This window comes from Oceanobacillus caeni (assembly GCF_042678465.1).
Taxonomy (GTDB): domain Bacteria; phylum Bacillota; class Bacilli; order Bacillales; family Amphibacillaceae; genus Oceanobacillus; species Oceanobacillus caeni.
Map to the genome: position 1 here is coordinate 1 of NZ_JBHTKV010000012.1, position 57,671 is coordinate 57,671.

The window sequence follows — 57,671 nt, forward strand, 5'->3', positions numbered from 1 at the left end:
ACATTTATGATAGAGCGCCTTTTCTTTTTTTTCTAGAATTTTGTTTCAAATCCCCGAGAACTATTTTACACATAGGGGATTAAAAGTAGTATGATCGATTCCTTTATTATTTTAGATCTTTACTCGTTACTTAATCTAATGTAATAATAAAGTCAGTAAAAAAATATTTGCAGGTATTTAATTTGAAGAGCGGTGGTTTTTATGAAAAATAGATTATCTGGAAAAACTGTATATATAATTTTTTTAATAATAATGGTCTTCCTATATATTTCTTCAAAGTATATTAGTAATCAAACAGCCTTTCTCATAATAACTATTTTCCCTTTAGTATATTGGGGTATATATAGTTTTATAAATAGGCAGGTGGAGAAATAGCCTTTCTATTCACACTTGAAAGACCGGGTAACTGAATTTTAAAACTGTTTATTTTTTGGTGAAGAAAATCCTATATAATTTAGTTGATAAAACAGGATTTTCTTCACTTTCTCGATATCCTTTGTGATGGACCCACATCAAGTGTAAGAATTTACTAAAAACGTCATCCTCAAAATATAATAACAATAAAAAACCAAATGATCATAATCAACTGAATCAATACTTTGGCAATAGACCCGCCTAAAAAGCCAAGCAACGAACCGATGGATGCCTTGATTGCGTCGTTAGGAGGTCTCTGTTGTAATAACTCTATGACAAATACGGTAATAAAGGGAACAATAAGAATACCAAAAGGTGGGATAATAAATGATCCAACAATAACCGCTACTACCGCACCTCGTTCTCCCCATTTACTGCCACCATATTTTTTCACAAAATAACTATTTGCTAATATATCTGCTAAAAATAAAAACAGAGTAAAGATAGCCATTATTATCCAGAAAACAATCGTGAGTTCATCTGGGTTGATGATAAACTGATAAAGCAAAAAACCAACCCAAATGACAAGGACTGACGGAATGATTGGATAAATGATTCCGGCAAAACTCAATATGAACAACACAATAATGACAATCCAGACCATCCAATCTAACATATATGCTTCCTCCAAAAAGAAATTTGAATAAGGCCTAGAACCATTTGTTAAGAAGTTTTCCGATATATACTGGAAAGTTTAATCTCTTCCTTATTCATAAAACGTCTTAGATTTTCCCAATGTTTCATCATACCCATTAGAATAAGTACTAAAACAATTGTTGCTGGATCAGTACCTTAAACCATGTATGTCTCTATAAAATAAGCTACATACATACTCAGAATTCCGAATACAGCATAATCCGTTGTAAATGTTACTAGTAGTAATATAATAACCCCAATAATTGCAATTCTAAAATCGATTGCTAAAAAGCACCTATAATAGAGGCTGTACCTTTTCCACCTTTGAAATTCATTGTTATTGGATAGTTATGACCTAAAATAACAAAAAAGGCAGTATTATATAGTAGTATAATCTGATATTCATCCATTACTCCATTATATTCCAAGAAGGATACCATTAATAAAATTGCCAAGGTTGCTTTAAAAATATCTACGAGAGCAACGAATATACCATATTTCCACCCTAACAACATCGTAGTGTTAGAGGCGCCTGCATTCTTACTCCCTAATTTTTTAATATCTATCTGTTTTCGTTTAGCAACAAGCTGTGAACCATTTAGGCAACCGAATAAGTATCCAATCAAAGTTGAGATTAGAAAATACATATGATTCTTCCCCTGTACGATTACTTATTTCTATTATATTAAAAAAATGCCCTATTGGGTTCAAAAGTTTGAGTCATTTTTGAAATTGGGCGCCTTGAAAATCCTGGAAGTCTATCATACGGTCGCTTATACGCTGCAATAAATAGGAATCATGACTTATCGCAAGGACACCAATATTCCGCTCCTTCGCAACACGATGTAACATTTTCCACAAATGCGCTTGTGTAATGGCATCAAGCATTGTCGTAATTTCATCGGCTATAATGAATTTAGTCTCGTCTTGAAATGCTCTTGCTATACAAAATCGTTGTAGCTCTCCTCCTGACAATTCACTTGGCCAACGGGATAACCACTCTTCTTTTATTCCAAGTTCATCTAATACTTTACGATCCATATTACTTTCCATCCATATTTTTTGCATTTTCCATCTTGGATTGATGGACTTCTCCGGATGTTGCCAAATAAACTGAACAGGATGTATTCCCCTATTTTTAATTTGCTTACCGCCAAGCAATACCCTACCACTTTCAGGCTTCATATAACCGGCAATGATTTTAGCCATCGTTGTTTTTCCTGACCCGCTATATCCATGCAAACCAACGATTTCACCAGGGTGAATGGTTAGATGAAGGTCCTTAAATAAATAATCTCCATTCCCATATTTAAAGCTAATTCCTTCCACCTCAAGTTTCGATGATTCGTTCGTTATTGGAATAATCTCCTTTTCCTTAACAAAAAAATCATTTCGCGGAAGTGCATTCCACAACTCCTTTGTAAATGGATGTTGTAGCATTTCCCCTTTTCCCGAGAAATCCTCAACCTTAGCTATTTCAACTGTTTCACCATCACGGAAAACAACTACCTTATTTGCCAATTTTAATGCCGTATCAATATCATGAGTAATGAACATGATACCTTTCCCTTTTTGGGATAGCTGTTTAAGAAGAGAGGTAAGTTCGTCTAGGGTTTGTGGATCAAGTCCCGGTGTTGGCTCATCAGCAATAATCAATTTTGCCGGGCTAACGATAGCCGTAGCCGCTAAAATTCTTCTTGCCATCCCACCAGATAATTCAAATGGATATTTATCAGAAACCTCACTTGAAAGACCTACTTGAGTAAAAACCTTTTGTTGAACAAGCTTTTTATCTTGATTCTGTATAACCTCTTGAACCTGTTTCCCAACTTTCATTAAAGGATTCAAAGCTTGAGTAGATTGGGGGATATATGAAATTTCCTTCCCCCTATATTTCTCTCTCAATTTGTTGCCTTTATAAATAATTTCTCCGTCCGTTAATGCATGCTTTGGTAAGATACCAAGAATCGCACTGGCCAATAAGCTTTTCCCGGAACCACTAGCACCAACGACTGCAACAATTTCTCCTTCATTTATCGTCATGTTAAGGTTTTTAATCACTTTCATCTCTGTTTCTACTAACCCTTTTTTAAAGGTTCGAAACGCTAATGAAAAATTCTTCACTTCTAATAATGGAGGTTGCGGGTTTTCCATCCATTTCCCCTCCTTGCACTAAGACTTCATCCCATCAAAGGGATCGATAAATCGTTTCACATTTTTCCCTAACATATCAAATAGGCTTACCATAACTAATAGAGCTAGTCCCGGGAAAAAGGCAAGCCACCACATACCTACCGAAAGATAACGCATAGACTCTGATAATATAATACCTATTGCTGGTTGTTCAGGTGATAATCCAAAGCCTAGAAAGGTTATGGCAGCTTCATGGAGAATGGCATGTGGAAAGATTAACAAGAAACCTATAAACAATTGCGGGAATACATGTGGAAAAAAATGATTTCTAGCAATCCATAATTTGCTTTTTCCTAATTTCATGGAAATGTTAACATATTCAGCTGTTTTTATTTGTAAGATTTCTGCACGCAAGATCCTTGTTATACTAGGCCAATGAGTGAGTGCTAAACCAATCACCACACCATAAAAACCCCCACCCGCGGCGAAGGAAATTAATATTAAAACGACTATATGGGGGACACTTAAAAATAGATCTATTAACCATGTGACAAACCGATCCCACATTCTATTCCACGAAGCTAATAAACTAAAAAATAAAGCAAGAATGGAACTCGTTAATGCGGCTACTATACCTACTCCAATACTTAACGTTAAGCCCTTTAAGGTTCTTGCTAACATGTCACGCCCTAACCAATCCGTACCAAATATATGATTCCAGGATGGTGCCTCATTTTTCCCTTCCATATGGATAAGAAGTTCCTCATCCGTTATCGACATTCCGGAACTGATAATGGCTAAAAGGAAAAGAACCGAAACGGCTATTTTTATCATTGTTTTTCTTCTTATATTTATCCGATTCAATGAAGGTCCCCCTTTCTTATACGGGGGTCAATTACTTTGTAAAGAATATCGGCAAGTAAGTTTCCGATAAATACAAATACCGAACTAAATAATACAATACCTAATAATAAAGGAACATCTCCACCAAGACCAGCTTGTACAACTGCTTGCCCAAGACCTGGATAGGAAAATACTTGCTCCGCAATAACAGATCCGCCAAAAATTTCCCCGAAAGATGAAAAATGAATAGAAATAGCAGGCAAGGCGATATTACGTAAGCCATGTTGATAAGCAAGTTGATAGCCTTTTTTTCCTTTAGCCTTCGCATAAAGGATATATTCACTTTGTAATACTTCTACTAGCTTTTCCCTAGTATGAAGCGCAATGTTGGATACCCCGATAATACTTAATGTTAAAACTGGCAATAATAAATGCTTGAACTTATCTAGTATAAATACATCTTCTGCCAATACACCAGCTGGAGTGCCTAGACCAATTGGGAACCAACCGAGCCATACTGAAAAAACAGTTAATAATAATAAACCTAACCAAAAAGTGGGCGTGGAAGCTAATGTATAGCAATAAGTTTTAATGAACCGATCTATGATTGTCCCTTGCTTAACCGCCGCAACGACACCTAGTAAAAAACCGATAACCCCTGATAATAGCCAAGCTAGCCCCATTAATCCTAATGAGGCTAGGAAACGCTCCAAGATAATATCGATTACAGGGGCCCGATAGATTAAGGAAGTCCCAAGATCCCCTTGGATGACCGCACTTCCCCAATTCATAAATTGCAATATTCTAGATTCATTCAGGCCCCAATATTCAGCAATCTCTTCTCTTTGTTCCGGACTCACCCTCGTTATATCCGCACCTACATAGGACTGAATAGGATCAATTGGTGAAATTGCCACTAATGTAAAAGAAATAACACTAACTGCAAAAAGTAAACTTAATAGTTTTACTGCCTTACTCAAAATAAACTTAAATACACGTTTTAAATTCAAACTCAGCCTCTCCTACTCCTTCCAATGCCAGTCTTCAATAAAGTCTGTAATTGGCCACCCATGTCCATGTGGTTGAATCTTTTGTTCCCCAATTTCTAGATTTTCATCGATTAAATACAAATGTTGCAGGTTAACAAGCCATGCCCATGGCGCATCCCCTTTTGCTGAGAAGCCTTCTTTTCCATCCCATTGTGCTTTCTTCCAATACTCATTCGCTTCTTCTGTTGATGTTGCCCGTAACGCTTGTTCCATATATTGATCAACAACTTCATTCGAATAATAATTCGTATTATAATAACCTATTCCTCGTGTTTTACTACTGTACAAGTTATACATTTCAAGCGGATCATGACTACCCCAGCCCATCATGATAGGCTCGGAATACATTAATTGTTCTAATTCATTCCAGCTTTTTCCCTCTGTCGTAACGGAAATTCCTAATGGTTTCATCATTTCAGCGAAAGCCATGGATAGAGACTGACGATTTTGATCATCTGCAGGATAAAATAACGTAAAAGCGGCTTCCTTACCATCTTTCACTCTGACACCTTCATCTGTTTCCTTCCAGCCACCTTCGTCTAGAATTTCCTTTGCCTGTTCGATATCATGATCCTCTATCACCGTATCCGGATTCCACCACGGTAATCGATCGGCAACGGAATAAGCTGGTGTTCCATATCCATCCAATACCCCGTCTACCAAGGCCTTTCTATCCACTCCAACGTTTATGGCTTTTCGAATAGAAATATCTGCTGTTACATCATTTCCAATCGGAAACCCATCCTCTGTCATATCCCCACTAGGGACAAATGGGAACATAACTCCTCGATTATCAACAGATTCTAGTTGGATTAATTTCATACCTGGCACTTTTTCGTTCGCAAAGCTGGAAGGAATGGAAACTACATCTACTTCTCCAGCCTTTGCAGCAGCATATCCCGCATCTTCAGATAGGAAAAGAAACGTTAATTTTTTAAAGTATGGTTCTTTTCCATAATAGTGTGGATTTCGTTCTACTATAATTTGTTGACCTTTATCCCACTGAACAAGTTGATATGGTCCTGAACCTATAGGATGTTCCCGATAATTTTCATCATAGGCATGTTCTGGAACAATTCCAGTTGTTACAAGTAAATCGATAAAGGTTGAATCTGGCTTCTCTAAATGAAAGCGAACCGTGTAATCATCAACCGCTTCTATGCCTTTTACATTACTTAAATCCACAACCGAACCACTTCCTTTGGTTTGTTGAAAAGTAAACACAACATCATCCGCGTTCAACTGTTCTCCATCAGAAAACTGAACGTCTTGGCGAATTTCCACCGTCCATGTAAGTCCATCATCGCTCACTTGATAACTTTCTGCGAGGTCATTTTGAATTTCAAAGATTTTGTCATATCGAAGTAATGTACTTTGAAATAAAGGCGAGCCATATCTCCCCCACCCTGTAGTAGGGTCAAATCCCTCTTCCGGCTCACTTCCAACTGCAAGAATTAACTCGTCACTTTGTTTATTAGCATCCTCACTTTTTTCAGTCTCCGTATTAGAGCAAGCAACTAAGCTTATCATTGCAAAAAATAAAACAATAAATGATAATTTTTTCATTTCATAATCTCCTTATTAAAGCTTGTCTTTCCGTACAGTTTATTTTACTATTTTACAACCTCCAATTAAATGTTTTATTACCAAAAAAGATGTCTGTCATTTCTTTTCTAACAGACATCTCATATGTATTATGGATTGAGTTTAAGTCTAGCAGCTTCTAACGCCTTAACTACTATTTTACTTCTTTCCAATGCTTGTTTATACGTAGTATCATTGCTTTCTGAGATCATTTGAATAAATGCCTCCGCCTCATAAACCATGTCTTGCTCTTCCTGTTCAACAGCAAGCTCGTTCATTTGTTTATTTTTACGATCATAATAGGAAATTTTTCTAATAGGAGCAATGTGATCCATCGTAATCGTTCCTTCTTCCCCTTGTATTTCAGAAGGCATGATTGCTTGAGTTATTTTAGAGCAAAGGATAGTTACAACGAAACTCCTATAATCTAAAACTAGGGTACCACTACCATCCACCCCGTTCTCCAACATGACTGGGTAATAATCCAGATTACTAGGCTCACCGAACATATCAATTGCCATACTTAATGGGTAAACACCTAAATCCGTAAGAGCTCCCCCAGCAAACTCTTTTGAAAATACATTTGGTTTCTTTCCCTCTTTTAATGCATCATAACGGGAAGAGTATTGATTGAAATGAAGAACACAACTACGAACCGATCCAATTTTTTCTACCGTATTCTTAAATATTTCATAATTAGGAGAGTATAAATGTCGGTATCCTTCAAATACAAATACATTTTCTTCTTCAGCTAATCCTGAAATGATTTGGAGCTGTTCTTCAGTTAATGCCATTGGTTTTTCACAAAAAACATGTTTTTTTGCCTTTATCACTTTAATAATGTGTTCAACGTGTAATGTATTTGGAGAAGCAATATAAACAAAATCAGTATTTTCCTTTAACATCTCATCTAATTCAGTATACCAACGGTCTGCTCCATTTTTTGTTGCAAAAGACTTAGCTCCGTCCTCTGTTCTAGAGTAAACCGAAGAAAGCACTGCTTTTCCAGTTAGGTTAACTGCTTCAATAAATGATTCGGTAATCCAACTTGTCCCAATTGTAGAATAAGAAATCAAGCATTATCCCTCTCTTCATCTTGTTTAGTTTCATCTGGGTGTGGGTCAATCGTATGTTGATATTCATATCCCTTATTAATTTGTACAATGACTAATACTAAAATAAGGATGACAATAAAGACAGACACGATAGTAATGAGTGTTAATGTACTCACTTTCATCCCCCCAATTCTTCTTAGAAGTAGTTCTCTGCTAAATATATACCCCACCTAAACAGGCAGTAAGACTTCCACCTCAAGCTTCTAGAAGGTAGGTGGGAAATCAACTGCCCGTAAAGGTAACCATCAGTGGCGAATGAAAGAAACCCCCAACTGATAGAAGCCTTCTTTATTATATCATTCTTTCCTTTTCAAATAAGGGGTTCCCTAACAAATTTTTAGGATTTAAGAGAATAATAGATGATTCGCTCGGATATCTTTGGATACATCATTTGTACTCGTTTAATAAAAAGCATTCACGGATAATCCTCTATTTTCAGAAAATACTGGATTTGAATCCATTTATGAACACCTCTATCATTATAATAGAAATTTACTTTTTTACAGTTCCCCAGTATTTCACCCATTTTCTTGACGTTTTTTCACTATCTTAACTTCTTTCTTACCATGGATCCAGTGGTAAAAGTTCCAACTGAATTATTTTTCTTAATTAGAAATATGGATACAAATACTTCATTTAAAAGGAGAGGACATTTAAACTTGAAGAAATTATTTTTAACTTTTGTAACCATAATAGGTTTAATCTTTTTAGCTGCATGCGGCGGATCAGGTGATGCCGGCGCAGAAGGAGGAAAAAGTAAATTAGAGCAACTTCAAGAAAAGGGAACCGTAAAGATTGGTTTTGCCAATGAACCGCCTTATGCTTATGAACAAGGTGGTGAATTAAAAGGGGCGGCTGTTGACATCGCAGAAGCAGTTTTTAAAGAACTAGGAATTGAAGAAATGGATTCACAACTAGCAGACTTTGGTCAACTTATCCCTGGTTTACAAGCACAACAATTTGATGTCGTAACGGCTGGTATGGCAATTAACCCTGACCGTTGCAAAAATGCATTATTTGGGGAACCAGAAATGCAATATGGAGAAGGTTTAATTGTGGAAGCTGGGAATCCACTAGGTCTAGAAAGCTATAAAGATATAGCAGATAATCCCGACGTAACCGTAGTAGTTATGGAGGGTGCTACAGAAATTGAATTTTTAAAATCAGAAGGAGTAAGTGAGGACCAAATCACTACGGCTCCAGATATCCCAGCTACATTCTCTGCCGTTCAATCTGGGCGTGCAGATGCGACAACTGGAACAGAGATGACAGTTAAAATGGCGCTAGAATCCGCTAATACAGATGCTTTGGAATTTGTTGAGACATTTGAACAACCCGATATCGATGGAGTGCCTAGCTATGGTGCTGCTGCATTTAATCTAGAAGATCAAGAACTAGTAGACGCATACAACGAAAAACTGGCTGAACTAAAAGAAAATGGAACCGTTACTGAATTACTGGAGAAAAATGGTTACAGCGCACAAATGAATGCCGTGCCTGATGAAGTTACAACAGAAGCCGTTTGCAATGGGGAATTTTAATGAAGGAAAAATAGACGATGACTCCATAGGGTCCGGTTCCCTCGCCTAGGGGCCTGACTCTATATTTTTTTCTACACCTATTTTTATAAAGGAGTGATGAACATTAGTGCAATAATAGACATATTCCCACAACTACTAAAAGGGCTTGGCGTTACAGTTACCGTTCTGATCGCATCCGCACTTATCGCCTATCTCATGGCTTTTATTGCTGGCTTATGCCGTCTTTCTAATCATATAGTCATTCGAAAAGTTACAGGATTTTATGTAGAGGTATTCCGCGGAACATCTCTAATCGTACAGTTATTCTGGTTGTATTACGCCATACCAATGCTCTTCGGAATTCAGTTAGGTTCCAATTGGTGGGCAGGGGTTATTGCCATTGGTTTAAACTATGGTGCCTATTTATCAGAAGTTGTACGCGGATCCATACAGTCTGTCGCAAAAGGACAAACAGAAGCAGCGATTGCGTTAAATATGTCAAGATTCCAACGGATGCGTCTCATTATATTTCCGCAAGCCGTTCGGATGATGTTACCCGAGTTCGGCAACTACACCATTCAAATGTTAAAAGGGACTGCCTTAGTATCATTAATCGGTTTAAAGGATGTCCTTTATTATGGTGATATAATGCGAAGTACGAACCTATCCCAAGCACCACTTATCTATTTATTAGTATTAGTACTCTATTTTATTCTTGCTCTCCCACTTATCTGGTTAACTAGAAAAGGAGAAAGCATATCTAAGAAAGGGGTGGCTAGTGGATGAATAGCAACTATTGGAATTGGGATACATTCCTCGAAGCCCTCCCCATTGTTCTAAAAGGTTTGGGAATTACGATAGGACTTACCTTTACATGTTTTTTCTTTGCATTACTTTTTGGTTTTGTTTGGACATTTTTACGAAGAATCCCGAATAAGCCACTAAATTGGATCATTACTTGGACGATGGAATTTATTAGATCTACCCCACCACTTGTGCAACTTTTTTTCATTTTTTATGCTTGGCCAATGATTCCCGGAATTGGCGTGACACTTAGTCCTTTTACAAGTGCGGTTATTGGCTTAGGTATTCATTTTAGTACGTATATCGGTGAAATCTATCGTTCGGGAATTGAAAGCGTGGATAAAGGGCAATGGGAAGCTGCCAAGGCACTAAATTTCTCTACCGTTGATAAATGGAGAAGAATCATCTTACCACAGGCACTCCCTCCAACCATTCCAATGCTAGGAAACTATTTCATTATTATGTTTAAAGAGGTTCCATTAGCATCAACTATCGGTGTCGCAGGTATCCTGTTAATGGCAAATACGTATGGGGCACAAAATTGGGCCTATCTAGAACCATTGACTATCGTTGGTATCATTTTCTTATTGCTAAGTTATCCGTCCGCCATTCTCATTAAAAGATTAGAAATAAAATTGAACACACGTTTTGATAAGAAAGCAACATTGGAAAATATGAAAAAAGGAGCGATGATGTAATGTCAGAACCAATTGTAACGTATAGGAATGTTCATAAGGCATTCGGCGATGTCAAGGTTCTTAAAGGCATCGATTTAGATATTTTTCCAGCTGAAAAGATTGCCGTTATTGGTCCAAGTGGCTCGGGGAAAACAACGATTATTCGTATGCTAATGACATTAGAAGAACCAACTTCTGGAGACATCATTATCGATGGAACGAATTTATGGAAAATGGCAAAGAATGGGAAAATGATTCGCGCGAATGAGAAACATTTAAGAGACGTTCGCGGAGATATCGGAATGGTCTTTCAACATTTCAACTTATTCCCTCATATGACTATTTTAGAGAATTGCATGGCCGCTCCAATCCACGTAAAAAAGGAAGATAAACGTGAGGTACACGAACGTGCAATTCAAATGTTGGAAAGAGTTGGACTCGGTGACAAGTTGAACAATTATCCTAGCCAACTTTCTGGCGGGCAAAAACAGCGTGTTGCCATGGCAAGAGCATTAGTGATGAGACCAAAAATCATGTTATTTGATGAAGTAACATCTGCTTTAGATCCCGAACTAGTCGGGGAAGTACTTGAAGTTATTCGTGATATAGCACGCAACGACGATATGGCAATGGTTCTCGTCACACATGAAATGGACTTCGCACTAGATATTGCTGACAAAGTATTATTTTTAGATAATGGAGTGATTGCAGAACAAGGCACCGCAAATGAAGTCATCGAGCACTCCACAAACGAACGATTACAAACATTCTTGCACCGTTTTCGGAGTGTTTGAAGAATCCATGTTGAGATGTTCATAAACGGATGAGTTACCGAATTTGGAAAAAGAAGCTGCGTTCCGGCACTCATAAGGTGAATGAGTTACAGAATTCGGAAAAGGAATCCGTGTTCCGGCACTCATAAGGCGGATGAGTTACCGAATTCGGAAAAAGAAGCCCTGTTCCGGCACTCATAAGGCGGATGAGTGCCCGAATCTGGAAAAAGAAGCTGCGTTCCGGCACTCATAAGGCGAATGAGTTACCGAATTCGGAAAAAGAAGGAGATTTTGTCCCTGATAACCACTCATGGACATTTGCTTGGAAAAAGAGGGAAATCTGTCCGTGATAACACGGTTAAAGTCCAACTAATACAGACACATCTAACCAAAAAAATAAGCGTGATACCCCACCAACTCTTTGTTGATAAAAGTATCACGCTTATTTTTCCAAGCCTTTTATTTATCTTCCCCAATAATACGAACTTCACGTTCCAACGCTACACCGAATTTGTCTTTTACTGTATGTTGAACAAAGTGAATTAATTCGATATATTCACTTGCAGTCGCATTATCGACATTTACGATAAATCCTGCATGTTTACGAGAGACCTGTGCCCCTCCTATTTGTTTACCTTGTAAATGACTATCTTGAATTAATTTACCTGCAAAATATCCAGGTGGGCGTTTAAATACACTTCCGCAAGATGGATATTCTAAAGGCTGTTTCGATTCACGCTTATACGTCAAATCATCCATAATTGCTTTAATTTCATCATATTTTCCATTCTTTAATGAAAATTCAGCTTCAAGGACAATGTACCCATTATCTGGGATATTACTTTTCCGATAAGTCAAATCTAACTCATCAGCTGCAACAGTATGTAATTCCCCTTCTTTTGTAACAACGACTGCACTTGTTAATACATCTTTAATTTCGCCACCATAAGCACCGGCATTCATATATAATGCTCCACCTACAGAACCTGGAATTCCACAGGCAAACTCCAGACCAGTTAGCTCCTCTTTTAAAGCGTGCCTAGAAACATCAATAATTCTTGCCCCACTTTGTGCAACAACGACATTTTCCTCTGTCTTAATTTCATTTAGCTTTTGTAAATTTAATACAATACCTCGAATCCCACCATCTTTTACAATTAAATTAGAACCATTTCCTAACAAAGTAAAAGTAGTGTTTTCACTGTTTGCAAGTTTTACAATATCTTGTACTTCTTTATAGTTTTCTGGAGTAACATAAAAATCTGCACTCCCACCTAATTTGGTATACGTATGATTCCTTAGTTCCTCATTTGCTAATACATTTTCTTTTGAAGTAATCTCGATTAGTTTATTATAAAGATGATGATTGATTTCCAACAAAATCATTCCTTTTATTTAATATATATGGAAGCATAACAATTCAGCTTATTAATCTTTTTATAAGAAAGGCCACGTCCGGCGACTAGCACTTCCGCTTTGCTCTTTACATTTCAACTATATGTTAAAAGTATTTAAAAAACCACCAAAGTATTTGGTGATTTTTTAAATAGATAATTTCCTTTTATATTGTAAGTCATTGTGACTCATCTTGCCACAAAAAAGAATGAATCATTTGATCAACTTTCTGACTTTCATGCAAATCACTATGTCCTAAATCATCATCCTGTATGATAACTTCTTTTAGTTGATTTTCTGGAACGATATTCCGAATCGTTTGGACACTTTCAGGATAAGCAACTAAATCTCCTGTACTACCGATGTTTAATACATCAACTGTTTGAGGAAATCCCCCTTGGTAAAGCATTCGGAGTGCTACTGAATTTGGTTTCAAATCATTTGCAGCTGCATCTTGATGCTTTTTAAAATATTCCTTATTATAAATCCCATCAAATGGACTTCCGATTGCAACAAATCGTCGAACATTAGGATAGTCTTCCGTATTATATTGCTGCATGTAATAAACGGAAATAATTCCCCCCATGGAATGTCCAACTAAATTAACTGTGTTTACATTATAATTCTCTTTCAAATGGCGTAATGCATCAGATAGCCATCTGGCACTATCCGAAAAATTAGCTCGATTATTTTGCAGTATAATTTGAACAAACATTTGATCGGCTTGTGCCCCATTTACTTTATAATCCAGGATTCGTCCATTTGAAGAAATAAAATAGACCAATCCTTTTTTCCCCCAACCATTCTTTTCAAAACGGTTAAGCATCGTATTAAAAGATTTAGCTGTCCCTTTGTACCCATGAATAAACACAGTTGGTATACTATTCGTTGTTTCTGACCTTGCTTTATTTGGGATATAAATATATGCAGTAATACCAGTTAGAAAAAGTATAAATAGAATGATACCGATAATTAGTCTGATTTTATTTTTCAAATTCTTCCCTCTTTAAGCGTGAGTTCAAAAGTACGATGAAAAAACCTAGGTCGGCTAAATGTGCAACGTCCTGGGGATCCGATTACTCGCCCCACCGTAAGCTATCGCCAACTAGAAACGTCGAAGTATCATTTTTACCGAACTTGTTGAACCCTTTCTCAAGTTGTATGATTTTGTAATGTTTTTTGTTTTAATATAAACCAAGTAAAATATGCAGCGATACATAATAAAAGTATTTTAACAAAGATTAACGGAACGACGAAGATAACGGTGTATAACATAGAAACCCAAATCATCGTAACACCAATCACCTTTGCCTTTAAAGGAATCCCTCTTCCTTCTCGGTAATCTAAAATATATTGGCCAAAGTGTTTATTTGTAATTAGCCAATGATAAAGTCTCTTTGAGCTACGGATATAACAAGCAGCTGCTAGTAAAAGTAATGGTGTTGTTGGTATTAAAGGTAAAAATATCCCTATAATACCTATTCCCAATGAAAGAGAACCTACAGTTATCAAAAATAGCTTTTTCACTGTTTGCATATTTTTACACCTACTAATTAAGCAATCGTACTCATTATAACACCATTAATAACTGTTTGATCTGTATGGTTTAGAACATTTTATGACATCTTATACGGATGTCCGTTTATTATGCGCGTTCAAAAAGGGGATGAAAAAGGACCGAGATCGGCTAAAAACGCAACGTCCTATTTATTTTCACCGGACCTTTTGCACAACCGCTTATCGTTTTATCTCAGTAATTGGATTAAAGATAGGTTGCCCATTTTTAAATGTAGCAATGTATTGAAAGCCAATGGATTCTAAGAGTTCCAGTGATTCTTTGAATTTGTATGCTAGCGTTGTTTCTAGATGAGAATCCGAACCTAATGTAATAATCTCTCCACCGCATTCTTTATATAGAGATAAGATATCCGGACTTGGCATTCCACCTTCAAGGCCATATCTATATCCTGAGGTATTTAATTCAATCCCTTTTCCTGCTGGAATAATTTCTGCAAAGATTTCTCGAATGACCTCATGAAAATGATGTTTACTTTTCTCGTTTGTATAACGCTTAACTAAGTCAAGGTGACCTAAAATATGAAAACCTTTAAAACGTTTGACACATTCTAGTAATTCCTCATAATAAATTTCGTATGCCTTATCAACTGTTTTATCTTTGAAAAAGTCTCCCGAATGAAGATCCTTTTCTTCCGTTGAGTGCATGGAACATATAACAAAATCAAAGGTTTCCTCTTGCATTAATTTTTCATATCTATCAAGCAACCGTGGTTCTACCCCGATTTCTACTCCTTTTTTAATACGAATTTTGCTGCGATATGTTTCTTGTAGTTCCTTTATCTTTTTATCATATTCTTTTAAGTCAAACTCAAAAATCCAATCTTTATCCGGATAATCGTAATCAATATGATCTGTAAAGCAAATTTCCTCTAAACCAATTTCGATTGCCTTTTCAACTGTCTTTTCCATTTCCGTATCACAGTCTGCGGAAAAATCACTATGTATATGATAATCAAACATGTAAAACGCTCCTTTTGTGCATTGACTTTTATTCTTATCTTCTTTATAATACAATATAACTTTAATTAGATAAAGTAATAAAGCGATAAAGCTTTTGGAATATATATTTTTTTCAAATTGTATAACAGTTGAACTGTAGTTTGTTAAAACCTTTAACGAAAAGGAGAATTCTTCATGCAGAGATACGTGATGGATAACAATAAAAATACAAATGTAAAAGACTTTCAAATAAGGGATGAACTTATTCAAAGCTTAAAAAACAGATTTTCTACCTATGGATATAAACAAGTTCGAACATCAACATTTGAATCCTATGACATGTACTCGAATATTATTGGAACCGTAAATAAGGATGAGATGATTAAAGTAATTGATTCTTCAGGGAAAGTATTAGTGCTAAGGCCAGATGTTACGATTCCATTAAATCGAATGACAACATTAAATGGTCTTCATCAAGATAATCAACGCGTATTCTATGTATTAGATGTGTTCCGCCAGTCTAAAGAACAGGCAGATCAAAAGGAAAGTACACAGGCTGGTGTGGAGTGTTTTGGTAACCAATCAGCCGAAACTGATTCCGAAATCATTATGATGGCTATACACACATTAAAAGATTTAGGTTTTCGAAATTTTAAATTAGAGGTTGGGCACGCCGGGTTTTTTAAAGAATTGATTCAGCAAACAACATTAACTTCACATCAGTTAGATGCTTTGCAATCACTCGTTCACTCAAAAAATTCAATTGAAATAGAACCATTTCTAACACAATTGGATATCAAGGAAGATGTAAGAAAGGCCATTCAATCCATCCCAATGCTTTATGGAGACCCGGAAGTAGTTATGGAACAGGCAAAATCCATTATCCAAAATGAATCCATGCAATCGATTCTGCAAAATCTTATTGATATTTATGAATTATTAAAAGCATACGGAGAAGAAAACTCCATTGTTTTAAACCTTGGCCTTATTAATAATATGAACTATTACTCAGGGGTTATATTCCAAGGATTTGTAGACAGTGTAGGTAAGCCTGTATTAATGGGTGGTAGATATGATCATTTAAGTGAACAATTCGGTCAACCTAATCCAGCTATTGGATTTGCCTTTGAGGTAGATTTATTAATTCACGCATTGCAACAACAAGGACTAACCAATAATCTTGGGGCGGTGGCGGATATGATTATTCAGTACGATCAAGAAGTACAAACAGAAGCACTTCGCTCAGCATATCTTCTACGCGACTATGGATATCAGGTACTTACCTACTCTACTAGTAGCGACATGATTAATAATAACTTAGAGGCGAAGTTCACTGCCCGATTTTCTTCTGAAGCTTATCTATTATATGGTCAAGGAACGAAACAATCTTTTTCCAATCAGGAAGAGCTAATGTCCTTGTTACAGAAGGAGGAGCTATAATTGGAACCTATTACACTAGCACTTGCAAAAGGAAGACCGGCTAAAAGCACCATAGAATTGTTAGAAAAAACCGGAGAGCATTTTGTTGAATTACATGAGGACAGCAGAAAACTTGTATTTTATAATGAAAACCAATCCATGAAGGTCATTTTCGTTAAAGCACTAGACGTTCCTACATATGTAGAAAAAGGAGCAGCAGACATCGGGATTGTCGGGAAAGATAACATTATGGAATCTCAAGCCGATGTTTATGAACTACTTGATTTGAAAATAGGAACATGTAAGTTTTCTGTTGCTGGAAAACCGAATCATGAAATAAAAAATAATCAGAAGTTAACTATTGCTACTAAATATCCAAATGTAACAAAGAAGCATTTTCAAACAAAAGACCAAGCAATTGAAATAGTGAAATTAAATGGGTCAGTAGAATTAGCACCTATTATTGGGTTATCTGATTACATCGTTGATATTGTTGAAACGGGTAGCACTCTAAAAGAAAACGGGCTGGTAGTATTAGAAGATATTGAAAATATTAGTACAAGATTAATCGTTAATAAAGCTAGTTTTGCAACAAAGGCAACAGAAGTTCAGAATTTTATTAATCAATTAAAATCAGCTATGGAGTGATATAGATGAAAATAATAACATCCGGGGAGTTTTTCACGGAGAAAAAAAACACCACCTCCACACAGATAAACGAAAAGCAACTAGACAATATAGTTTTAGATATCATTACACAAGTAAGGAAAGATAAGGATACCGCTTTATTCCGTTATACGGAGCATTTTGATAACGTTAAACTGGATAGCTTGCTCGTTTCGGAATCAGAATTCAAAGAAGCTAGAGAAAAAGTAGATACATCGTTTATCGAAGCAATTCAAGAAGCAAAACAAAATATTCGTACTTTCCACGAGGCTCAAAAAGAACAATCATGGTTTATGGAAAAGGAAAATGGGATCGTATTAGGCCAAAAAGTAACTCCACTTGAAAAAGTAGGCGTTTATATCCCTGGAGGAAAAGCTGCATACCCTTCTTCTATTTTAATGGATGTAATCCCAGCACAGATAGCTGGTGTGGAAAAAATCGTTATTACAACACCACCTCAACAAAATGGCAAAATCAGTCCATATGTACTTGTTGCTGCAGAGGAAGTTGGTGTGACTAGTATTTATAAAGTTGGTGGTGCACAAGCCATTGCCGCATTAGCTTATGGAACGGAATCGATTGAAAAAGTAGATAAAATAGTTGGTCCGGGAAATGCCTTTGTTGCAAGAGCGAAAAAATGGGTATACGGAGATGTTGCCATTGATATGATTGCAGGGCCTAGTGAAATTTGTGTAGTTGCAGATAAATCTGCCCCAGTAAATTATGTCGCTGCAGACTTACTTTCTCAAGCAGAACATGATGAATCAGCCAGCGCCATTTGTGTAACTACAAATAAGGAATTAGCGGAAGAAATTAAGATAGAGATAGAAAAACAACTTGAAACACTCGAAAGAAAAGCAATTACGGAAAAATCAATAGAACAAAACGGTCGAATTATTGTTGCAAATAATGAAGATGATGCATTCAAGGTGGTTAATGAAATTGCCCCAGAACATTTACAATTAATGATTCAAAACCCAACCGAAAAGGTTAATAAAGTAAAACATGCAGGAGCCATTTTCTTAGGTAATTATTCACCAGAACCATTAGGAGATTATTTTGCTGGTCCAAATCATACACTTCCTACTAGTGGTACAGCGAGATTTGCTTCTCCATTAGGTGTATATGACTTTGTGAAAAAATCAAGTATTATTCACTATTCACAGGAAGCATTATTAGAAGCAACGAACAAAATCACAAACATTGCAAATGTGGAAGGATTTACTGCCCATGCAAATTCTATAGCAATACGTGATCAAAAAGGAGGATGAAAAGGACCGAGCAGTTCGAGGCGGCGTAGCTTTGAGCAGCGGAAAAGCAAGCCAACGAAGAAATGCGAAGTGTCATTTTCACCGGACTTTTTGAACAACCTATAACAATAAGAAAGGAACATCCAAATGCGTAGTGCAAAAATATCTAGAAAAACAAGTGAGACAGATATTCATTTAGAATTAAATATTGATGGAACTGGAAAACCAAATATTGAGTCAGGTGTAGGATTCTTCGATCATATGCTTATTCTTATGACAAAGCATGGATTATTTGACCTAGACGTGAAATGTCATGGTGATTTACAGGTTGATCAACATCATACAGTTGAAGATATTGGTATAGCTTTGGGACAGGCGTTTTTGGAATCATTAGGGACAAAGGAAGGAATAACTCGTTATGCGACAGTTACTACTCCAATGGATGAGGCCCTATCAACGGTATCGATCGATATTAGCGGACGTGCTTACCTCGTTTTTAATGTGGAAGGTCTTAAAGACAAAGTAGGGAATTTCGATACGGAACTCGTACAAGAGTTTTTTCAAGCTTTTGCTAGTAATGCTAAAGTAACCTTGCACATTAATCTTGCATACGGCGACAATACACACCATATGATTGAATCTATTTTTAAAGGATTTGGTCGTTGCCTTGATCAAGCAACATGGAAGAACCCTCGTATTCAAGGGATCCCATCTACAAAAGGCTCATTGTAACCACTAGAACAAGGGGGAAAACATTTTGATTGCAATCATCGACTACGATGCCGGAAATATTAAAAGTTTACAATTTGCATTAAATAAATTAAAAATAGAATCTGTATTAACAAAAGATCCCGAAACAATTAAAAACGCAAGCTCCATTATTCTTCCTGGTGTAGGCGCATTTAAAGATGCTATCGCCTCTTTAAATGAATTAGGAATGACTGAGGTTATTCGCAAAGAAGTTATTAATGGAAAGCCAATTTTAGGTATATGTCTTGGGATGCAATTATTTTATGAAACTAGTTATGAAGATGGGGAATGGGAAGGGATTGGTTTACTAAAAGGAAGTGTCAATCGAATTCCTGATATTGTTAAAGTGCCTCATATGGGTTGGAATACCATACAGAAGCATCAAGAGAGTCCTTTATTTCATAACATTTCTGAGGACCCCTTTGTATACTTTGTTCATTCCTATGCAATTGGCGGTAATTATGAAAAAGATACCCTTGTATCAAGTTCCCAATACGGAATAACAATCCCAGCGATTGTACAAAAAGGAAATGTGACAGGTATGCAATTCCACCCCGAAAAAAGTGGTGATGTTGGGCTTCAATTATTAAAAAATTACGAGGAGATGATTTCATGATCTTGTTTCCAGCAATAGATATTCGTGGTGGAAAATGTGTCCGCCTAACACAAGGAGATTATAACCAAGAGAAGGTATACAGTGACGCTCCAGAAAAGATGGCACAAGCATGGCAAGAAAAGGGAGCAAAATTCTTACATGTGGTTGACTTAGATGGTGCCAAGACCGGGGATTCTATGAATCAATCTGTCATTAAATCCATTGCAGATCTAGTAAATATTCCTGTTCAAGTAGGTGGAGGAATTCGCTCTATGGAAGTAATCGAGAAATACATAACTGCTGGAGTGAACCGTGTCATTATTGGAACAGCTGCCATTAATCATAAGGAGTTTTTAAATGAAGCTGTATCTACATACGGTGATAGAATTGCAGTGTCTATCGATGCAAGAAATGGTTTTGTAGCAACAGATGGTTGGACAAGAGGAAGCAATATAAAAGCTACAGACCTAGTAAAAGAATTGGAATCTATCGGTGTGAAGACTATCGTTTACACCGATATTCTAAAAGATGGAATGTTAAAAGGACCTAACTTCGAGGAACTTCAAACTATTAATGAAATTACAACAATGGATGTAATCGCCTCTGGTGGGGTATCAACAAAAGAAGACATTCAAAGATTAGGTGATCTAAATATGTATGGTGCCATTATCGGTAAAGCATTATATGATGGCACGTTGAAATTTGAAGAAGCATTGGAGGCGGACAGTAGTGTTAGCTAAACGTATCATCCCATGCTTAGACGTTGATAAAGGCCGTGTTGTAAAGGGGAAAAAATTTAAAGATATTCAAGATGTCGCAGATCCTGTTGAACTAGCAAAACGCTACAATGACGCCGGGGCCGATGAATTAGTATTCTATGATATTACTGCCTCCAACGAAGAAAGAGATATTTTTCTAGATGTTGTGGAAAAGGTTGCTCGCGAAATATCTATTCCCTTTGCAGTTGGTGGAGGTATTCGCTCAATTGACGATATCAATAGCGTCTTACGTTCAGGCGCTGAAAAGGTTTCGATCAACAGCGCTGCCATTAGCAATCCCGAATTAATTCGAGAAGCAGCAGCAAAGTTTGGCAACCAATGTATTGTACTTTCTATCGATGCAAAAGAAACGGCATCAGGAAAATGGGAAGTAGTCATTAATGGCGGACGCAAATATACAGGTATCGATGCAGTAGAATGGGCGAAAAAAGGCGAAGAGCTAGGAGCCGGCGAAATCGTTGTGAATGCGATTGATACGGATGGAGAGAAAAATGGTTATAACTTAGAATTAACCAAAGCTATTGCTGATGCTGTTAATATTCCAATTGTTGCTAGCGGTGGCGCTGGTACACTTGAGCATTTTTCAACCGTACTGAAGGAAGCCAATGCTGACGCAGCTTTAGCAGCATCTGTATTCCACTACGAGGAAATTCCTATACCCAAACTAAAAGCTTATTTAGATAAAGAAAATATTACTGTTAGGAGGTAAACTAGTGGAAATAAACATCGAGAACTTATCCTTTGACCAAAATGGACTTATTCCAGCAATCGTTCAAGATGCCGGGACCGGAAACGTATTAACATTAGCTTATATGAATAGAGAATCCCTACAAAAAACAATAGAAACAAACGAAACATGGTTCTTCTCACGCAGTAGACAAGAACTTTGGAATAAAGGAGAAACTTCAGGTAATAAACAAAAAATCAATAAAATAAGTTATGATTGTGACGCAGATGCTCTCTTAGTTCAAGTAACACCGCTTGGCCCTGCATGTCATAAAGGAGAAGAAACTTGCTTCCACAATGATTTATATGAGAACGAAGCCCCATCGCAGGATATCATTCCTCAAGTTGTGGCGAAAATAAAAGAACGTCGTGAAAATCCTATAGATGGTTCCTATACAAATTATTTATTCAACGAAGGATTAGATAAAATCCTCAAGAAAATTGGCGAAGAATCAACCGAAGTAATTATCGGCGCGAAAAATAATGATAAACAAGAAATAACAAATGAAATTGCAGATTTAACATACCATACGCTTGTTCTAATGGAGTTACTCCATGTGTCTATTAGAGATATTAAAGACGAATTAAAGAATCGACACGTAGAAACAGATAAGAAAAATAAACTATAGAAAAAACATCTCCTAATGAGATGTTTTTTCTATAGTATTATATAAGCTCCTCGATCTTCGTTTTTTCTTTTAGTTCTGTTAATCGAGATTTCAGTTGTTCTCTTTGCTTTTCCGTATGAAGGAATGATTTAATATTATCCTTTACTTCTTCTAGCTCAGGGATTTCTTTATTTTTCTCTTTTAATTGTTTGTAATATTCCTCTACTTCTTTGTCTGTAACTTCAACATCAAATTCATGGTTCATATATTTTTCTGTTGTTAAATCTTCTAATAGTTGGTGTTCAAAGTCTTTTTCATTCATATTAAGTTGTTCCAAGATAGTAGAAAACTGATCTCCAGTTTCTTTCTTGATTGATTCCAACTCTTTGCTTGCCTCTTCTTCTTTAACTTCAATCCCCTTCTCTGACGCTTCTTGATTAATTAATTCCTGTTCAATAAGAGCCGTTAGTGTCCTTTCTTTTATCACATCTAAATCACTAACATCCTGACCATTCTCGTACATGATTGTTTTGATTTGTCTATATACTTGATTATATTTTTTACCTTCTAACTCTTGTCCATCTACATTCACAACAGGAGTCTTATCATTTACTATTTCTTCATCCGTAAATTCCGGTTGTTCTTGTGCCGCTTCTTCTGTTTCTTTTTCCTCTTTTTTATCACTATTTCCACATGCAGCTAAAAATAATAAGCAAGAAATAAATAAAACTAGCCCTTTTTTAGTCATGGCATTCCCTCACTTTTTCTTCGTCTTACTCCATTCAAACATAAGTTACGGCGTTTTTTCAAGTAGTTCCGCATAAAGCAAAAATAGGATGGGGAGTTATATATCATCCCCATCCTGTTAAATTATTTTATCGTTGCGTCTATTTCTTTAACCATTTCTGCTACAGATTGAAGTCCTCCACCTGATAAATACCAGTAGTCTGGATCAAGATAATAGATATTGTCATTTTTGTAAGCTTTTGTATTTTCTACAAGTTGATTCTCTACAAGTTGTTTTGCGGAGGATTCCCCACCAACAACTGCTCCCCTGTCAATGACATATAATAAATCAGGGTCTTGTTCCATTACATATTCAAACGAGACGTTCATTCCATGTGTAGAAGCTTCGATAGATTCATCGACTGGCCTTACACCAAATACATCATGAATGAGTCCAAAGCGAGATTTTGTTCCATATGCGCTTATTTTATCATCATTTGCTAGTATAATAAGAGCATTCTTATCACTTTCAGTAGCCTTTTCATGTAATGCGTCAATGGATTTGTCAATATCTGCAAGTCCACTTTCTATTTCTTCTTGCTTGTCAAAAATTTCACCAACCATATTCATATTTTCTTTAAAAGAATCCATGTATCTCGTTGTGTCTACACCAAGATGAATCGTTGGTGCAATTTCTGAAAACTGATCATATAACTCTGCTTGACGACCGGAAATAATAATTAAATCAGGGTTTATTTCAGCAATCTTTTCAAAATCTGGTTCCTTTAAACTTCCTACATTTTCATACTCGTCAGAAGCATAATCCTCTAAATAACTAGGAATAGTGCCCGATTTTGGTATTCCAGCGACATTAACACCTAATTGATCTAGTGTATCTAAAATCCCAAAGTCAAAGACAACAACTTTTTGCGGATTCTTTGGTACTTCTGTTTCACCCAATTCATGTTTAACGGTAATTGTTTCTGGTGATGTATTCTCCTTCTGCGCATCTGAGCCACTTTCATCTTTCTGCGTTGAACCACATGCGGCAGTAAATAGTAAAATAGCTGCAATGAAAAGAACATAAATGGTCTTTTTCATACTACTTCCCCTTTTTCTATTATATTTTTTAAATCCATGCTGCATGTTATATAAAAAGGTATGTACACTATTCTTATGATCTGAGCGCTTTAGAAAACTTGGCATTCGTTAGGCCTTTACGAATGCTTCTGTTGCACCTGTCAGTCATATAGAAGTTATAAAAGCTTTATCTGTTTACGTAAACAAAAAAGTAAGTTACAATTATATTAGGTTAGTTTCCTGTATAATGTCATTGTTTTTTTCCATGACATTATATGGGATTTTTTTATCTTTAAAAAACGAGTTACATTCACTTTTTATACATCGCATGCAGCATTTCATTTAAAGTTTAAGAATTGCAGTAAGAAAGGAAAAACCTTCCTACTGCTTAGAAATAAACGCAAATTCGACGATTATCAATTTCTTTAATATCAATATCCATATCATACAAATCTCTAAGAACACATTTATCAATAACATCACAAGCTCTACCTTGCTTCATTACCTTTCCGTCCTTTAACGCGACGATGTTATCAGAATAACAAGAAGCAAAATTTATATCGTGAATAACAATTAATATCGTTTTATTCATTTCATCCACAAGTTTACGTAAAGTCTTCATTATTTGAGTAGATGCACGCATATCTAAATTATTTAGTGGCTCATCTAGAAGAATATATTCCGTATCTTGGGCAATAACCATTGCAATATGTGCTCGTTGCCTTTGACCACCACTTAATTCTTCTAAAAATTTGTCCTGCATATCTTGAAGTTCCATATATTCAATTGCTTCGTCTACTTTACCCCAGTCTTCCTTCGTTAACTTCCCTTGTGAGTATGGGAAGCGTCCAAAGGAAACAAGCTCCCGAACTGTTAATTTTAAATTAACAGAATTCGTTTGTTTCAGAATAGATATTTTCTTAGCAAGATCATTATTTTTCGCTTGAAAAATATCTTTTCCATCAATCGTAATATCCCCATTATCCTTTGCAATTAATCGACTGATCATAGAAATTAACGTACTTTTCCCTGCACCATTCGGGCCAATAAATGAAGTAATGGTTCCCTTTTCGATCGTTAAAGAAACATCTTCAATTACCGGCTTATTATTATATGCTTTGAATACATTTTTCAAATCTACCATGATCTATTCTCCTTTAACAAAAGATATATAAAGTACACGCCACCTACAAAATTAATAATGACACTTAACGTTGTGTTAAACGTAAATATTTTCTCAACTATAAATTGACCACCAACTAAAGCTATGATGCTAAGGAATACACTCCCTAGAAGTATGTATAAATGACGGAAAGTCTTCATCATTTCATACGTTACGTTTACTACGAGTAATCCTAGGAAAGTAATTGGCCCTGTTAGTGCTGTAGCTACGGAAATAAGTATTGCAACAACGATTAATAATCGCTTTACAACATAATCATAAGGAACGCCTAAATTCACAGCATGATCTTTTCCCAAGGATAAAACATCCATGTATTTATAAAAACGTGAAAAGTAAATTAAAACTAATCCGATAAGCACAACAGACAACCAAACTAAGTCTGTATGAACATTGTTAATACTTGCAAACATTGCATCCTGTGCGACCATAAATTCATTTGGGTCAATAAGTACTTGCATAAAATCAGTAAAGCTATTGAAAAAGGTTCCTAATATCATACCTATCAATAATAGGAAGTAAATATTATTCTGCTCACCTTTAAAAAGAAATTGGTAAAGTAATAAGGAAAATAAAACCATCAATACAATGGAAATTAAATAATTAATACTACTTTCCATCATGACAATTGAATTGGAGCCAAATATAAATATAATAACGGTTTGTAATAATAAATATAAAGAATCTAGCCCTAATACACTTGGTGTTAGAATTCTGTTATTCGTTATTGTCATGAATATAGTAGTGGAAAAAGCAATTGCTCCACCCGTTATAATAATAGCAATCAGTTTAATAGTTCTTCTTGGCAAAATATAGCCAATGTTTCCATGTAAATCATAAAATATATACAAACATGCTAGTGCTAATGCGATAATGGCTAGGATTACGGTTTTTTTCTTATAGCCCATATTTCTTTCTCCTTAGAAGTAGGTAGATAAAGATTCCACTTCCGATAACTCCAACTGTTAAACTAATCGGAATCTCATACGGATAAATAATGATCCTACCTATTATATCGCAAAATAGAACAAAAACAGCACCTAGCAAAGCTGTGTGAGCTAACGTATTCTTTAAATGATCTCCTTGGTAAATGGTTACAATATTCGGGATGATTAGTCCGAGAAATGGAATAACACCGACCGTCAATACAACTGACGAAGTAACCAATGCACTAATCGAGAGTCCTAGGTTCACGACTTGACGATAATTCAGACCTAAGTTCTTTGAAAAGTCCTCCCCCATTCCCGCGATAGTAAATTTGTTAGCAAAGATATATGCTAATATCAAACCAGGAATACTTACATACATCATTTCATAATTTCCACTCATAATCATGGAAAAGTCTCCTTGCATCCAGGAAGACATATTTTGAATGAGATCATTTTGATAAGCAAAAAACATGGAAACAGAACTAATTATATTACCAAACATCAACCCTACTAATGGGATGAATATGGCATCTTTAAATTTAATCTTGTCAAGTATCTTCATAAAGATGAATGTACCTGCTAGTGCAAAAACAAAAGATACAAGCATTTTCAGAAATGGAGCAGCTGATGTAAAGACCATCATCGATACAAGGATACCTAGTCTTGCTGAGTCCATCGTACCCGCTGTTGTTGGTGAAACAAATTTATTTCTACTTAACTGCTGCATAATTAAACCAACAATACTCATACTAGCACCAGCAATGATAATACTAATCAAACGCGGGATTCTACTCACAAACAATACCTGTTGTTGTTCTTCACTTAAATTAAGAAGAGATGATGGTGTAATATCGGTAACACCAATGAATAGAGATGTCACTGAAAATATAATTACTGTAAATACTAAGTATCGTATCTTCATAAAATGTCCTTCTCTGTATAATTCTCCCGCGAATTTAGCGGTAGTTTTATACTTCCCCAATAATATTTTCATTATTTTCATAGTGCTAATAGAGGTTTTTCAAAAAGTCCGGTGAAAATGACACTTCGCATTTCTCACGAATGCTTGCTTTTCCGTTCCTTGGAAAAGAAAACCACTTTTCCGGCGTGCAAGAGCGTCTGCTCACGTATTAACTGCATACGTTCCGGTACTCAAAGCTACGCCGCCTCGAACTGCTCGGTCCTTTTCATCCTCCTTTTTGAACCACTAATAAGAATAATTATTACCTTTTATACATTCTAATTAAGAATGAGATTCATTATCAATTAGCTTCTCAACTATAAGTATAACAGATTTGTAGGCGTAGTCAATAACAACTAGCCTTAAAAATATGGAAACTAAAAAACATGCTACCAGTTCACTTTAGGTAGCATGTTTTTAAGTGTTTTACGTCCAGCTCCAGCGCCCAGCGACTAGCGAGACTTCCTTCACCTCCGTACGATAAGTCAACATCGACTCACTACGTTCGTCGTGTTTCCTTTATCTCCTACGGCTCAGTCCAGTCCGTACGTCGCTAAACGGGCGCTTCCGCCTTTGTTCCTTACTTTTCAATATTGCATCCTTCATCCGTACAATACGATGTTTCTGATTTACTAGGATTTAACGATTGTAAGATGGGTTTTTCACGTTCTTCTTCCCATACTTGATTTAATACTTGTGTAAATACTTCTTCAGGTTGCGCACCAGAAACAGCGTATTTTTCGTTAAACACAAAGAATGGCACACCTTGTACACCTATTTGACGGGCCACATTTATATCTTCACGAACCGCTCTAGCATAACGATTAGATTCTAATACATCCCTTACTTCTTCTTTGTCTAATCCAACTTCCTCGGCTAGAGAAATAAGGGTTTCAAAATCACTCATTAATTTAGATTCCGTGAAATAAGCATGAAGGAAGCGTTCTGTAACTTCCTTTCCTTTTCCTTTTTCTTCTGCACATTTTGCAACACGATGTGCATCAAAAGTGTTTGCGTACTTCATCGTATCAAAATTATAAGTTAAACCAACAGCTTTTGCTTGCTCACCAACTTGATGGTTCATCGTCTTCACTTGTTCCAATGGTATACCTTTTAATTCCGAAAATGTTTGATAGAAGTCTTTACCCGGAATGTGCTTTGCATTTGGATCTAATTGATAACTCTTATATTCCACAACAACTTTATCTTTGTTTTCAAAGTTCTCCAGCGCATGTTCCAGTCTTCTTTTACCAATATAGCAAAATGGACAAACAAAGTCAGACCAAACTTCAATTTTCATACCATCCACCGCCTTATTCAAATATTGTAGCACAGCTATACTTGATAAAAAAACGATGTGCCTATCCTCTTTATTCATCTAATAAAGATTTACCCATAATTTGAACACGCTTCGTATTTTTTAGATCATCTAAGTTTTTTACACCGATACCGAACATGGTCATTTTTAATTCCATTTCAATTTGTTCCATTGTCTTTAGTACTTCTTCCGTTGATTCCGTAGCAGATTTTAATAAGTGACGGGCAAAACCAATAATATCCGCTCCTATCGTAATTGCCTTAGCAGCATCCATCCCTGTTTTCATTCCTCCACTTGAGACTAGTGGAACATCTGGTAACTTACTTCGAACAGAAACGATACAATCCTTCGTCGGAATCCCCCAACTATTAAATGCTTCTGCAGCCGCTCTTCTTAATGGATCTTTAGAACGTAATTTTTCAACTTGGCTCCAAGATGTTCCACCAGCACCTGCAACATCAATATAGGATATACCCGCATTATATAGTTTTTCCGCTACCGTTCCGTCAATACCAAATCCGACTTCTTTTGCCCCAACTGGAACGTTTACTACTTTGCAAAGTTCCTCAATTTTTGGAAGTAGATTTTCAAAGTTGAGGTCTCCCCCATCTTGTACAACCTCCTGTAAACTATTTAAATGAAGGACAATGGAATCTGCATTCGTTAAATCTACAATTCGCTGTGCCTCTTCCGCTCCATACCCATAATTTAATTGCACTGCACCTAAATTTACAATGAGTGGTACATTTGGTGCATATTCTTTTATGAGAAAGGATTCTTTATGTGCGTTGCTCTCAAGCATTGCTCTAGTAGATCCGATTGCCATAGTCCAACCTTTTTCCTCAGCAGCACGAGCAAGATTCTGATTGATGATCGTAGCTAATTCCGAACCACCTGTCATCGAACTAACTAAAAATGGCGTTCTTAGATCTTTTCCCAAAAAGCTCGTATTTATTTCGATATCATGAAAGTTAATTTCTGGTAACGCATTATGTATAAAATCAATTCCCTCAAGGCCTGTAGATTTGTTAACCCCTTCCACATCCCTCGTCAAACATAAGCGAATATGCTCGGTCTTCCTTTGGTTAATGCCTCTTTCCATACTGATAGGTACCTCCACATTATGTATAATAGTAGTTGATATTAGTTTACCCATTAACGAAAAAAATTGAAAGAAAATAGGACTTTTCTTATGATTACTATATACTAAATATAAAATCATCTTACAAGGGAGTGTTTCATTTGATTGAAAAGGCAAAAACATTCGCTATAAATGCGCACAAAGATCAAAAACGCAAAAATTCTGATACCCCCTATGTTACACATCCAATAAGAGTAGCTAAAAGATTGCAGGAAGCGGGCTTTAATGATGAACTAATATGCGCCGGATTCCTCCATGATGTAGCGGAAGACACTCCCTATACGATAAATGATATCGAAAAGGCATTCGGTCCAGTGGTTGCACAGTTAGTCGCAGCCCACACAGAAGACAAAACGAAACCTTGGCAAGAGCGCAAGCAACATACAATTGATACGGTTAAAGCCGCCAGTAAGGAGGTAAAATATCTCATTGTAGCAGATAAATTAGATAATTTACTCGGTCTTGAAACAGATTTACAAGAACAAGGTGATCGAATTTGGAAGAATTTTAATGCTGGTTATGAAAAACAAAAATGGTACAACGAATCGATCGTTAAAAATATGTTTGTTGGATTGGATAAAGAGGATATTCCTGATTACTTTTGGGAGTACGAAGAAGCGGTGAAGAGTTTTTTTCAGTAACTTAAAGATGTGGAAGGCATTTAAAATACCAGATGAAACTTTACGTCCATCTGGTATTTATCTTATCTATCATTAAATTCACTAGGGTTTTTATTAATTCTAAGATTTCTATCTAACTCTGCAATTTTACCCATATCAGATTCGGTCAATTCAAAGTCGAACACATTGATATTTTCCTCAATCCGAGATGGCGTAACAGATTTCGGTATCACAACAGCACCTGTTTGTAAGTGCCAACGTAAGATGATTTGTGCAGGAGTCTTACCATATTGCTCCGCAAGCCCTTTGATTACTTCATCTTGTAGAATATCTCGTCCATTCATAAGTGGGCTATATGCTTCTAACTTAATTTGATGTTGTTCACAAAATGCTTTCAATTCTTTTTGTTGTAAGTATGGATGGCATTCGACCTGATTGATAACTGGAACTACTTCACACTCATTTAAAATACGCTCTAAATGCTCCATATCAAAATTACAAACACCAATTGCTTTTACACGACCATCCTTATAGAGCTTTTCAAGTGCTTGATACGTCTCAACGTATTGATCAAACTTCGGCGTTGGCCAATGTATTAAATACAAATCAACATAATCAAGGCCTAATCTTTCAAGGCTTGCATCAAATGCCTTAAGTGTATTTTCGTATCCATGATCAGTATTCCAAACCTTCGTTGTTATAAATAATTCTTCTCTTGGAATGCTACTATTAGCAATCGCTTTGCCTACACCCACTTCATTTCCATAAACTTTAGCAGTATCGATAGAACGGTATCCCGCTTCGAATGCATTTTCCACAGCAACCGTCGCTTCTTCATCCGGAATTTTCCAAACTCCAAATCCCAATTGCGGCATTTTAAGACCATTATTTAATGTAACATCTATCATATTATTAACACCCTTCCTAATTAAGATATATTAATCATATCAAATTCGATTATTATTAAGAAGTAATCCCTATTTTAGATTTCGAAAAAGATTGGTAACGAATTCACTCGTTTGAGAAGCGGAACAAGCTCATTATTGTTTTGTTCCGCTTCTCATCGGCGTTATCATCGATCACCGAATTATTCACACCGATTAACGAATTCGCGGGCATGTGTCACAACGTGCTCTCATCCAATTCAATGTCATTTTCATCATAAGAAATCCAATCACTAAAACTACCTGGATATAATTTAATATTTTCATAACCAAGGGACTTAAGCGCTACGATATTGGGACAAGCCGAGACACCTGAACCGCAGGAAACAATAATTTCCTTATCCTTTGGTAAAGATGAAAAATGTTTAGCGAGCTGTTCTTTGTTTTTCCATGAACCATCGGAATTAAGAACGTCTTTCCAAAAATAATTTACTGCGCCGGGAATATGACCTGCTTTGCTATATAGCGGTTCCCTAATACCTAAATACCTTTCCTTATCTCGTGAGTCAATTAAAATTGCTTTCTTGTTTTCTACCCTCTCTTTTACATCCTTCATGGAGACTACTTCGTTACTACGAATTTTGGGCTCAAACTGTTTTCTTTTTAATGAAGGAAGTTCCGCAGTTACAGGATTCCCCTCTTCAACCCATTTCTTATAACCACCTTCTAAAATATATGCTTTTTCATGTCCTAGATAATGTAACAACCACCACATTCTTGCTGCAAACATGTCATTTTCTTCATCATATATAACGACCGTAGTTTCGTGATCAATACCAATATTCCCCATTTTAGCTGCAAACAATTCCATGTCTGGGAGTGGGTGTGCACCACCGTGCTTTGCAGCTTTGCTAGCTAGATCGCGATTCAGGTCCAAATAAACTGCACCGGGAATATGCTCATTTAAATACAATTTTCTTCCAGCATCTGGATCCGTTAACACGAAACGTACATCCACAATGACAGTACTTTCCGTTTTATTTATCATTCTTTCTTTTAGTTCATCAACACCAATTAAAAATGACATAGTGATCCCTCCAATTAATCTCTTTCTATGTATACGACAAATGAAATGTATTTCCTTCATTATTTCAAAATGATTTCCAACTTTGATATGATACGAATAAGAATCTAAATAAAGGAGCTAAGAAAATGAAAGATGAATTGATCAAACGATTTACTTCCTATGTAAAAGTGGATACCCAATCTAATGAAAATTCAAACACAACTCCATCTACACCCGGCCAATTAAAACTTGCAGAATTATTGTCTGAGGAATTGAAGAATATCGGAATGACAGAAGTCGAAATTGATGAAAATGGTTATTTAATGGCAACGCTCCCTTCTAACACGAATAAAAATATTCCAACGATTGGATTTTTAGCACATGTTGATACGGCTACAGATTTTACAGGCAAAGACGTAAAACCCCAAGTCATCGAAAACTTTGACGGCGAGGATATCGTTTTAAATAAAGAAAAAAACGTCGTGTTATCCGCAAAAGAATTTCCAGAATTACCTAGTTATAAAGGTCATACGTTAATAACTACGGACGGCACAACTCTCTTAGGAGCAGATAATAAAGCGGGAATAGCTGAGATTATGACCGCGATGAATTATTTAATCCAACATCCAGAAATAGAACATGGAAGAATTCGTATTGCTTTTACCCCGGATGAGGAAATTGGCAGAGGGCCTCATAAATTCAATGTTCCACGATTTGATGCCGCCTTTGCATACACAATCGATGGAGGACCATTAGGGGAATTACAATACGAAAGCTTTAACGCAGCGAGTGCTAAGGTTACATTTAAAGGAAATAACGTCCATCCCGGAACAGCGAAAAATAAAATGATAAATTCCGCTAAGCTTGCTGCCGATTTCATTAAGAAGTTTCCGGAAAAAGAAGCTCCTGAATACACAGAAGGCTACGAAGGTTTTTACCACCTTATATCCATTAATGGTGATGTGGAACATACCGAAGTGTACTATATCATTCGTGATCATGACCGAAACAAATTTGAAGCGCGTAAAAAGACAGTTAAATCCTATGTTCAAGAAATCAAAGAAAAACACGGTGAGGACAGCGTTTCTTTAGAATTAAAAGATCAATACTATAATATGCGCGACAAAATTGAACCAGTCAAAGAAATTGTTGACTTAGCTGAAGACGCCATGAAAAATTTAAATATCAAACCGATTATCGAACCGGTTCGTGGTGGTACAGATGGTTCTCAGCTTTCCTACATGGGACTCCCAACTCCAAATATTTTTACCGGCGGGGAAAACTTCCACGGTAAATACGAATATATTTCTATAGATAATATGGAAAAGGCTACAAAGGTTATTGTTGAGATATGTAGATTATTTGAGGAAAGAAATTAATCGAGTGATTCGATTTGGATGTTCGCTGTAGCTTTTTCAAGTTTGAATGTTGCAGTACTGTCATTTAACCAAAAAAATAATCCACCCTTGAGTTAACGGCTCTGGTGGATTACTTCTGCCTAAGGCTGACCCCCTTGTAGGGAGCCTTACTATTTTTCTTGAATTTGAAAATAAGGTACTTTTACATAATTAAGAAAAGGGATTTTCCACCTTTTTAGAAGTAATTTCCATTAAATTCATTTTTGCCCTTTTGATTTTGATGACGACTTAAATGACATAATTAATAAAAACAGGAATCCAATAAAACCACCAACCGAAAGCAACTTAGCTCCAATTTGTTCCTTGCCAAAGAAAGTATATATGCTAAAAATCAGAGCTAATGTAATTATTGTTCGAGAAATATTTATTCTGATATTATTTTCATTTAATTTCTTTGATATCATGAATCAATCTCCTCTTATTAATAATTACAACATTTTAACATAACTCACTATTTAATTGATATGATTGTTGCCTATGAAGGAAGGAGAAACAAGAATCGCAATACTCCACACATCGCTACGAAGCAAAGGATGTGTGAGTACAGGCGTTGCAACAGGACGTTGCGTTCTTAGCCTATAAGGGCGCTTGCACTTTTGCCTTTTACTAAAATATTCCGAGATTTTTATTCACTATTGTTGCACTCCCCTTTCTGTGAGAAAATAGAGTGAAACTTATTTTTTTAAAGGGGAAGTTATCATGTTTAAAAACAAAGCTTTATTATTCTCTATTATAGTAGTTGTTTTTCTTTCCGCATGCTCTTCTACTTCTAGTACAAATCCTAATAGCAAGAAGGATAATGAGGCTGTTGAAACATCAACAAATAATATCACGTCTGCTCCGGATGCTTTTCTCCAAAAGATGGATGAAGGTAAACAGGTGAAACTTCTTCAACAAGCTTTAAACAAAGTTGGGTATGATTTAGAAGTGAACGGTATCTATGACGAAACTACCACTTGGGCAATTACAGACTTCCAATTACAAAATGAAGAATTAATGGCCACTGGAGTTTATGATGAAGACACGGAACAAATGATGAACCAATTTTTAAAAGAAGATAAATCGGTGGAACCTGGTAAAGGATTACCTTTTGCCGAGGAAGCCACTTCAGATGAGTCAGATGCGAAAATTTTATCCAATCCATATGATGTGTTGGCTGTTGTTAATAAAGAATTTGCATTACCGGAAAGCTATGAACCTGAAGACTTAGTAACACCAAATGTTCGTTTTCCTTTTACAGAAGAACTACCAAAGAAACAAATGCGCAAAGTGGCTGCTGATGCTTTAGAAAAAATGTTTAAAGCAGCTGAAAAAGAGGAACTAGAGCTATATGCTCAATCCGGTTATCGTTCCTATGATCGACAGAAGGCCATTTTTGCTTCCAATGTAGAAAAAGATGGTGAAAAAGAAGCGAATATATTTAGTGCACGACCTGGAGAAAGTGAACATCAATCCGGACTAACGATGGATGTTACTAGTCCAGAGGTTAACTTTGATTTAATTATCGAATTTGGTGAAACACCTGAAGGTAAATGGATAAAGGAACATGCTGCAGAATATGGCTTTATTATCCGCTACCCTGAAGGAAAAGAAGATATTACAAAATATCAATATGAACCTTGGCACTTACGATATGTTGGCGAAAAAGCCGCAAAAGAAATCATGGAAAATAATTTAACGTTAGAAGAATATATATTAAAGAATTAAATCCTGCTCAATTGAACAGGATTTTTTCTTTACTATTTCCAAATTGATCTTTAATTATTGGTTTTCCACAGCAAAATTCACAACATCACCATCGACTTAAGACCAGATTTGTGTAATTTCCTTTTTTCTAATATCGTAGAAGTTTATAGTTACTTTATTAGGGTCCTCATCACTAAGTACTATTCCTTTATCTAGGTCAGATAAGAAATAAAATCCACTTTTATCTTTGTTATATTCAGGTTCTCGTATACCTATTTCTGAGTCTTTTAAGAGCACGGTTACTTTATCGGTTGCTATATCAATTGTTGCTACATGGGAAATTAACTCTTCGTGATTATTAAAATAACTAATCAGTATGCTCTTTCCATCCGAAGATAGAGATGCACCTGTAAGGAAGGTATTGCTAGTTGTTATATCCTTTACTTTTTGCCCATTTATATTATAGATAGAAAAAGTAAAAACAGGTGGTACAGGGTCAACCCCCTTTTTATTAGCTTGATCAATTTTTTCATACTCTTCTTTTACTGAATTCGTAACTACCCGTAGTTGTTTATTGTTAGGGTTATAATCCATCATCCGCACCGATATGTCGTTATTTTTATTGTCCCATTTATAGATTTCTTTCTTTTCTAAATCCAAAATTGTGTAAAAAACACTTCATTATTTGATTTAGAATAGGTTGCAGTCGGATACTCTGTTATTTTTTCTCTAAGTAATTCCTTATTTGTCTTTTTGTTTAGATCATATTGATAAAATATTTGATTTAATTGTTTATCTACAAAATTTATGTATAAATAATTATCCCCACTTTCTGTTAATGAAGAGACAGTTTCAGTTTTGTTTAAATTAAACACTAATACAGTAATAAAAAATAGTGAAGTAAGAATTATTGAAAACCTCATTATCCTTCTCATATAAATCACCTCAATAAATAGACCTCACCTGATTTTATTATTTTATTTTCAGGTGAGGTCTATGTTAAAAATATGTACTTTTTCAAATTAATATACTAACTTTTCACTCTAATTACTTATATGATAAAGTTAAATGAGTACCCCGTTAAGTAATAAAGTAATTAACCTTTAAATGAAAGAGAGTGAAATAATAATGATTTACAATATTACTGTACTTATCAGCGTTTTTCTCTTTTTAACAATAAAACAATTTATTTTTAATGACACAATACAATGGGTGGAAAATATCGGATCCTCTATTTTTGCAATGTTACTATTTATTTTTGTGCAATGGCTCCAGAAACCATATAATTGGAAAAAAGACGAAACATAACTTTCACATTAATCCCCTACAAAAAGACAGGTTAAGAAATATCCGTAGATGGTATTGGATAACATAAAGAGGCATCTAGCCAGCGGATGCTGATATGTAATGCATGAGTACTGATATCCCGCCTGCGTTTGCTGATATATCGTGCACGTGTACTGATATCCTGCCTGCGTTTACTGATATATGGTGCACTGTACTGATATCCCACCAGCGTTTGCTGATATATGGTGCACGTGTACTGATATTCTGCTAGCGTTTGCTGATATATGGTGCACGAGTACCGATATCCTACTGAAGATCTTTGCTGATATATAAGGATATCAGCAATCACTCCAGGATATCAGCCCCTCAACGGAGTGGCTCTTCCTTTATGTATCTATTAAATGGTCAGGTAAACTTTTTTAGGCCGCACTACAGACATCTGCAAGGGCAATATTATTATATTCATTTCCTACACTCTCACAAAAGAACAAATTGCTGTTTTTTCTCTTTCTCCCTTTAAAACGGCTTTAATATCATCAACGCAATAATAATAAGAAAAATAATATTTTCAATATGTTCTACAAAGAAAAGCCTTTTGGATAGTTGATAATATTCTACAGGAATATCCTCCCCTCTATAATCCCGAAGTAGCTTTTTTAAAGGTTTGGATCTTGATTTAAGTAAAGTTGGTCCAAATGCTAGTGCAACCAAAAATAGGAACAAACTAGTTATATACCATCCTTGTGAAAACCAATATGTATTCAAAATTCCCATCCATATTCCCGTAATAAGAAGTAATGTCCCTCCTACCATAGTTAAAATATGCAATTTATTTCGGATGGCAAATGACTGTCTTAATTCTGTCATATTACTAGGGTTTGAGCTTGTCACCACAAAGGTCATTACAAAACCAGGACCCATGCCTAAAATAGCAGAAAAAATATGGATAAATACAAGAAATTCATAGAACGTCATTAATCTCCCCCCTGCCTATGTCTATTTTACAATAAAAGACGATAAACAAAGCTGTGATTCTTATCACATTTCTCCTAAAAAATTAATATATAGATAATAGCATGTTTATAGAACGGCATCATTTGCTTTTCGTACTGTATTTAAGTAAAATTTATGGTTAATAACTATCTAGGGGGAAACCAAATGGAGAAAGAAAATTCCTTACTTCATATCATTCGTGAACGCCGTGCAATTAAAAAAGGTTATACAGATAAAGAAGTAACTGAAGAAGTTGTTCGAGACTTATTAGACTCTGCAATGTGGGCACCTACTCATGGAATGCGCCAGCCTTGGCGATTTATTTTCGTTGGTGCAGATGAATTGCCTGACTTCTCTAAAAAAGTGGCTTCGACATATCCTGAAGAGCGAAGACAAAATCGTGAAGATTATTTAAATGAGCCAAACGCCATCCTTGTTGCTATTATGGAAGATTCCGATATCGAAAAAACAAGAGATGAAAACTTTGGCGCAATCGCGTCCATGATTCAAAATTTCTGGTTATTAGCTTGGGAAAAACAACTTGGTGTAGTTTGGAAAACAAATCCACATATCTATGATCCAAAGGTAAAGGAACTGCTTCATGTGAAGGATAATGAAAAAATTGTAGGATTTATTCATTTAGGATATTTTGACCAGGCACCAGAAAAGAAAGAAAGAATCTCATTAGATGAAAAGTTTATTCGGTTTAACGATTTAAGAAAATAAAGCTGAGTGTTGTTTCAGCTTTATTTTTTTATCCACAATTAAATAGGGTATTATAGTTATGCACATTATCCACAGAAATCAATATGGTTATGCACATAAAATTGTTCATAACACTCCTCTCTTACAAAAAGGGTTAACAACATTATCCACAGGGGAAACACAATCTGTGGATAAAGTTTGGGGATAAATGAATGATCAGAGATAAAAAATTACGCATAAGGAATTTTCAAATAACTATTGACAATTGAGATAATTTATTTTAAGATTAGCACAATCAATTAAATGACTAAGCAATGACGAAGAAGAGTAATCTATGCTGACACTTAAGAGAGCTGGTGGATGGTGCGAACCAGTGTGATTACGTAGATGAATGGGCTTCCGAGCTTCCAAACCGAACCGATCGATTGTAGTAGGCTTTGGCGATTTCGTCTCATCGTTACTCGAGACAATACAAAAGTTATTATTTTAACTTTGTATTGCTAAAGTTGAGCTACTTAGCTAATAAAGGTGGTACCGCGGTCCCTCGTCCTTTAAGGATGAGGGGCCTTTTTGTATTTTAAAAAAACTATTAAATAATAAAATCGTTGAATAAGAGTAGTAAGCAAAATCATCGTGAAACAGAGAACTGGTGATGGTGGAAATCCAGTACACGATCTTTGCTGAATGGACTTATGAGAGGTTTCCTGAAATAAAGTGAATGTTCATTTTCAAGTAGGGAAACACGTGATTCCGACGTTAACGGAAAAAGTGGAAAAGATAACATCTTTTCAACTGGGGTGGCACCGCGACCAAATTCGTCCTCAGGTAAACATTACAAATTGTTTTGTTTACCTGAGGACTTTTATTTTAACGAAAGGAATGACTAAATTGAGTACACCAACTTATAAATTAACGAAATTACAAGCCAATTCCTTAACACCTACTGATATTTACAGAAAATTAACGGGGAAAAAGAAATTTTTACTAGAGAGCACCTTTCCACATGAAAGAAAAGGAAAGTATTCATTTATCGGAGCAAATCCTTACGAAGAAATTATCGGATATCACGATAAAACAACTGTAATCAATCATGATTCACATTCACAAGAGGTAATAACACAGAATGCCTTAATCTATTTAAAAAATCATCTACCAAAATTAGATTTCCCTATCCCCCTCCCCTTTTATGGTGGAGCGGTTGGATACACCGGATATGATGCCATCCGTCAGTTTGAAGACATTGGTGAAACCTTACCAGACGATCGTAACATGCCGGATATTCATTTTATGCTTTTTCAAAATATCATTGTCTATGACCATAATAGCGATGCAATCTATCTTATTACGATTAACATCAAAGATGAGGCTGAGATTGTACTAGATAAGCGTTTAGAAAAATTAAAGAAAAGTATAGAAAGGAAAGGCAGTAATAAGGTACCTAATAATGCATCAATGAATTTCACGCCAGAAATTTCTAAAGAAGCTTTTATGGAAAATGTAAACAAAGCAAAAGAGCACATCCAAAAAGGAGATATTTTTCAAGTCGTATTGTCCCAACGTTTAGTTGCAGATGTGGAAGGAGATGCTTTTCTATTTTATCAAAAATTAAGAGAAGCAAATCCGTCCCCCTATATGTTTTACATTGACTTTAAGGACTACCTACTCTTAGGTGCTTCACCAGAAAGCCTTGTGCAAACACAAGGTGACGAAATTATAACAAACCCCATAGCTGGAACAAGGGTACGTGGGAAAACAGCTCAAGAAGATTTGGCATTAATGAAAGAACTACTTGAGGATGAAAAGGAAATTGCGGAACACAAAATGTTGGTAGACTTGAGCCGAAATGATCTTGGGCGCGTCTGTGAAACGGGTACAATTTCGATACCTACTTATATGACCATCGAAAAATACCAACATGTCATGCACATTGTTTCTGAAGTGAAAGGAAAATTGAAAGCAAATTATTCTAGTATCGATGCATTGATTTCATGTTTACCGGCAGGCACCGTTTCTGGAGCACCTAAAATCCGCGCCATGCAAATTATTAACGAATTAGAAGAGAAAAAACGCGGGGCATATGCAGGTGGTATCGGCTTTATCAACTTTAATCATGACATTAATATAGCACTTGCCATTCGTTCGCTTATTGTAAAAGACAACAAGGCTTACCTTCAAGCTGGGGCAGGAATCGTATTTGACTCGAACCCGGAAACGGAATATGAAGAAACATTAAATAAAGCCAGATCCTTAATGGAGGTAGATAAGTATGATTTTGTTAATGGATAACTATGATTCCTTTACTTATAACTTATACCAGTATTTTTGTGAAGCTGATGTCGAAGTAAACGTGGTTAGAAATGATGTCATTACAGTAAATGAGATTGAGAAGATGAATCCTGAGGCTATTGTCATTTCTCCTGGCCCAGGTTTACCTAAACAAGCTGGGAATTGCATAGAAATTATCCAACACTTTTACAAACAGATTCCTATTCTCGGCATTTGTTTAGGTCATCAGGCAATCACGGAAGCCTTTGGTGGTTCATTAAGACAGGCAAAAGAAATAAAACATGGAAAAACATCGCTAATCACCCACAATGGAAAAGGTATTTTTAACCAACTACCTGATCCTTTAGAGGTCATGCGATATCATTCCTACGTTTCTAATGAACTTCCAGCTGAATTAGAGGTGGTTTCTGCCTCTATGGAAGACGATGAGATAATGGCGATTGCACATAAAGAATATCCTGTTTTTGGCGTACAATTTCATCCTGAATCTATTGGTACGACAACAGGGAAAACAATGATTCTAAACTTTTTAAAGGAAATAAGAAAGGAGCGTATTCAATGAAAAGCTATTTAGAAAAGTTAATTAACCGAGTAGATTTAACATTTGATGAAATGAAAGAAGTAACAGAATATTGTTTAACCGATACCGTTACCTATTCAGAAATTGCCGCACTTTTAACGGCTTTACACAGTAAAGGAGAAACCGCGGAAGAGATTGCAGGTATTGTAGAAGTTATTCGGTCCAAGTCAACATTTCATACCACACCAATCCCTGATGCCATAGATAATTGCGGGACAGGTGGTGACAAATCGTTCAGCTTCAATATAAGTACCACATCTGCTTTTGTTCTAGCTGGTGCTGGAATTACGGTTGCTAAGCACGGAAACCGGAGTATTACAAGTAAATCTGGAAGTGCGGACGTTTTAGAAGCATTAGGTGTCTCCCTAAGCTTATCCAAGGACCATGTGGAGGAATTACTCCATGAGAATAAAATTGCATTTCTATTTGCACCAAATGTCCATGGAGCATTAAGACCATTTACGAAAGTGCGAAAAGACTTAGGTATCCGAACTGTTTTTAATATCATTGGCCCATTAACCAATCCAATTCCATTAGATACGCAGCTCTTAGGTGTATACAACAAAGCCTTATTACCCGTTCTTGCCGAGTCGTTGAAAAAATTAGGACGCCGTCGCGCTGTTGTTATTAATGGCGCTGGAAACGTAGATGAAGCGACATTATCCGGGAAAAACAACCTTATATTCTTAAATGAAGGTCATATAGAAGAACTCACCTTAACTCCTGAGAGTGTTGGATTACCAACCTATACGAAAGAGGAAATCATGGGTGGAGACGCTAAACAAAATGCAGACATTTTATTAAGTGTGTTACAAGGAAAAAAAGGTGCTTATTATGACACGATCCTTCTCAATGCAGGACTCGGTATTTTTACAAACGGAAAAGCCGAAACAATCCAAGATGGTATTGAACTAGCAAGAGAAAGTATTGAATCAGGAGCTGCTTTAGAGAAATTAGAAAAACTAATCGAGTATAGTAAGAAAATTCCAAGCGGGGTGTATTAATTGACTATTCTAGATAAAATCCTAAAAGAAAAAGAAACGGAAATAAAACAGTATTTCAATCAAACGTTTGAACCAATTGATTATGATTCTACTATTTCATTAAAAGAAAAAGTTCAATCATCTCATTCCATGTGTATCATCTCAGAAATTAAACGGTCCTCCCCTTCTAAGGGAAACATTAAGATGGAGGTAAACCCTGTTCAACAAGCAAAACAATACGAAGCATCCGGAGCTTCAGCTATTTCTGTTTTAACCGATCCAGCATTTTTTAATGGAACGATGGAGGATCTACGTGAAGTAAGGAAGGCAGTTAACCTACCTATTTTGTGTAAGGACTTTATAATCGATTCGATTCAAATTGACCGCGCTAAAGCAGCAGGTGCGAATATTATCCTTCTAATTGTCGCTGCACTTGATGATACAAATTTAGAAAAACTTTATCACTATGCAAAGAACCTAGATTTGGAGATTCTCGTTGAAGTGCATAATGAAGAAGAAATGGAACGTGCCTTGAAATTAAATCCCGAGATTATCGGGATTAATAACCGAAACTTAAAGACATTTGACGTTAATATAGCTACTACAGAAAAACTAGCATCCATGGTAACAAATCCTGACACTATCCTAATCAGCGAAAGTGGCATGAAAACACAGCAAGATGTCATTCGTGCTAGAGATGCTGGTGCAAAGGTAATTTTAGTCGGAGAAACACTTATGCTAGCGGATGATATCGATGAGGCCTTCCGAGAATTAAAGGTTCCCCTTCTATTGAAAGGAGCTAAATGATTCATGCTCGTTAAGATATGTGGTATTCAGACCAAAGCAGCTGCTGAGGTTGCCGTAGAAAATGGGGCAAATTTAATTGGCTTCGTTTTTGCCAAAAGTAAGCGGAAGATAGAACCGGAAGAAGCTACCAAAATTGCTGAAACCATTCCAGATCACGTGAAAAAAGTTGGCGTATTCGTAAATGAATCCATTGATAAAATGATAGAAATCGCCGAAACGGTTGGATTAGATTATATCCAATTACATGGGGATGAAACACCTGATATCGCCCGAAGGATTCCTTATAAAGTCATTAAGGCCTTTGCCATGGAACCCGAAACTGTCTCTACGATTTCTGATTATCCTTGTGATTTTTACCTATTAGATAGTCCTAAAGGTAAATACCGAGGCGGAAACGGAAAGACATTTGATTGGGAATTAGTTCATCAACTTACGATTGATTCCAGTAAAATTCTGCTTGCAGGTGGACTAAACACTGAAAACGTTCGAGAAGCTATTACTACAATTAACCCAGCAGGCGTCGATGTATCTAGTGGCGTTGAAACAGATGGCGTGAAGGATCATAAAAAAATAAAGCAATTTATCCAAATAGCTAAACAAACAAGAAAGGATGAGAACATTGACAACGTACACCATGCCTGATAATAAAGGAAGATACGGAGAATTTGGAGGACAGTTTGTACCAGAATTATTAATGCCCGCATTAATAGAATTAGAAAAAGCTTACGAGGAAGCTATGGTTGATCCTTCCTTTACAGAGGAACTGGATTACTATTTAAAACAATATATAGGAAGAGAAACACCATTATACTACGCGGAACAATTATCCAAACAACTAGGTGGTCCAAAAATCTTTTTAAAACGGGAAGACCTTAATCATACTGGGGCGCATAAAATCAATAACACAATTGGTCAGGCGTTACTAACTATAAGAATGGGTAAGAAAAAAGTGGTTGCAGAGACCGGTGCTGGGCAACATGGAGTGGCAACTGCTACCGTTTGTGCTCTTCTAGGTCTTGATTGTATCGTATTCATGGGTGCTGAAGACATGAAACGCCAGAAGCTTAATGTATTTCGTATGGAACTATTAGGTGCCGAGGTGCGTAGTGTCTCTCAGGGAAGCTCAACATTGAAAGATGCAACCAATGAAGCCCTACGTTATTGGGCTAGTCATGTGAATGATACGCACTATATTCTTGGATCGGCCGTTGGACCACACCCATTCCCTAAAATGGTTCGTGACCTTCAATCCGTTATAGGTAAGGAAACAAAGCTCCAAATCATCGAACAAACTGGGAAGTTACCTGACGCTGTCGTAGCCTGTGTTGGTGGTGGAAGTAATTCCATCGGCATGTTTCACCCATTTATTGAAGACGAAGAAGTAAAATTATATGGAGCAGAAGCTGCAGGTTTAGGTGTCGAGACAAAGGATCACGCCGCATCTTTAACCAAAGGAAAACTTGGAATCTTTCACGGTACGTTGTCTCATCTATTACAGGATGAAAACGGGCAAGTAAAAGAAGCCTTCTCTATTTCAGCAGGATTGGATTATCCAGGAATCGGACCAGAACACAGCCATTTACACGTTACAAAACGAGCAACATACAAACCAATTACAGACGAGGAAGCACTAGAGGCATTTCAATTCTTATCGAAAACAGAAGGTATTATCCCAGCTTTAGAAAGCTCTCATGCTGTTGCACTTGCAATGAAACTAGCAAAAGAAATGACTTCTAAAGAAACACTAGTAATCTGTCTTTCTGGTCGTGGGGACAAAGACGTGGAACAAGTAAAAGCTAGATTGGAGGCAGAATAAGATGGGGAGACAAAAACTAGAACAGGCATTACAACAAAAACAGGCAGCCAACCAAAATTTGTTTGTTCCTTATATCATGGCTGGTGATGGCGGATTAGATCTATTAGAAGAACGTATTAACTTTTTACAGGAAAGTGGAGCTTCCGCCATTGAATTAGGCATTCCTTTTTCCGATCCAATCGCTGATGGTCCAACCATACAAGAAGCTGGAATTCGTGCTTTAGCTAATGGTACATCATTAGCATCCATTTTAGAATTTCTGAAGTCAACGAAGGTAGACCGCTCCATTCCGATTATTTTAATGACCTACGTAAACCCAATCTATCGTTATGGAATGGAACAGTTTGCTAAGGACTGTGCGGATTCTGGGGTAGACGGTATCATTATCCCAGATGTCCCAATGGAAGAAGAAGGCCCGATTGCAACCCACTTAAAAAATGAGAAAATAGCATTTATTCGCCTTGCTGCTATGACTAGTCCAGAGGAACGATTAAAAGAAATCGCAAGTAAATCAGAAGGTTTCCTTTATGCTGTAGCCGTAATGGGGACTACGGGCGCTAGAAGTTCCCATGGCGACAATGTAAAAAGCTATTTAGAAAACCTAAAGAAATATAGTACCGTTCCTGTATTAGCAGGATTTGGTGTATCTACTGTGGAACAAGCGCATGAGTTAAGTTCTCACTGTGATGGGGTTATCGTTGGTAGTAAAATTGTTGACCTCTTACACCAAGGAAAAAACAACGAAGTGAAAAATTTAATCCAAGGAAGCATTCAAACTAGTATTCATGCATAACATTTTAAGAAAGCAATTTACTTTACCCAGGATTTACCAATTGGTATGATGAATTTGTAATATAATAATCACTAGGGGAGCCTTTGTCGCTGAGAATAGCAATACCCTATTGCTTAAACCCTTTGAACCCGATATGGATAATACTAGCGTGGGGAAGTGCAGCCAAAAGGATTTTAGATGTAAGATACATCTATTGTACAAAAGACTGCACTCTTTTTTGGAGTGCAGTCTTTTTGATTTAAGAGGAGGGGTAATTTTTGCAAGAAGAATGGTTCTTTTTAGACAGTGGGCATCAGGATGCAGCAGTTAATATGGCAATGGATGAATCCCTATTAAACTGGCATAGTGAGGGTAAAATTCCGCCAACATTACGCTTTTACGGTTGGTCACATCCTACTTTATCGGCTGGTCAGTTTCAAAAAGTACATAAATCAATCCATTTCGACAATGTAAATAGCTATCATTGCCAATTTGTTCGTCGTCTAACCGGAGGAAGCGCTGTACTACATGATAATGAATTGACTTACAGTATTGTAGTTTCAGAGGATCACCCAGAAATTCCAACCTCTATTAAAGAAGCCTACCACGTCCTATCAAAAGGGCTTTATGAAGGTTTCAAGAATCTAGGAATCACGGTTGATTATGCCATGCCCGATAGAAGCGCCATGAAAGAAAAGACAGCTGTATGTTTTGAAAAGGCCGCATTTTACGAAATGGTAGTAGATGGGAAAAAGTTATCAGGTAATGCGCAAACAAGGAAGAAGGGTGTTCTACTGCAGCATGGGTCCATACCAATGAGTCTCGATATCAAGATGCTCTATGATTTATTCCGTTTCCCATCTGAAAAAATAAAACAACGTAGACGTGATGCTTTCCAAAGCAAAGCTATCACTATCGACCAACTAACAAATAAACAGAAATCATTTGACGAAGTGAAGGATGCATTCTATCAAGGATTTCAACATGGATTAAACGTTACTTTCCGTCCTTTTGAATTATCAAAACAACAATGGGAAGAAGTACATCATCTAGCAGAGACTAAATATCGTTCAGAGGATTGGAATTATCATCGATTACTAAAGGAGTCTATTAAAAGTGTCTAAACAAGAGGAATATCTCCGTAAACCTGAATGGTTAAAGATTAAATTAAACACGAATAAGTCCTATACTGGATTAAAGAAGTTAATGCGTGAGAAAAGTCTAAACACTGTTTGTGAGGAAGCAAGATGCCCGAATATTCATGAATGTTGGAGTGAAAGACAAACAGCAACATTTATGATCTTAGGTGATACCTGCACACGCGGTTGTAGGTTCTGTGCGGTCAAAACCGGTCTACCTAGTGGATTAGATTTAGGAGAACCGAAGCGGGTTGCAGATTCTGTTAAAATAATGGGATTAAAGCACGTCGTTGTAACCGCTGTAGCTCGAGACGATTTAGATGATGGAGGCGCCGCTGTATTTGCCAACACCGTTCGTGCCATTCGAAACGCAAATCCTGGCTGTACGATTGAGGTATTACCTTCCGATATGAAAGGTGATTATGAGAGCCTACATACCTTAATGGATAGTAAGCCGGATATTTTTAATCATAATATAGAAACCGTTCGCAGATTAACAAAGAAAGTTCGCGCTATTGCCAAGTATGATCGTTCCTTACAGTTATTACAGCGTGTGAAGGAGATTGCACCAGACATACCAACCAAATCTAGTATAATGGTAGGTTTAGGTGAAACCAAAGAGGAAATCATCGAAGCAATGGATGATTTACGAGCACATGACGTGGATATTATGACAATCGGTCAATACCTACAACCAACCAAAAAACATTTAAATGTGGAACGCTATTATCATCCAGATGAATTTGCCGAATTAAAAGAAATTGCACTTGAAAAAGGATTTAAACATTGTGAATCCGGCCCACTTGTTCGTTCTTCCTATCATGCGGATGAACAAGTTAGTAATTCCTCCAAGCAAAATCGAATTAAATATATGAAGGGCATTGAAAATCAAGAAGAAAAGCAGATCTTTTAGTTAAAAATGAAGAGGCCCTTATTGGCCTCTTTTTAATTTAGAACAGGATATCCTAATTTTTCAATTACCTCTTTCATTTCCTCCGCTTTTACTTCCTGCTCGTTAAACGTTGCTTTCACCTTGCTTGAGTTAAACATAACTTTCGCTTCTTCTACACCATCCATTTTACCAAGTTTTGTTTCAATCTTTTTAATACAAGATGGACAAGTTAGTGGTTCTAATTGGAATTTTATTGTTTTCATTATAAATCTCTCCTTTGTTTTGTTCTACCTTTATTATAAAATCCCTTTTGTTTCTTTTCTTTGACCTAGGTCAAGTTTTAACAATTTTATCTTAAACTTCTGCAACTGGAACTTTTCTTCCCCCCTTCCTATTTCCATGATTAAAACGAATAAGACGCATTGCATTTAAAATGACTAGTAGAACACTTGCCTCATGAATGAACATTCCTGAGGCTAAATGGATGGAACCTGCTAATACCCCAGCTAATAGGACAAACACAGTTCCTACTGCGAAAAACGTGTTTTGTTTCATGTTACGAATCGTAGCTTTGGATAAAGCGTATGCATGAGAGAATTGCATAAGTTGATCCGCCATTAAGACAACATCGGCAGTTTCCATTGATACATCTGTACCGCCTTCACCCATCGCTAAACCTATATCTGCTGTAGCAATTGCAGGTGCATCATTAATTCCATCTCCAGCCATTGCAACAACATGACCTTCCGCTTTTAACTTCATAAGCATTTCCACTTTGTTTTCTGGTAGTAATTCAGCATGGAATTCATCTAACCCTAATGTTTCGGCAACTAATTCTGCTGTATGTTTGTTATCACCTGTAAGCATAATCATCTTCTTAATTCCATTTTCACGTATCTCGGCTAGTGCTTCTACTGCATCTTCTCGAATTTGGTCAGCAATGGAAAAGATTCCAGCAATTTTTCCGTCAATGGCCACAAAGATAGCTGTATTTCCTAATTTCTCCCGTTCTATGGCATACGCGCATACTTCCTCCACCATATGGATCCCATCTGCATTCATTAATTTTCTATTTCCGATGGATAAATGATGGCCTTCTACCGTTGCTTGAATACCATTACCTTTCATGACTTCAACATCTGTTGGTTTCATGAAAAGTTCCATTCCTCTATCATTCGCTTCTTTTACGATTGTTCTACCTAAATGATGTTCTGAAGCCGTTTCAGCTTGAGCGACCAATCGTAATACATCCTCTTCCTTATACTCACCGAACACTTTAATATCTGTTACTTCTGGTTTCCCTTTTGTTAATGTACCAGTTTTATCAAATACAATGGTGTCTACTTTAGAGAATATATCCATTACTTCTCCACCTTTTACAAGAACGCCATGTTTCGCGCCATTTCCGATTCCTGCTACGTTAGATACTGGGGCACCAATGACTAAGGCACCTGGACAAGCAACTACTAGGAAAGTAATAGCTATGTGTAAGTCTCTTGTGATGAGATACACAAGTACAGATAGAACAACTACTGTTGGAGTATACACATTGGCGAACTTATCAAGGAACTTCTCTGTTTTCGATTTAGAATCTTGTGCCTCCTCCACAAGCTCAATGATTTTAGCAAACGTTGTGTCCTCCCCAACCTTTTCCGCTACCATTTCCATGTATCCACTATCCACAATCGTTCCACTAAAGACCTTATCATCCTTCCTTTTCGTCTTTGGCACAGATTCCCCGGTAACTGCCGCTTCATTTAAAGAAGCTTGCCCAGAAATAATACTTCCATCAACTGGTACCTTCCCACCAGAGCGAATAATAACGTGATCCCCTACCTCTACCGCATTCATTTCAACTGTTACCTCTTCCCCATTTCTTAAAACAACCGCTTCTTGAGGTGCCATATCGATTAGGTCCTTTAAGGATGAACGTGTTTTCTGTAATGTTCGTGCTTCGAGATAGTCACCGAATAAAAATAAGAATGTCACCACCGCAGACTCGACATATTCACCGATAAACAGTGCACCAATGACGGCAATTGTGACAAGTAATTCAATACTAAACGCCTTCATTCGCAATGCTTGAAACGCCTTTAGAAAAATTGGAATACCCGCAATCACTGTCGCTATCAGTAATGCTACTTGTTTTACATCCGTTAAACCTGAAAAATGTGCAACTAACGCTAATACCAATAGGAATCCCGCAATGGCTGTAATCTGATTTTTAAACTTGTTTATCTTTAATATCATAAGACTTCACCTTTCCTTTTCCTTCTTTCTAGTTCTAGCTTAAACTATATGAAGGAGAAAGAAATTGACGCCGGTCAAGTTTTGGAAAGTATTTTTATCTTTTTACAACCATAAAAAAATGGGAAAGCCAAACAAATTTTGGCCTCCCCAATATGAGAACGAATCATGGATCAAAGGAAATTACACTCTAAACAAATTCTTGTCTAGATGTACTATATGTATATTCATTTAAAAATAGCTCGTATAGTTTGCTTCCCCTAAGGTATACGTACAATTTTCTTTCAAACGCATGGGCTGATATACTAAATTCAAAAGAGGTGAACGAAATGAGAGAATTTGAAGATTTAACTAGTTTAGAAACGGTCGATACCTTTATTCAAAACTCCAAGTTATCCTTTATATATATTTCAAAAAACAACTGTAGCGTTTGTCACGGACTTCTTCCACAAGTACAAGCATTGATGGAAAAATACCCAAACATTGCATTAGGACATGTTAATGTAGATACAGTAGAAGAAATTGTGGGTCGATTTAATATTTTTACAGCCCCGGTACTGTTACTCTTTGTTAATGGGAAAGAGTATATAAGAGAAGCACGAATCGTTCACATGGATTTATTCGAACAAAAAATCGATAAAATATACGAAAATGTGGTTGGTCCCTAACCAACCACATTTTCTTTATTCAAAAGCTAGTTCATTTAAATCTAAAAATACATTTTCCAATTCTCTGTCTGCGCTCATTTTCCCTTCATAAACTAACTTTCCAGTCTTTTCGTCTAACACAAATAAATTAGCGGTGGAACCTTCTAAACTTGAATTAGGGATATACATTTTTCCATCATGGAAAACGATAAATATATTACCATCATATAAATCTAATGTAGTTGGAACTTCAGTCGTATTCAGCTCCCCATTATCCATTTGATAACGAATTAACTCAAATCCGCTTTTCGTTTTATTTAAGAAGTAAACCGCCCCTTCGTGAACATAAGCTGTTTTGTCCGCGCCTAATCCTTCATCCGGTATTTTCAGCTCTTTTAATTCATTTGTTCCAAAATGATAAGCAAAGAAATCGGAACTCTCTGTTTTATAATATGTTTCGTAATCATCGTATTCATCATATTCACCGACTTCTTTTATATGGTCCAATCGGAAGACAAAATAATCTTCCTTTCCAATATCCGTATCATTATTTACTTCAACCAACTCAGTCCATCCTTTATCGGAATGATCTGTTTTATTTTCAAAGATGACTTCATCATCAATAAGAGACCCATTCTCTATATTAATACGGTAAACATGGTAACCCTCTTCTGTTTCTGGTTTATTTGGATCATGGGTATAGAAGTTTCGTGTAGTGATAAAAACGTCCTTTTCATCCGCTTGAACATCCACCACATTCAAATAGTTGATATTATTTTCAGGTATCTCCACTTGGAAATCTGTTGTTTCATTTGTTTCTTTATCTAACATTTCAATTTTAAAACCTTCGTCAGATTCTTTACCGAATGTATCTGCATAGATTAACCTTTTATCATCTTCAAAAAAGGATGATGAACTTTCATTTTTTCCACGCATGAATTTCCGATAATCTGATTGTAATCTTTTTATCGTTGAGTCCTGAAAACCTTCCGTCATATTATCAAAATAAGAACGTTCACTTTGATAAATCGTATCTTCAGGTGTAATCCTAACATCTTCCCCAAACTCTTTGTAGTTGTCAATGTAGCTTCCCATAAATATTAAGCCGTCCACGACACCCTCATCGCCACTTACCTTCTCTAAATGAAATTCTGGATAATCAGGACTAGCAAAGGCATTTTGAATATAATAGGTTCCAATACCTAAGATAACAATTGCCGCAAGTACAATTACTTTCCAATAACGCATGTTTCTCGCCCTCCTTTAAACCGTTACTTTCCGATTTAGAAGATAATGACTAACCCAAATCGAAATTCCTGTTACAATAATGCCTAAAATAACTTCTATAATGAATAATTCCTCTGGATAAAAATAGCCAAATTCAGAAAACACTTCTATGATAAATGGTGATAAAAAGATAACTAATGCAAAAATACAGTACGCTACACCGAAGATAATTCCTTTTATACGATAGCTTCTTTCAAAGAGAATGGCAGTAAACAACGTAAATACCGTCATAAAACCAATTCCGTAATTAATGAAAAATTGAACAATGCTAGTAGGTAGAAGTATTTGTAAATATCCGTAGTACCCAGAACCATTAACTATCTCCCTTATAGTCATATCCACCCGCAAATCAAAGGGAACAATTGTCTGAAATATGATATTCTCAATTGGAAGAAGGATTAATTGAATGCTTACTAAACCTAAGACCATTAAGAAAATAGCACTTGCTTTTGCCAACAAAATGTTAATTCTTGCTGTCGGTAGCATTAATAAACGATAGATAAACGTGTTTTTTCCAAACCAATCTCGGTACCAAATAAAGAAGCAATAAAAGATTAAAGCTGCTGCACTCAATCCCACAGGTAAGATAAACCATCTAGAAAACAGGATGCGAGACATGGTTAACGGCCAATACGTTTCTAAAAATTGGGCTAAGTTCATAGATCCATCTAACATCTCACCATTTGCCAGGTTCATAAATTGGTTAGATTCCACAATCACACCAACTATTTGCGAAATGATAACAATCCCAATTAAAGCTAAATAGATTTTCATAAACCGCTTCAACTCGAAATCAACTAACTTTACATAGTTTTTCATTTCTGATAAACCTCCCTCATGACATCCACGACGGACTTCCCTTCCAATTCCCGAACTTCTTCTGTACGAAAATCCCTTAATACAATTCCATCGTCAAGAAGGACAGCCCTATCAATTAAATGTTCAATGTCATTAATTTCATGTGTTGTAATGATAACCCCACGATCTTCTACCAGATGACTGGTGAATACTTCCGCAATCTGTTCCCTACTAAAAATATCAATTCCTGAGAAAGGCTCATCCATTAATAAATAGTCCACATCAAGTCCAAGACCTAGTAACAGATTAACCTTCGCTGTATTCCCTTTTGATAAACTCGATATTTTCTCTTCCTCTTTCAAACGGAAAAACGAAAGTAATTCTTTAGCACGTTCTTCATTCCAGCTTTTATAAAAGTCCTTCATAAACTGTAACGCTTCACCTATCTTCATTTGTGGAAGCATAGTAATGGCATCAGGAATAAAGGTTATCTTTTCATAACTTTCTTTTGTTAGTCTTTCGCCGTCTATTAATATTTCCCCACCTTTTATTGGGGTGAGATTCATAATGGCATTCATAATCGTTGTTTTCCCCGCACCATTGATACCAATTAAGCACGTGATTTCTCCCTTATTTGCAGTAAATGAAACTCCTTTAAGTACTTTCTTAAGCCCAAAGTTTTTCTTGATATCTTTTACCTCGATCATATTTCTTCCCCCCTATTCTTCTACGTATTTCTCTTTCAATAATCCAACTACTTCATCAAATGAGGCATTAATCGGCTTAATGGCTGCTACGAAATTTTCAATAGCCTCTAAAATTATTTCGTTTCGCATTTGGCCAATTACTTCTTCATTGTTCGTAATCCTACTTGGACTATTTCCCTCTGTAAAAATCAAACCAGCTTCCTCCATTTCTTTATACGCACGTTGCGCTGTGTTAGGATTAATCTTTAATTGATTTGCTATTTCTCTTCTAGATGGGATTTCCTGTCCTGGCTCGTAATGACCTGTTGCAATTTGTTCCTTAAAATGCCGAACGACTTGAATATAAACAGGATCCCTTTTGTTAAATTTCATAAAAACATCTCCTAAGTATGTTTTAGTTTTAGTGTATTACCACCTTAATACACCTTTTGTAAAAAAATATTAATAATGTATTATCCGATTAATACAGCCTCCTGTGTATTATATGATTAATACATCGTAGCTGTCAATACAATTTCAAATAAAATATTTTATTTCGACATAATATTTCCCTGGTAATATTTTCTCAACAAAATTAGACCCTATTCGCTGTTTTACCTTCATTGTTTCATGCTTATTTGTGATAAAATGTCTAATAGTGCATGTTCAAAAAGGAGGATGAAAAGGAACGAGGTCGGCTAAATGCGTAATGTCCTGGGACTTCGATTACTTGTCCCACCGTAAAGATTTGTTGCAACGCTCTCCCTATGTCATTTTCACCGGACTTTTTGAACAACCTCTAATAGCTTGATTTTTTGCAAGGCAAAGGAGAGTTTATTAATGAAAATAGTATCATGGAACGTAAACGGATTACGTGCCTGTGTGCGAAAAGGATTCTTAGATTATTTTCATAAAGTCGATGCAGACATCTTCTGTGTACAGGAAATAAAACTACAAGATGGACAAATTAACCTTGAATTAGAAGGTTATCATCAATATTGGAATTACGCTGAAAGAAAAGGGTATTCGGGAACAGCTGTTTTTACTAAACAAAAGCCGTTGTCTGTAACCTATAGCGTTGGTACAAAGGAAACAGAAAAGGAAGGTAGAATCATTACATTAGAATTCGATACCTTTTATTTAGTCAATGTATATACACCGAACTCCAAAAGAGATCTAACTAGATTAGACTATCGTTTGGAATGGGAAGATGAACTATACCATTATTTAAAACAATTGGACGAGAAAAAGCCAATTATATATTGTGGGGATTTAAACGTGGCACACCAGGAAATTGATTTAAAAAATCATAAAACAAATCATGGTAACTCTGGATTTACTACCGAAGAGCGTGGAAAAATGACGCGTTTATTAGACTCTGGATTTATTGATACGCTTCGTTATTTCTATCCGGATAAAGATGACATCTATACATGGTGGTCCTATATGAAAACGATCCGTGAGCGAAATATAGGATGGAGAATTGATTACTTTATAGTCTCTGAACGAATGAAGGACCTTTTAATTGACTCCCACGTCCGCTCCGACATATTAGGAAGCGATCATTGTCCAATTATGTTAGAGATAAAATCCCCAAACCTAGATTAAATCAAAGAAAAAAAGAAATACTGTTTATTATGGAGGTTACGAAATGAATAAACTTATTCCGCATCTACGCATTGAAAATTGTAAAGAAGCAATTGAATATTATCAACAGATTTTTGGTGGAAAAATTAAGAATACACAGTTAGCAGATGGGATTGAAATGTTTAAGGGGCATGAAGGGAAATACATCCACGCAGAATTACACATAAATGAAGATTGTATTATCTATTTGCAGACTCACTGGGCAAACAAATGATAAATGGAAACAACATTCTCTTCGGACCTGATTTAGAAAGCGAAGAAGAAATAACTAAAATTTATAATGATTTGTCTCAAGAAGGTGAAATCCAAATGGAGTTACAAGATACCTTTTGGGGTGCTAAACATGCAATAGTGAAAGATAAATACGGAATAGCATGGGAATTAAATTATACGAAAAAATAATTAACAAAGCACTCAAGTCTTCACCTTGAGTGCTTTCGCTTTTTACTGTTTGATTTTCTGAAAATAGTCGATAATTCCTAAAGCACTTACCTGCATATCTAAGTTGATAATAATGTATACCTCATGTTCATTGGGAATTCCTAACTCTCTTAACTCTTCTTTAACTTTTCCTAACAATCTTTGCGCAAGAACATCATAGCCCTTTCCTTCAGCTATTACCTGTTCTCCCTCATCGACAAAAATATCTAACCAACGAGAAACTTGACTTAAAGCATCGTCTACTTTTTCAGACCAACTAAAATGACCATAATAAATTCGACTAACATTCAATTCTTTAATCTTATGGATTGAATTCTTCATTGCATTTGGGTCGAAATGATTCGGTGAAGTGGACGGCAAGAAGAAATCAATTCCCAGTTGACTAAGTTGTTCATATCGAATTCCTACCGTATCCCCAGTAAATATTCCATTACTAACAGGGTCTAATATACTAAAATGATGTTTGGAATGACCTGGTGTATCGAAAAACTTAAGCGTACAATTAGGACCTATTTGTAACGTATCTCCCTCTGTTTTTACAATAATTTGATCTTCTGGTACAGGTAATATGGGATCAAATAACTCCGAAAAGCTATCACCATACACCGCTCTAGCCCCTGCAGCTAATTTTCTTGGATTAATTAAATGACGTTCCCCTCTTGGATGTACAACAACTTTTGCATTCGGACATTCCCTAATCAATAAACCAGCTCCACCTGAGTGATCAAGATGAATATGTGTGACTATAATATATTTGACTTGATCAAGAGAAAATCCAAGTGATTCTAACCCTTTTTTAACATATTTAATGGACGGACTTGGCCCAGTTTCAATAAGTGTAAGTTCTTCCTCATCAATCACATACGTTCCAGTTCGGTTGGCAATATCTAAATCAAATCCATCAATAAGTGAAATCCTCTCATCAATTCGAATTGGATCTTTTTCCTTCATGAATCCTTCCCCCTTTAAAAATTAATCTTGCCTTTATGTTAGCACAAAAAGCGGAATACGTTTACATTGAAGGGTTTGACATAGTTGGGAAATTTAGTAGGCATTGATAAATCAGGACTTGTTCGCGGAATATCAACTTTCGTCTTTAATATCAGCACCCGGCATAGATTTGCGAAAAATACTTCTCATCTGATAAAACTCCAAACCATTTTTTGCATTTATTAGCAGATTTAAAATCGAATAAGTCTTCCTTGTTCGTTAATAATAATTGTGACCAAATTCAAGGAGGTTATTTTATTGCATACTCAACAAAACCAAAATTTACAAGGTTCTTCTCAAATCCCAGATCAGTTTAGTCATGGTGGACACGAACTAATGGATGCCCATGAAGCTATCGGTGGATTAGTTGGAGGAATGGAGCAGTACATGCTTTATGAGCAACATGTACAAGATCCAGAATTAAAAACGATGATGACAAAGCATAAAGCTTATATCACACAAGTTTACAATTCACTTGTACAAGCTTTGAAGACAGGTCAAGAACCAACAATCAAAACACAAACGTATAATTTCAGCCAAACAAGTAATAACACTATTTATGGTATGCAACCAACTCAACCTAAAACCCCTGCACAATCCGTTAATGAAATTAACGATCAGTGTGTATCTGGGTTTATGATGGGAATTTTAAAATCCAATGCGTCTGCCTTCACATTGGCTGCCCTTGAAGCTACAAACCCTGTAGTACGTCGAGTTTTTGCTGATAGTATTCCTAACATTATTGAGATGGCTTATGAACTGTTCTTGTATCAAAACCGAAACCAATACTATCAAGTTCCTCAATTAAAACAAGAGGACATGCAAATTTATATGAATAGTTTTGGAGTAGTCCAAGGTCAAACTCATTAATAGTGAAAAACGTGCGCTCTATTTAGGATCGCACGTTTTTTTAAAAGTTTTTGAATCCTAATTCTTTATTAAAACGTATATTCATTAATTACATATTAAGGAGAGGAAATGAAAACATGAATAACCATGAAATTGACTATAAAATATACGGAGATGACATGCAATTTGTCGAGGTTGAACTAGATCCGGATGAAACCGTAATTGCGGAAGCTGGAGGTTTGATGATGATGGATGACTCAATCAAGATGGAAACCATTTTTGGCGACGGTTCCTCCAATCAAGGCAGTGGACTAATGGGTAAACTTCTAGGGGCTGGGAAACGTGTTTTAACAGGAGAAAGCCTATTTATGACGGCTTTTACGAATTTAGGAGTAGGTAAAAAACATGTTTCATTTGCATCACCTTACCCCGGTAAAATTATTCCAATGGATTTAAGTCAAATGAACGGAAAACTTATTTGCCAAAAAGATGCATTTCTTGCAGCGGCAAAAGGAGTTTCTGTTGGTATTGAATTCCAAAAGAAACTTGGTACAGGT

The 57,671-nt window shown here is 36.2% G+C and carries 62 protein-coding genes, 1 pseudogene, 1 riboswitch and 2 other annotated features (1 of these 66 running past the window's edge); of the genes and pseudogenes, 31 read left to right on the top strand and 32 right to left on the bottom strand.

Annotated features, from left to right (window positions below):
• Nucleotides 1-544: 544 nt before the first annotated feature.
• From ACFQ18_RS10035 to ytzI, 8 genes and pseudogenes are all read right to left on the bottom strand, one after another.
• The gene (locus tag ACFQ18_RS10035; protein ID WP_204798258.1) at nucleotides 545-1,030 is read right to left on the bottom strand and encodes a DUF456 family protein; all 486 of its coding nucleotides are present in this window, start codon (nucleotides 1,028-1,030) and stop codon (nucleotides 545-547) included.
• A 47-nt stretch (nucleotides 1,031-1,077) separates the two neighbouring features.
• Nucleotides 1,078-1,697: pseudogene (locus ACFQ18_RS10040) on the bottom strand (glycerol-3-phosphate acyltransferase).
• Nucleotides 1,698-1,770: 73 nt separating this feature from the next.
• Entirely contained in the window at nucleotides 1,771-3,204 is a 1,434-nt protein-coding gene (locus ACFQ18_RS10045; RefSeq protein ID WP_204798259.1) for an ABC transporter ATP-binding protein, read from the bottom strand.
• A gap of 18 nt (nucleotides 3,205-3,222) precedes the next feature.
• A complete protein-coding gene (locus ACFQ18_RS10050; protein WP_225344133.1) occupies nucleotides 3,223-4,038 on the bottom strand; it encodes an ABC transporter permease in 816 nt (271 codons plus the stop codon).
• A gap of 5 nt (nucleotides 4,039-4,043) precedes the next feature.
• Complete coding sequence (locus ACFQ18_RS10055; protein WP_047184957.1) at nucleotides 4,044-5,036, bottom strand: ABC transporter permease; 993 nt, start codon at nucleotides 5,034-5,036, stop codon at nucleotides 4,044-4,046.
• 12 nt (nucleotides 5,037-5,048) lie between these two features.
• Nucleotides 5,049-6,641: an ABC transporter substrate-binding protein gene (locus ACFQ18_RS10060; RefSeq protein ID WP_204798260.1), complete on the bottom strand. Its 1,593-nt coding sequence runs from the start codon at nucleotides 6,639-6,641 to the stop codon at nucleotides 5,049-5,051.
• A 128-nt stretch (nucleotides 6,642-6,769) separates the two neighbouring features.
• Nucleotides 6,770-7,735: a Gfo/Idh/MocA family protein gene (locus tag ACFQ18_RS10065; RefSeq protein WP_204798261.1), complete on the bottom strand. Its 966-nt coding sequence runs from the start codon at nucleotides 7,733-7,735 to the stop codon at nucleotides 6,770-6,772.
• Entirely contained in the window at nucleotides 7,732-7,890 is a 159-nt protein-coding gene (gene ytzI, locus ACFQ18_RS10070) for a YtzI protein (RefSeq protein WP_371690292.1), read from the bottom strand. The genes ACFQ18_RS10065 and ytzI overlap by 4 nt, the downstream gene beginning before the upstream one ends.
• Nucleotides 7,891-8,433: 543 nt before the next feature.
• Here ytzI and ehuB point away from each other — a divergent pair.
• The 4 genes from ehuB to ehuA all read left to right on the top strand — a co-directional run bounded on the left by ehuB (nucleotide 8,434) and on the right by ehuA (nucleotide 11,569).
• Complete coding sequence (gene ehuB / locus ACFQ18_RS10075; RefSeq protein ID WP_060667824.1) at nucleotides 8,434-9,315, top strand: ectoine/hydroxyectoine ABC transporter substrate-binding protein EhuB; 882 nt, start codon at nucleotides 8,434-8,436, stop codon at nucleotides 9,313-9,315.
• Between the two features lie 96 nt (nucleotides 9,316-9,411).
• Nucleotides 9,412-10,080, top strand: coding sequence for an ectoine/hydroxyectoine ABC transporter permease subunit EhuC (ehuC, locus tag ACFQ18_RS10080; RefSeq protein ID WP_060667823.1), 669 nt, complete (start codon nucleotides 9,412-9,414; stop codon nucleotides 10,078-10,080).
• Complete coding sequence (gene ehuD, locus ACFQ18_RS10085; protein ID WP_047184954.1) at nucleotides 10,077-10,796, top strand: ectoine/hydroxyectoine ABC transporter permease subunit EhuD; 720 nt, start codon at nucleotides 10,077-10,079, stop codon at nucleotides 10,794-10,796. The genes ehuC and ehuD overlap by 4 nt, the downstream gene beginning before the upstream one ends.
• A complete protein-coding gene (gene ehuA, locus ACFQ18_RS10090; protein ID WP_060667822.1) occupies nucleotides 10,796-11,569 on the top strand; it encodes an ectoine/hydroxyectoine ABC transporter ATP-binding protein EhuA in 774 nt (257 codons plus the stop codon). Before ehuD ends, ehuA begins: the two co-directional genes overlap by 1 nt.
• A gap of 438 nt (nucleotides 11,570-12,007) precedes the next feature.
• Here the strand turns inward: ehuA and murB are convergent, their stop codons facing one another.
• From murB to ACFQ18_RS10110, 4 genes are all read right to left on the bottom strand, one after another.
• Nucleotides 12,008-12,925 carry a UDP-N-acetylmuramate dehydrogenase gene (murB, locus tag ACFQ18_RS10095; protein WP_204798262.1) on the bottom strand — a complete coding sequence of 306 codons (918 nt, stop codon included), beginning with the start codon at nucleotides 12,923-12,925 and terminating at the stop codon, nucleotides 12,008-12,010.
• Nucleotides 12,926-13,121: 196 nt separating this feature from the next.
• Entirely contained in the window at nucleotides 13,122-13,937 is an 816-nt protein-coding gene (locus tag ACFQ18_RS10100; protein ID WP_047184951.1) for an alpha/beta fold hydrolase, read from the bottom strand.
• Nucleotides 13,938-14,095: 158 nt separating this feature from the next.
• Nucleotides 14,096-14,479 carry a YbaN family protein gene (locus ACFQ18_RS10105; RefSeq protein ID WP_047184950.1) on the bottom strand — a complete coding sequence of 128 codons (384 nt, stop codon included), beginning with the start codon at nucleotides 14,477-14,479 and terminating at the stop codon, nucleotides 14,096-14,098.
• A gap of 201 nt (nucleotides 14,480-14,680) precedes the next feature.
• Entirely contained in the window at nucleotides 14,681-15,481 is an 801-nt protein-coding gene (locus ACFQ18_RS10110; RefSeq protein WP_047184949.1) for a histidinol-phosphatase HisJ family protein, read from the bottom strand.
• 174 nt (nucleotides 15,482-15,655) lie between these two features.
• On the opposite strand from ACFQ18_RS10110, the gene hisZ reads away from it, so the two are divergent.
• The 8 genes from hisZ (at nucleotide 15,656) to hisIE (ending at nucleotide 22,274) form a co-directional block, all read left to right on the top strand.
• Entirely contained in the window at nucleotides 15,656-16,900 is a 1,245-nt protein-coding gene (hisZ, locus tag ACFQ18_RS10115) for an ATP phosphoribosyltransferase regulatory subunit (protein WP_047184948.1), read from the top strand.
• Entirely contained in the window at nucleotides 16,901-17,527 is a 627-nt protein-coding gene (gene hisG / locus ACFQ18_RS10120; RefSeq protein WP_047184947.1) for an ATP phosphoribosyltransferase, read from the top strand.
• 5 nt (nucleotides 17,528-17,532) lie between these two features.
• Nucleotides 17,533-18,816: a histidinol dehydrogenase gene (hisD, locus tag ACFQ18_RS10125; RefSeq protein ID WP_204798263.1), complete on the top strand. Its 1,284-nt coding sequence runs from the start codon at nucleotides 17,533-17,535 to the stop codon at nucleotides 18,814-18,816.
• 126 nt (nucleotides 18,817-18,942) lie between these two features.
• Nucleotides 18,943-19,527 (top strand): imidazoleglycerol-phosphate dehydratase HisB, encoded by a 585-nt coding sequence (gene hisB / locus ACFQ18_RS10130; RefSeq protein ID WP_204798264.1) that lies wholly within the window; start codon nucleotides 18,943-18,945, stop codon nucleotides 19,525-19,527.
• A gap of 25 nt (nucleotides 19,528-19,552) precedes the next feature.
• Nucleotides 19,553-20,161 (top strand): imidazole glycerol phosphate synthase subunit HisH, encoded by a 609-nt coding sequence (gene hisH, locus ACFQ18_RS10135; protein ID WP_204798265.1) that lies wholly within the window; start codon nucleotides 19,553-19,555, stop codon nucleotides 20,159-20,161.
• Entirely contained in the window at nucleotides 20,158-20,880 is a 723-nt protein-coding gene (gene hisA, locus ACFQ18_RS10140) for a 1-(5-phosphoribosyl)-5-[(5-phosphoribosylamino)methylideneamino]imidazole-4-carboxamide isomerase (RefSeq protein ID WP_204798266.1), read from the top strand. The genes hisH and hisA overlap by 4 nt, the downstream gene beginning before the upstream one ends.
• On the top strand, nucleotides 20,870-21,628 hold the full coding sequence (hisF, locus tag ACFQ18_RS10145) for an imidazole glycerol phosphate synthase subunit HisF (RefSeq protein ID WP_204798267.1): 759 nt from the start codon (nucleotides 20,870-20,872) through the stop codon (nucleotides 21,626-21,628). The genes hisA and hisF overlap by 11 nt, the downstream gene beginning before the upstream one ends.
• Nucleotides 21,629-21,632: 4 nt before the next feature.
• The gene (gene hisIE / locus ACFQ18_RS10150) at nucleotides 21,633-22,274 is read left to right on the top strand and encodes a bifunctional phosphoribosyl-AMP cyclohydrolase/phosphoribosyl-ATP diphosphatase HisIE (RefSeq protein ID WP_204798268.1); all 642 of its coding nucleotides are present in this window, start codon (nucleotides 21,633-21,635) and stop codon (nucleotides 22,272-22,274) included.
• A gap of 37 nt (nucleotides 22,275-22,311) precedes the next feature.
• Here hisIE and ACFQ18_RS10155 read toward each other — a convergent pair whose 3' ends face one another.
• From ACFQ18_RS10155 to fni, 7 genes are all read right to left on the bottom strand, one after another.
• Nucleotides 22,312-23,001 carry a SurA N-terminal domain-containing protein gene (locus ACFQ18_RS10155; RefSeq protein ID WP_204798269.1) on the bottom strand — a complete coding sequence of 230 codons (690 nt, stop codon included), beginning with the start codon at nucleotides 22,999-23,001 and terminating at the stop codon, nucleotides 22,312-22,314.
• Between the two features lie 122 nt (nucleotides 23,002-23,123).
• Nucleotides 23,124-24,080: a siderophore ABC transporter substrate-binding protein gene (locus ACFQ18_RS10160; protein WP_204798270.1), complete on the bottom strand. Its 957-nt coding sequence runs from the start codon at nucleotides 24,078-24,080 to the stop codon at nucleotides 23,124-23,126.
• A gap of 367 nt (nucleotides 24,081-24,447) precedes the next feature.
• The gene (locus tag ACFQ18_RS10165; protein ID WP_204798271.1) at nucleotides 24,448-25,203 is read right to left on the bottom strand and encodes an iron ABC transporter ATP-binding protein; all 756 of its coding nucleotides are present in this window, start codon (nucleotides 25,201-25,203) and stop codon (nucleotides 24,448-24,450) included.
• Entirely contained in the window at nucleotides 25,197-26,147 is a 951-nt protein-coding gene (locus tag ACFQ18_RS10170) for an iron chelate uptake ABC transporter family permease subunit (protein ID WP_204798272.1), read from the bottom strand. The genes ACFQ18_RS10165 and ACFQ18_RS10170 overlap by 7 nt, the downstream gene beginning before the upstream one ends.
• Entirely contained in the window at nucleotides 26,137-27,090 is a 954-nt protein-coding gene (locus ACFQ18_RS10175) for an ABC transporter permease (protein WP_204798273.1), read from the bottom strand. Before ACFQ18_RS10175 ends, ACFQ18_RS10170 begins: the two co-directional genes overlap by 11 nt.
• Before the next feature lie 619 nt (nucleotides 27,091-27,709).
• Nucleotides 27,710-28,429 (bottom strand): DsbA family oxidoreductase, encoded by a 720-nt coding sequence (locus tag ACFQ18_RS10180; RefSeq protein WP_204798274.1) that lies wholly within the window; start codon nucleotides 28,427-28,429, stop codon nucleotides 27,710-27,712.
• Nucleotides 28,430-28,499: 70 nt separating this feature from the next.
• Nucleotides 28,500-29,549: a type 2 isopentenyl-diphosphate Delta-isomerase gene (gene fni, locus ACFQ18_RS10185; RefSeq protein ID WP_204798275.1), complete on the bottom strand. Its 1,050-nt coding sequence runs from the start codon at nucleotides 29,547-29,549 to the stop codon at nucleotides 28,500-28,502.
• A gap of 140 nt (nucleotides 29,550-29,689) precedes the next feature.
• On the opposite strand from fni, the gene ACFQ18_RS10190 reads away from it, so the two are divergent.
• Nucleotides 29,690-30,229: an HD domain-containing protein gene (locus ACFQ18_RS10190; RefSeq protein WP_204798276.1), complete on the top strand. Its 540-nt coding sequence runs from the start codon at nucleotides 29,690-29,692 to the stop codon at nucleotides 30,227-30,229.
• 62 nt (nucleotides 30,230-30,291) lie between these two features.
• Here the strand turns inward: ACFQ18_RS10190 and ACFQ18_RS10195 are convergent, their stop codons facing one another.
• Nucleotides 30,292-31,116 carry an aldo/keto reductase gene (locus tag ACFQ18_RS10195; protein WP_047184933.1) on the bottom strand — a complete coding sequence of 275 codons (825 nt, stop codon included), beginning with the start codon at nucleotides 31,114-31,116 and terminating at the stop codon, nucleotides 30,292-30,294.
• 214 nt (nucleotides 31,117-31,330) lie between these two features.
• A complete protein-coding gene (locus ACFQ18_RS10200; protein ID WP_052771691.1) occupies nucleotides 31,331-32,179 on the bottom strand; it encodes a sulfurtransferase in 849 nt (282 codons plus the stop codon).
• A gap of 125 nt (nucleotides 32,180-32,304) precedes the next feature.
• Between ACFQ18_RS10200 and pepT the strand changes: the two genes are divergently transcribed.
• Nucleotides 32,305-33,537 carry a peptidase T gene (gene pepT / locus ACFQ18_RS10205; RefSeq protein WP_204798277.1) on the top strand — a complete coding sequence of 411 codons (1,233 nt, stop codon included), beginning with the start codon at nucleotides 32,305-32,307 and terminating at the stop codon, nucleotides 33,535-33,537.
• A 236-nt stretch (nucleotides 33,538-33,773) separates the two neighbouring features.
• Here the strand turns inward: pepT and ACFQ18_RS10210 are convergent, their stop codons facing one another.
• On the bottom strand, nucleotides 33,774-33,980 hold the full coding sequence (locus tag ACFQ18_RS10210; RefSeq protein ID WP_047184930.1) for a hypothetical protein: 207 nt from the start codon (nucleotides 33,978-33,980) through the stop codon (nucleotides 33,774-33,776).
• A gap of 295 nt (nucleotides 33,981-34,275) precedes the next feature.
• Here ACFQ18_RS10210 and ACFQ18_RS10215 point away from each other — a divergent pair, with 295 nt between their 5' ends.
• Nucleotides 34,276-35,283, top strand: a complete 1,008-nt coding sequence (locus tag ACFQ18_RS10215; protein WP_204798278.1) for a D-alanyl-D-alanine carboxypeptidase family protein — start codon at nucleotides 34,276-34,278, stop codon at nucleotides 35,281-35,283.
• Between the two features lie 96 nt (nucleotides 35,284-35,379).
• On the opposite strand, the gene ACFQ18_RS10220 is transcribed toward ACFQ18_RS10215, so the two are convergent.
• The 3 genes from ACFQ18_RS10220 to ACFQ18_RS10230 form a co-directional block, all read right to left on the bottom strand.
• The gene (locus ACFQ18_RS10220) at nucleotides 35,380-35,856 is read right to left on the bottom strand and encodes a hypothetical protein (protein WP_379566288.1); all 477 of its coding nucleotides are present in this window, start codon (nucleotides 35,854-35,856) and stop codon (nucleotides 35,380-35,382) included.
• A gap of 56 nt (nucleotides 35,857-35,912) precedes the next feature.
• The gene (locus ACFQ18_RS10225) at nucleotides 35,913-36,185 is read right to left on the bottom strand and encodes a hypothetical protein (RefSeq protein ID WP_204798280.1); all 273 of its coding nucleotides are present in this window, start codon (nucleotides 36,183-36,185) and stop codon (nucleotides 35,913-35,915) included.
• Between the two features lie 880 nt (nucleotides 36,186-37,065).
• Entirely contained in the window at nucleotides 37,066-37,524 is a 459-nt protein-coding gene (locus ACFQ18_RS10230; protein WP_204798281.1) for a DUF2269 family protein, read from the bottom strand.
• A gap of 183 nt (nucleotides 37,525-37,707) precedes the next feature.
• Between ACFQ18_RS10230 and ACFQ18_RS10235 the strand changes: the two genes are divergently transcribed.
• The 10 genes from ACFQ18_RS10235 (at nucleotide 37,708) to lipA (ending at nucleotide 47,543) form a co-directional block, all read left to right on the top strand.
• Nucleotides 37,708-38,268, top strand: a complete 561-nt coding sequence (locus ACFQ18_RS10235; RefSeq protein ID WP_204798282.1) for a nitroreductase family protein — start codon at nucleotides 37,708-37,710, stop codon at nucleotides 38,266-38,268.
• 284 nt (nucleotides 38,269-38,552) lie between these two features.
• Nucleotides 38,553-38,802 (top strand) — a binding site (T-box leader).
• A 41-nt stretch (nucleotides 38,803-38,843) separates the two neighbouring features.
• Nucleotides 38,844-39,073: a binding site (T-box leader), on the top strand.
• A 53-nt stretch (nucleotides 39,074-39,126) separates the two neighbouring features.
• On the top strand, nucleotides 39,127-40,533 hold the full coding sequence (gene trpE / locus ACFQ18_RS10240) for an anthranilate synthase component I (RefSeq protein ID WP_047185636.1): 1,407 nt from the start codon (nucleotides 39,127-39,129) through the stop codon (nucleotides 40,531-40,533).
• Nucleotides 40,514-41,095 (top strand): anthranilate synthase component II, encoded by a 582-nt coding sequence (locus tag ACFQ18_RS10245; protein ID WP_204798283.1) that lies wholly within the window; start codon nucleotides 40,514-40,516, stop codon nucleotides 41,093-41,095. The genes trpE and ACFQ18_RS10245 overlap by 20 nt, the downstream gene beginning before the upstream one ends.
• Nucleotides 41,092-42,117, top strand: a complete 1,026-nt coding sequence (gene trpD, locus ACFQ18_RS10250; RefSeq protein WP_204798284.1) for an anthranilate phosphoribosyltransferase — start codon at nucleotides 41,092-41,094, stop codon at nucleotides 42,115-42,117. Before ACFQ18_RS10245 ends, trpD begins: the two co-directional genes overlap by 4 nt.
• Nucleotides 42,118-42,903 carry an indole-3-glycerol phosphate synthase TrpC gene (trpC, locus tag ACFQ18_RS10255; RefSeq protein WP_047185581.1) on the top strand — a complete coding sequence of 262 codons (786 nt, stop codon included), beginning with the start codon at nucleotides 42,118-42,120 and terminating at the stop codon, nucleotides 42,901-42,903.
• Nucleotides 42,904-42,906: 3 nt separating this feature from the next.
• Nucleotides 42,907-43,545, top strand: coding sequence for a phosphoribosylanthranilate isomerase (locus ACFQ18_RS10260; RefSeq protein ID WP_047185582.1), 639 nt, complete (start codon nucleotides 42,907-42,909; stop codon nucleotides 43,543-43,545).
• A complete protein-coding gene (trpB, locus tag ACFQ18_RS10265; RefSeq protein ID WP_204798285.1) occupies nucleotides 43,523-44,719 on the top strand; it encodes a tryptophan synthase subunit beta in 1,197 nt (398 codons plus the stop codon). The genes ACFQ18_RS10260 and trpB overlap by 23 nt, the downstream gene beginning before the upstream one ends.
• 1 nt (nucleotide 44,720) lies before the next feature.
• A complete protein-coding gene (trpA, locus tag ACFQ18_RS10270; protein WP_047185584.1) occupies nucleotides 44,721-45,512 on the top strand; it encodes a tryptophan synthase subunit alpha in 792 nt (263 codons plus the stop codon).
• A gap of 63 nt (nucleotides 45,513-45,575) precedes the next feature.
• Nucleotides 45,576-45,684: riboswitch (TPP riboswitch) on the top strand.
• Nucleotides 45,685-45,769: 85 nt separating this feature from the next.
• Nucleotides 45,770-46,615, top strand: a complete 846-nt coding sequence (locus tag ACFQ18_RS10275; protein WP_379566292.1) for a lipoate--protein ligase family protein — start codon at nucleotides 45,770-45,772, stop codon at nucleotides 46,613-46,615.
• Complete coding sequence (gene lipA / locus ACFQ18_RS10280; RefSeq protein ID WP_047185585.1) at nucleotides 46,608-47,543, top strand: lipoyl synthase; 936 nt, start codon at nucleotides 46,608-46,610, stop codon at nucleotides 47,541-47,543. The genes ACFQ18_RS10275 and lipA overlap by 8 nt, the downstream gene beginning before the upstream one ends.
• 32 nt (nucleotides 47,544-47,575) lie before the next feature.
• Here lipA and ACFQ18_RS10285 read toward each other — a convergent pair whose 3' ends face one another.
• Complete coding sequence (locus ACFQ18_RS10285) at nucleotides 47,576-47,785, bottom strand: heavy-metal-associated domain-containing protein (protein WP_047185586.1); 210 nt, start codon at nucleotides 47,783-47,785, stop codon at nucleotides 47,576-47,578.
• A gap of 91 nt (nucleotides 47,786-47,876) precedes the next feature.
• Nucleotides 47,877-49,772 (bottom strand): heavy metal translocating P-type ATPase, encoded by a 1,896-nt coding sequence (locus tag ACFQ18_RS10290; protein WP_204798286.1) that lies wholly within the window; start codon nucleotides 49,770-49,772, stop codon nucleotides 47,877-47,879.
• Nucleotides 49,773-50,098: 326 nt separating this feature from the next.
• Here ACFQ18_RS10290 and ACFQ18_RS10295 point away from each other — a divergent pair, with 326 nt between their 5' ends.
• Nucleotides 50,099-50,437: a thioredoxin family protein gene (locus ACFQ18_RS10295; RefSeq protein WP_060667803.1), complete on the top strand. Its 339-nt coding sequence runs from the start codon at nucleotides 50,099-50,101 to the stop codon at nucleotides 50,435-50,437.
• Between the two features lie 15 nt (nucleotides 50,438-50,452).
• Here ACFQ18_RS10295 and ACFQ18_RS10300 read toward each other — a convergent pair whose 3' ends face one another.
• Genes ACFQ18_RS10300 through ACFQ18_RS10315 form a run of 4 tightly spaced genes read right to left on the bottom strand, consistent with a single transcriptional unit; the run spans nucleotide 50,453 to nucleotide 53,580 of the window.
• Complete coding sequence (locus ACFQ18_RS10300; protein WP_060667802.1) at nucleotides 50,453-51,664, bottom strand: hypothetical protein; 1,212 nt, start codon at nucleotides 51,662-51,664, stop codon at nucleotides 50,453-50,455.
• Nucleotides 51,665-51,679: 15 nt separating this feature from the next.
• On the bottom strand, nucleotides 51,680-52,522 hold the full coding sequence (locus ACFQ18_RS10305; RefSeq protein WP_047185590.1) for a hypothetical protein: 843 nt from the start codon (nucleotides 52,520-52,522) through the stop codon (nucleotides 51,680-51,682).
• Entirely contained in the window at nucleotides 52,519-53,208 is a 690-nt protein-coding gene (locus ACFQ18_RS10310) for an ATP-binding cassette domain-containing protein (RefSeq protein ID WP_060667801.1), read from the bottom strand. Before ACFQ18_RS10310 ends, ACFQ18_RS10305 begins: the two co-directional genes overlap by 4 nt.
• 12 nt (nucleotides 53,209-53,220) lie before the next feature.
• Entirely contained in the window at nucleotides 53,221-53,580 is a 360-nt protein-coding gene (locus ACFQ18_RS10315; RefSeq protein WP_047185592.1) for a GntR family transcriptional regulator, read from the bottom strand.
• A 447-nt stretch (nucleotides 53,581-54,027) separates the two neighbouring features.
• Between ACFQ18_RS10315 and ACFQ18_RS10320 the strand changes: the two genes are divergently transcribed.
• The 3 genes from ACFQ18_RS10320 to ACFQ18_RS10330 are packed head-to-tail and all read left to right on the top strand — an operon-like array spanning nucleotide 54,028 to nucleotide 55,236.
• Nucleotides 54,028-54,795 carry an exodeoxyribonuclease III gene (locus tag ACFQ18_RS10320; RefSeq protein ID WP_047185593.1) on the top strand — a complete coding sequence of 256 codons (768 nt, stop codon included), beginning with the start codon at nucleotides 54,028-54,030 and terminating at the stop codon, nucleotides 54,793-54,795.
• 43 nt (nucleotides 54,796-54,838) lie between these two features.
• Nucleotides 54,839-55,048, top strand: coding sequence for a VOC family protein (locus tag ACFQ18_RS10325; protein ID WP_244986985.1), 210 nt, complete (start codon nucleotides 54,839-54,841; stop codon nucleotides 55,046-55,048).
• Nucleotides 55,045-55,236 (top strand): VOC family protein, encoded by a 192-nt coding sequence (locus ACFQ18_RS10330; RefSeq protein ID WP_244986986.1) that lies wholly within the window; start codon nucleotides 55,045-55,047, stop codon nucleotides 55,234-55,236. The genes ACFQ18_RS10325 and ACFQ18_RS10330 overlap by 4 nt, the downstream gene beginning before the upstream one ends.
• A gap of 42 nt (nucleotides 55,237-55,278) precedes the next feature.
• Here ACFQ18_RS10330 and ACFQ18_RS10335 read toward each other — a convergent pair whose 3' ends face one another.
• Nucleotides 55,279-56,226 (bottom strand): MBL fold metallo-hydrolase, encoded by a 948-nt coding sequence (locus ACFQ18_RS10335; protein ID WP_047185594.1) that lies wholly within the window; start codon nucleotides 56,224-56,226, stop codon nucleotides 55,279-55,281.
• 297 nt (nucleotides 56,227-56,523) lie between these two features.
• On the opposite strand from ACFQ18_RS10335, the gene ACFQ18_RS10340 reads away from it, so the two are divergent.
• Together ACFQ18_RS10340 and ACFQ18_RS10345 are read left to right on the top strand one after the other, a co-directional pair.
• On the top strand, nucleotides 56,524-57,135 hold the full coding sequence (locus ACFQ18_RS10340) for a spore coat protein (protein ID WP_047185595.1): 612 nt from the start codon (nucleotides 56,524-56,526) through the stop codon (nucleotides 57,133-57,135).
• Nucleotides 57,136-57,251: 116 nt separating this feature from the next.
• Nucleotides 57,252-57,671, top strand: the 5' portion of a protein-coding gene (locus tag ACFQ18_RS10345) for a TIGR00266 family protein (protein WP_204798287.1). 384 nt of this gene lie beyond the right edge of the window; 420 of the gene's 804 nt are visible here — the first part of the coding sequence; its start codon is at nucleotides 57,252-57,254; its stop codon lies beyond the right edge, outside the window.

Excerpts from the sequence above, each read along its gene's own strand:
- ACFQ18_RS10035 (WP_204798258.1), bottom strand. The coding sequence starts at position 1,030 with ATGTTAGATTGGATGGTCTGGATTGTCATTATTGTGTTGTTCATATTG.
- ACFQ18_RS10045 (WP_204798259.1), bottom strand. The coding sequence starts at position 3,204 with ATGGAAAACCCGCAACCTCCATTATTAGAAGTGAAGAATTTTTCATTA.
- ACFQ18_RS10060 (WP_204798260.1), bottom strand. The coding sequence starts at position 6,641 with ATGAAAAAATTATCATTTATTGTTTTATTTTTTGCAATGATAAGCTTA.
- ehuC (WP_060667823.1), top strand. The coding sequence starts at position 9,412 with ATGAACATTAGTGCAATAATAGACATATTCCCACAACTACTAAAAGGG.
- ehuD (WP_047184954.1), top strand. The coding sequence starts at position 10,077 with ATGAATAGCAACTATTGGAATTGGGATACATTCCTCGAAGCCCTCCCC.
- ehuA (WP_060667822.1), top strand. The coding sequence starts at position 10,796 with ATGTCAGAACCAATTGTAACGTATAGGAATGTTCATAAGGCATTCGGC.
- ACFQ18_RS10105 (WP_047184950.1), bottom strand. The coding sequence starts at position 14,479 with ATGCAAACAGTGAAAAAGCTATTTTTGATAACTGTAGGTTCTCTTTCA.
- ACFQ18_RS10110 (WP_047184949.1), bottom strand. The coding sequence starts at position 15,481 with ATGTTTGATTATCATATACATAGTGATTTTTCCGCAGACTGTGATACG.
- hisZ (WP_047184948.1), top strand. The coding sequence starts at position 15,656 with ATGCAGAGATACGTGATGGATAACAATAAAAATACAAATGTAAAAGAC.
- hisD (WP_204798263.1), top strand. The coding sequence starts at position 17,533 with ATGAAAATAATAACATCCGGGGAGTTTTTCACGGAGAAAAAAAACACC.
- hisB (WP_204798264.1), top strand. The coding sequence starts at position 18,943 with ATGCGTAGTGCAAAAATATCTAGAAAAACAAGTGAGACAGATATTCAT.
- hisA (WP_204798266.1), top strand. The coding sequence starts at position 20,158 with ATGATCTTGTTTCCAGCAATAGATATTCGTGGTGGAAAATGTGTCCGC.
- ACFQ18_RS10155 (WP_204798269.1), bottom strand. The coding sequence starts at position 23,001 with ATGACTAAAAAAGGGCTAGTTTTATTTATTTCTTGCTTATTATTTTTA.
- ACFQ18_RS10160 (WP_204798270.1), bottom strand. The coding sequence starts at position 24,080 with ATGAAAAAGACCATTTATGTTCTTTTCATTGCAGCTATTTTACTATTT.
- ACFQ18_RS10165 (WP_204798271.1), bottom strand. The coding sequence starts at position 25,203 with ATGGTAGATTTGAAAAATGTATTCAAAGCATATAATAATAAGCCGGTA.
- ACFQ18_RS10170 (WP_204798272.1), bottom strand. The coding sequence starts at position 26,147 with ATGGGCTATAAGAAAAAAACCGTAATCCTAGCCATTATCGCATTAGCA.
- ACFQ18_RS10175 (WP_204798273.1), bottom strand. The coding sequence starts at position 27,090 with ATGAAGATACGATACTTAGTATTTACAGTAATTATATTTTCAGTGACA.
- ACFQ18_RS10180 (WP_204798274.1), bottom strand. The coding sequence starts at position 28,429 with ATGAAAATTGAAGTTTGGTCTGACTTTGTTTGTCCATTTTGCTATATT.
- fni (WP_204798275.1), bottom strand. The coding sequence starts at position 29,549 with ATGGAAAGAGGCATTAACCAAAGGAAGACCGAGCATATTCGCTTATGT.
- ACFQ18_RS10195 (WP_047184933.1), bottom strand. The coding sequence starts at position 31,116 with ATGATAGATGTTACATTAAATAATGGTCTTAAAATGCCGCAATTGGGA.
- ACFQ18_RS10200 (WP_052771691.1), bottom strand. The coding sequence starts at position 32,179 with ATGTCATTTTTAATTGGTGTTGATGAACTAAAAGAAAGAATGATAAAT.
- pepT (WP_204798277.1), top strand. The coding sequence starts at position 32,305 with ATGAAAGATGAATTGATCAAACGATTTACTTCCTATGTAAAAGTGGAT.
- ACFQ18_RS10210 (WP_047184930.1), bottom strand. The coding sequence starts at position 33,980 with ATGATATCAAAGAAATTAAATGAAAATAATATCAGAATAAATATTTCT.
- ACFQ18_RS10215 (WP_204798278.1), top strand. The coding sequence starts at position 34,276 with ATGTTTAAAAACAAAGCTTTATTATTCTCTATTATAGTAGTTGTTTTT.
- ACFQ18_RS10220 (WP_379566288.1), bottom strand. The coding sequence starts at position 35,856 with ATGGATTATAACCCTAACAATAAACAACTACGGGTAGTTACGAATTCA.
- ACFQ18_RS10225 (WP_204798280.1), bottom strand. The coding sequence starts at position 36,185 with ATGAGGTTTTCAATAATTCTTACTTCACTATTTTTTATTACTGTATTA.
- ACFQ18_RS10230 (WP_204798281.1), bottom strand. The coding sequence starts at position 37,524 with ATGACGTTCTATGAATTTCTTGTATTTATCCATATTTTTTCTGCTATT.
- ACFQ18_RS10235 (WP_204798282.1), top strand. The coding sequence starts at position 37,708 with ATGGAGAAAGAAAATTCCTTACTTCATATCATTCGTGAACGCCGTGCA.
- trpE (WP_047185636.1), top strand. The coding sequence starts at position 39,127 with ATGACTAAATTGAGTACACCAACTTATAAATTAACGAAATTACAAGCC.
- ACFQ18_RS10245 (WP_204798283.1), top strand. The coding sequence starts at position 40,514 with ATGATTTTGTTAATGGATAACTATGATTCCTTTACTTATAACTTATAC.
- trpD (WP_204798284.1), top strand. The coding sequence starts at position 41,092 with ATGAAAAGCTATTTAGAAAAGTTAATTAACCGAGTAGATTTAACATTT.
- ACFQ18_RS10260 (WP_047185582.1), top strand. The coding sequence starts at position 42,907 with ATGCTCGTTAAGATATGTGGTATTCAGACCAAAGCAGCTGCTGAGGTT.
- trpA (WP_047185584.1), top strand. The coding sequence starts at position 44,721 with ATGGGGAGACAAAAACTAGAACAGGCATTACAACAAAAACAGGCAGCC.
- ACFQ18_RS10285 (WP_047185586.1), bottom strand. The coding sequence starts at position 47,785 with ATGAAAACAATAAAATTCCAATTAGAACCACTAACTTGTCCATCTTGT.
- ACFQ18_RS10290 (WP_204798286.1), bottom strand. The coding sequence starts at position 49,772 with ATGATATTAAAGATAAACAAGTTTAAAAATCAGATTACAGCCATTGCG.
- ACFQ18_RS10295 (WP_060667803.1), top strand. The coding sequence starts at position 50,099 with ATGAGAGAATTTGAAGATTTAACTAGTTTAGAAACGGTCGATACCTTT.
- ACFQ18_RS10300 (WP_060667802.1), bottom strand. The coding sequence starts at position 51,664 with ATGCGTTATTGGAAAGTAATTGTACTTGCGGCAATTGTTATCTTAGGT.
- ACFQ18_RS10305 (WP_047185590.1), bottom strand. The coding sequence starts at position 52,522 with ATGAAAAACTATGTAAAGTTAGTTGATTTCGAGTTGAAGCGGTTTATG.
- ACFQ18_RS10310 (WP_060667801.1), bottom strand. The coding sequence starts at position 53,208 with ATGATCGAGGTAAAAGATATCAAGAAAAACTTTGGGCTTAAGAAAGTA.
- ACFQ18_RS10315 (WP_047185592.1), bottom strand. The coding sequence starts at position 53,580 with ATGAAATTTAACAAAAGGGATCCTGTTTATATTCAAGTCGTTCGGCAT.
- ACFQ18_RS10320 (WP_047185593.1), top strand. The coding sequence starts at position 54,028 with ATGAAAATAGTATCATGGAACGTAAACGGATTACGTGCCTGTGTGCGA.
- ACFQ18_RS10325 (WP_244986985.1), top strand. The coding sequence starts at position 54,839 with ATGAATAAACTTATTCCGCATCTACGCATTGAAAATTGTAAAGAAGCA.
- ACFQ18_RS10330 (WP_244986986.1), top strand. The coding sequence starts at position 55,045 with ATGATAAATGGAAACAACATTCTCTTCGGACCTGATTTAGAAAGCGAA.
- ACFQ18_RS10335 (WP_047185594.1), bottom strand. The coding sequence starts at position 56,226 with ATGAAGGAAAAAGATCCAATTCGAATTGATGAGAGGATTTCACTTATT.